Source organism: Pseudomonas sp. H26/SER47-MNA-CIBAN-0231 (assembly GCF_040310465.1).
Classification (GTDB): domain Bacteria; phylum Pseudomonadota; class Gammaproteobacteria; order Pseudomonadales; family Pseudomonadaceae; genus Aquipseudomonas; species Aquipseudomonas atacamensis.
The window spans coordinates 55320-111780 of the sequence record NZ_JBEOPW010000020.1 but is presented as its reverse complement, the minus strand read 5'-3'; the positions used below and the strand labels follow the sequence as shown (position 1 = coordinate 111780).

52 protein-coding genes and 1 riboswitch (2 of these 53 only partly in view) are annotated in these 56461 nt (G+C 61.6%); of the genes, 25 read left to right on the top strand and 27 right to left on the bottom strand.

Annotated features, from left to right (window positions below; translation table 11 throughout):
- On the bottom strand, nt 1-807 hold the 5' portion of the coding sequence (gene tkt, locus AAEZ10_RS23845; RefSeq protein ID WP_071173876.1) for a transketolase. The gene continues 1191 nt to the left of window position 1, outside the view; 807 of the gene's 1998 nt are visible here — the first part of the coding sequence; the start codon lies at nt 805-807; the stop codon falls past the left edge of the window.
- A 258-nt stretch (nt 808-1065) separates the two neighbouring features.
- Between tkt and AAEZ10_RS23840 the strand changes: the two genes are divergently transcribed.
- The 4 genes from AAEZ10_RS23840 (at nt 1066) to AAEZ10_RS23825 (ending at nt 5661) form a co-directional block, all read left to right on the top strand.
- A complete protein-coding gene (locus tag AAEZ10_RS23840) occupies nt 1066-2061 on the top strand; it encodes an ArsR/SmtB family transcription factor (protein WP_041476783.1) in 996 nt (331 codons plus the stop codon).
- Nucleotides 2062-2079: 18 nt separating this feature from the next.
- Entirely contained in the window at nt 2080-3270 is a 1191-nt protein-coding gene (gene metK, locus AAEZ10_RS23835) for a methionine adenosyltransferase (protein WP_024014624.1), read from the top strand.
- 221 nt (nt 3271-3491) lie between these two features.
- Nucleotides 3492-5168, top strand: a complete 1677-nt coding sequence (ligB, locus tag AAEZ10_RS23830) for an NAD-dependent DNA ligase LigB (protein WP_350571256.1) — start codon at nt 3492-3494, stop codon at nt 5166-5168.
- Between the two features lie 97 nt (nt 5169-5265).
- The gene (locus tag AAEZ10_RS23825) at nt 5266-5661 is read left to right on the top strand and encodes a DUF1090 domain-containing protein (protein WP_016772779.1); all 396 of its coding nucleotides are present in this window, start codon (nt 5266-5268) and stop codon (nt 5659-5661) included.
- 165 nt (nt 5662-5826) lie between these two features.
- On the opposite strand, the gene AAEZ10_RS23820 is transcribed toward AAEZ10_RS23825, so the two are convergent.
- Nucleotides 5827-6276, bottom strand: coding sequence for a c-type cytochrome (locus tag AAEZ10_RS23820; protein WP_350571254.1), 450 nt, complete (start codon nt 6274-6276; stop codon nt 5827-5829).
- A 128-nt stretch (nt 6277-6404) separates the two neighbouring features.
- Here AAEZ10_RS23820 and mltA point away from each other — a divergent pair, with 128 nt between their 5' ends.
- The gene (mltA, locus tag AAEZ10_RS23815) at nt 6405-7589 is read left to right on the top strand and encodes a murein transglycosylase A (protein WP_350571252.1); all 1185 of its coding nucleotides are present in this window, start codon (nt 6405-6407) and stop codon (nt 7587-7589) included.
- A 114-nt stretch (nt 7590-7703) separates the two neighbouring features.
- On the opposite strand, the gene AAEZ10_RS23810 is transcribed toward mltA, so the two are convergent.
- Nucleotides 7704-8087: an MAPEG family protein gene (locus tag AAEZ10_RS23810; RefSeq protein WP_039757593.1), complete on the bottom strand. Its 384-nt coding sequence runs from the start codon at nt 8085-8087 to the stop codon at nt 7704-7706.
- Nucleotides 8088-8419: 332 nt separating this feature from the next.
- Here AAEZ10_RS23810 and AAEZ10_RS23805 point away from each other — a divergent pair, with 332 nt between their 5' ends.
- Nucleotides 8420-9589 (top strand): MFS transporter, encoded by a 1170-nt coding sequence (locus AAEZ10_RS23805; protein WP_350571250.1) that lies wholly within the window; start codon nt 8420-8422, stop codon nt 9587-9589.
- Between the two features lie 251 nt (nt 9590-9840).
- Nucleotides 9841-11106 carry a cation:proton antiporter gene (locus tag AAEZ10_RS23800; protein WP_024014630.1) on the top strand — a complete coding sequence of 422 codons (1266 nt, stop codon included), beginning with the start codon at nt 9841-9843 and terminating at the stop codon, nt 11104-11106.
- On the opposite strand, the gene AAEZ10_RS23795 is transcribed toward AAEZ10_RS23800, so the two are convergent.
- Both AAEZ10_RS23795 and AAEZ10_RS23790 read right to left on the bottom strand, forming a co-directional pair.
- Nucleotides 11107-11994 carry a formate/nitrite transporter family protein gene (locus tag AAEZ10_RS23795; protein ID WP_073471057.1) on the bottom strand — a complete coding sequence of 296 codons (888 nt, stop codon included), beginning with the start codon at nt 11992-11994 and terminating at the stop codon, nt 11107-11109.
- 175 nt (nt 11995-12169) lie between these two features.
- Nucleotides 12170-12574: an acyl-CoA thioesterase gene (locus AAEZ10_RS23790; RefSeq protein ID WP_016772772.1), complete on the bottom strand. Its 405-nt coding sequence runs from the start codon at nt 12572-12574 to the stop codon at nt 12170-12172.
- Between the two features lie 198 nt (nt 12575-12772).
- Nucleotides 12773-12871: riboswitch (S-adenosyl-L-homocysteine riboswitch) on the top strand.
- Nucleotides 12872-12894: 23 nt separating this feature from the next.
- Here AAEZ10_RS23790 and ahcY point away from each other — a divergent pair.
- The 5 genes from ahcY to rhlE2 all read left to right on the top strand — a co-directional run bounded on the left by ahcY (nt 12895) and on the right by rhlE2 (nt 19455).
- A complete protein-coding gene (ahcY, locus tag AAEZ10_RS23785) occupies nt 12895-14304 on the top strand; it encodes an adenosylhomocysteinase (RefSeq protein ID WP_016772771.1) in 1410 nt (469 codons plus the stop codon).
- A 159-nt stretch (nt 14305-14463) separates the two neighbouring features.
- Entirely contained in the window at nt 14464-15309 is an 846-nt protein-coding gene (gene metF, locus AAEZ10_RS23780) for a methylenetetrahydrofolate reductase [NAD(P)H] (protein ID WP_056786871.1), read from the top strand.
- 73 nt (nt 15310-15382) lie between these two features.
- Nucleotides 15383-16465, top strand: coding sequence for a hypothetical protein (locus AAEZ10_RS23775; protein ID WP_350571247.1), 1083 nt, complete (start codon nt 15383-15385; stop codon nt 16463-16465).
- 87 nt (nt 16466-16552) lie between these two features.
- Nucleotides 16553-17365, top strand: a complete 813-nt coding sequence (locus AAEZ10_RS23770) for a substrate-binding periplasmic protein (protein WP_110644414.1) — start codon at nt 16553-16555, stop codon at nt 17363-17365.
- 221 nt (nt 17366-17586) lie between these two features.
- Complete coding sequence (rhlE2, locus tag AAEZ10_RS23765; protein ID WP_350571245.1) at nt 17587-19455, top strand: RNA helicase RhlE2; 1869 nt, start codon at nt 17587-17589, stop codon at nt 19453-19455.
- Nucleotides 19456-19719: 264 nt separating this feature from the next.
- On the opposite strand, the gene AAEZ10_RS23755 is transcribed toward rhlE2, so the two are convergent.
- The 3 genes from AAEZ10_RS23755 to AAEZ10_RS23745 all read right to left on the bottom strand — a co-directional run bounded on the left by AAEZ10_RS23755 (nt 19720) and on the right by AAEZ10_RS23745 (nt 23263).
- The gene (locus AAEZ10_RS23755; RefSeq protein ID WP_039757580.1) at nt 19720-20298 is read right to left on the bottom strand and encodes a YceI family protein; all 579 of its coding nucleotides are present in this window, start codon (nt 20296-20298) and stop codon (nt 19720-19722) included.
- A 31-nt stretch (nt 20299-20329) separates the two neighbouring features.
- On the bottom strand, nt 20330-20881 hold the full coding sequence (locus AAEZ10_RS23750; RefSeq protein WP_073471054.1) for a cytochrome b: 552 nt from the start codon (nt 20879-20881) through the stop codon (nt 20330-20332).
- A gap of 618 nt (nt 20882-21499) precedes the next feature.
- The gene (locus AAEZ10_RS23745; protein WP_350571242.1) at nt 21500-23263 is read right to left on the bottom strand and encodes a flavin monoamine oxidase family protein; all 1764 of its coding nucleotides are present in this window, start codon (nt 23261-23263) and stop codon (nt 21500-21502) included.
- Nucleotides 23264-23486: 223 nt separating this feature from the next.
- On the opposite strand from AAEZ10_RS23745, the gene AAEZ10_RS23740 reads away from it, so the two are divergent.
- Entirely contained in the window at nt 23487-24893 is a 1407-nt protein-coding gene (locus tag AAEZ10_RS23740) for an adenosylmethionine--8-amino-7-oxononanoate transaminase (RefSeq protein WP_350571240.1), read from the top strand.
- Between the two features lie 132 nt (nt 24894-25025).
- Nucleotides 25026-25745 carry a 16S rRNA (uracil(1498)-N(3))-methyltransferase gene (locus AAEZ10_RS23735; protein ID WP_350571238.1) on the top strand — a complete coding sequence of 240 codons (720 nt, stop codon included), beginning with the start codon at nt 25026-25028 and terminating at the stop codon, nt 25743-25745.
- A gap of 136 nt (nt 25746-25881) precedes the next feature.
- On the opposite strand, the gene trhA is transcribed toward AAEZ10_RS23735, so the two are convergent.
- Entirely contained in the window at nt 25882-26499 is a 618-nt protein-coding gene (gene trhA, locus AAEZ10_RS23730) for a PAQR family membrane homeostasis protein TrhA (RefSeq protein ID WP_039757573.1), read from the bottom strand.
- 141 nt (nt 26500-26640) lie between these two features.
- On the opposite strand from trhA, the gene AAEZ10_RS23725 reads away from it, so the two are divergent.
- Nucleotides 26641-27561: a LysR family transcriptional regulator gene (locus AAEZ10_RS23725; protein WP_024014641.1), complete on the top strand. Its 921-nt coding sequence runs from the start codon at nt 26641-26643 to the stop codon at nt 27559-27561.
- A gap of 116 nt (nt 27562-27677) precedes the next feature.
- On the opposite strand, the gene madM is transcribed toward AAEZ10_RS23725, so the two are convergent.
- From madM to pilG, 16 genes are all read right to left on the bottom strand, one after another.
- On the bottom strand, nt 27678-28442 hold the full coding sequence (madM, locus tag AAEZ10_RS23720; RefSeq protein WP_024014642.1) for a malonate transporter subunit MadM: 765 nt from the start codon (nt 28440-28442) through the stop codon (nt 27678-27680).
- A gap of 5 nt (nt 28443-28447) precedes the next feature.
- Nucleotides 28448-28840, bottom strand: coding sequence for a malonate transporter subunit MadL (gene madL / locus AAEZ10_RS23715; protein ID WP_016772756.1), 393 nt, complete (start codon nt 28838-28840; stop codon nt 28448-28450).
- A gap of 67 nt (nt 28841-28907) precedes the next feature.
- Nucleotides 28908-29828, bottom strand: a complete 921-nt coding sequence (mdcH, locus tag AAEZ10_RS23710) for a malonate decarboxylase subunit epsilon (RefSeq protein ID WP_122748372.1) — start codon at nt 29826-29828, stop codon at nt 28908-28910.
- Complete coding sequence (locus tag AAEZ10_RS23705) at nt 29825-30445, bottom strand: malonate decarboxylase holo-ACP synthase (protein ID WP_071172235.1); 621 nt, start codon at nt 30443-30445, stop codon at nt 29825-29827. Before AAEZ10_RS23705 ends, mdcH begins: the two co-directional genes overlap by 4 nt.
- A complete protein-coding gene (gene mdcE / locus AAEZ10_RS23700; RefSeq protein WP_073471048.1) occupies nt 30439-31224 on the bottom strand; it encodes a biotin-independent malonate decarboxylase subunit gamma in 786 nt (261 codons plus the stop codon). Before mdcE ends, AAEZ10_RS23705 begins: the two co-directional genes overlap by 7 nt.
- Nucleotides 31221-32072: a biotin-independent malonate decarboxylase subunit beta gene (locus tag AAEZ10_RS23695; protein ID WP_350571234.1), complete on the bottom strand. Its 852-nt coding sequence runs from the start codon at nt 32070-32072 to the stop codon at nt 31221-31223. The genes mdcE and AAEZ10_RS23695 overlap by 4 nt, the downstream gene beginning before the upstream one ends.
- Nucleotides 32065-32364, bottom strand: coding sequence for a malonate decarboxylase subunit delta (locus AAEZ10_RS23690; RefSeq protein ID WP_039757560.1), 300 nt, complete (start codon nt 32362-32364; stop codon nt 32065-32067). Before AAEZ10_RS23690 ends, AAEZ10_RS23695 begins: the two co-directional genes overlap by 8 nt.
- Nucleotides 32364-33221, bottom strand: a complete 858-nt coding sequence (locus AAEZ10_RS23685; RefSeq protein ID WP_350571231.1) for a triphosphoribosyl-dephospho-CoA synthase — start codon at nt 33219-33221, stop codon at nt 32364-32366. The genes AAEZ10_RS23690 and AAEZ10_RS23685 overlap by 1 nt, the downstream gene beginning before the upstream one ends.
- Nucleotides 33221-34891: a malonate decarboxylase subunit alpha gene (gene mdcA / locus AAEZ10_RS23680; RefSeq protein WP_350571229.1), complete on the bottom strand. Its 1671-nt coding sequence runs from the start codon at nt 34889-34891 to the stop codon at nt 33221-33223. The genes AAEZ10_RS23685 and mdcA overlap by 1 nt, the downstream gene beginning before the upstream one ends.
- A gap of 288 nt (nt 34892-35179) precedes the next feature.
- Entirely contained in the window at nt 35180-35545 is a 366-nt protein-coding gene (locus AAEZ10_RS23675; RefSeq protein WP_130928257.1) for a DUF6124 family protein, read from the bottom strand.
- Nucleotides 35546-36077: 532 nt separating this feature from the next.
- Nucleotides 36078-36548, bottom strand: coding sequence for a chemotaxis protein CheW (locus tag AAEZ10_RS23670; RefSeq protein ID WP_350571227.1), 471 nt, complete (start codon nt 36546-36548; stop codon nt 36078-36080).
- A complete protein-coding gene (locus AAEZ10_RS23665) occupies nt 36541-42450 on the bottom strand; it encodes an Hpt domain-containing protein (RefSeq protein WP_350571225.1) in 5910 nt (1969 codons plus the stop codon). Before AAEZ10_RS23665 ends, AAEZ10_RS23670 begins: the two co-directional genes overlap by 8 nt.
- An 11-nt stretch (nt 42451-42461) precedes the next feature.
- Nucleotides 42462-44510 (bottom strand): methyl-accepting chemotaxis protein, encoded by a 2049-nt coding sequence (locus AAEZ10_RS23660; protein ID WP_016772746.1) that lies wholly within the window; start codon nt 44508-44510, stop codon nt 42462-42464.
- A 272-nt stretch (nt 44511-44782) separates the two neighbouring features.
- Nucleotides 44783-45322, bottom strand: a complete 540-nt coding sequence (locus tag AAEZ10_RS23655) for a chemotaxis protein CheW (protein ID WP_073471041.1) — start codon at nt 45320-45322, stop codon at nt 44783-44785.
- Nucleotides 45323-45332: 10 nt separating this feature from the next.
- Entirely contained in the window at nt 45333-45698 is a 366-nt protein-coding gene (gene pilH, locus AAEZ10_RS23650; protein ID WP_039757553.1) for a twitching motility response regulator PilH, read from the bottom strand.
- A gap of 60 nt (nt 45699-45758) precedes the next feature.
- Nucleotides 45759-46163 (bottom strand): twitching motility response regulator PilG, encoded by a 405-nt coding sequence (pilG, locus tag AAEZ10_RS23645; protein WP_016772743.1) that lies wholly within the window; start codon nt 46161-46163, stop codon nt 45759-45761.
- Nucleotides 46164-46388: 225 nt separating this feature from the next.
- Between pilG and gshB the strand changes: the two genes are divergently transcribed.
- From gshB to AAEZ10_RS23610, 7 genes are all read left to right on the top strand, one after another.
- Nucleotides 46389-47360 carry a glutathione synthase gene (gshB, locus tag AAEZ10_RS23640; RefSeq protein ID WP_350571222.1) on the top strand — a complete coding sequence of 324 codons (972 nt, stop codon included), beginning with the start codon at nt 46389-46391 and terminating at the stop codon, nt 47358-47360.
- Between the two features lie 141 nt (nt 47361-47501).
- Nucleotides 47502-48401, top strand: coding sequence for an energy transducer TonB (locus AAEZ10_RS23635; protein WP_122751157.1), 900 nt, complete (start codon nt 47502-47504; stop codon nt 48399-48401).
- A 355-nt stretch (nt 48402-48756) separates the two neighbouring features.
- On the top strand, nt 48757-49329 hold the full coding sequence (locus tag AAEZ10_RS23630) for a YqgE/AlgH family protein (protein ID WP_016772739.1): 573 nt from the start codon (nt 48757-48759) through the stop codon (nt 49327-49329).
- Nucleotides 49329-49766 (top strand): Holliday junction resolvase RuvX, encoded by a 438-nt coding sequence (ruvX, locus tag AAEZ10_RS23625; protein WP_016772738.1) that lies wholly within the window; start codon nt 49329-49331, stop codon nt 49764-49766. Before AAEZ10_RS23630 ends, ruvX begins: the two co-directional genes overlap by 1 nt.
- Nucleotides 49767-49847: 81 nt before the next feature.
- Complete coding sequence (gene pyrR, locus AAEZ10_RS23620) at nt 49848-50354, top strand: bifunctional pyr operon transcriptional regulator/uracil phosphoribosyltransferase PyrR (RefSeq protein WP_016772737.1); 507 nt, start codon at nt 49848-49850, stop codon at nt 50352-50354.
- Nucleotides 50355-50381: 27 nt separating this feature from the next.
- Nucleotides 50382-51386, top strand: a complete 1005-nt coding sequence (locus AAEZ10_RS23615; protein ID WP_016772736.1) for an aspartate carbamoyltransferase catalytic subunit — start codon at nt 50382-50384, stop codon at nt 51384-51386.
- A complete protein-coding gene (locus AAEZ10_RS23610) occupies nt 51383-52654 on the top strand; it encodes a dihydroorotase (RefSeq protein ID WP_110603640.1) in 1272 nt (423 codons plus the stop codon). The genes AAEZ10_RS23615 and AAEZ10_RS23610 overlap by 4 nt, the downstream gene beginning before the upstream one ends.
- Nucleotides 52655-52749: 95 nt before the next feature.
- On the opposite strand, the gene AAEZ10_RS23605 is transcribed toward AAEZ10_RS23610, so the two are convergent.
- Entirely contained in the window at nt 52750-53184 is a 435-nt protein-coding gene (locus tag AAEZ10_RS23605) for an NINE protein (RefSeq protein WP_016772734.1), read from the bottom strand.
- 248 nt (nt 53185-53432) lie between these two features.
- Here AAEZ10_RS23605 and AAEZ10_RS23600 point away from each other — a divergent pair, with 248 nt between their 5' ends.
- Nucleotides 53433-54050, top strand: coding sequence for a C40 family peptidase (locus AAEZ10_RS23600; RefSeq protein ID WP_024014657.1), 618 nt, complete (start codon nt 53433-53435; stop codon nt 54048-54050).
- 125 nt (nt 54051-54175) lie between these two features.
- Here AAEZ10_RS23600 and AAEZ10_RS23595 read toward each other — a convergent pair whose 3' ends face one another.
- The gene (locus AAEZ10_RS23595) at nt 54176-55210 is read right to left on the bottom strand and encodes a type IV pilus twitching motility protein PilT (RefSeq protein WP_016772732.1); all 1035 of its coding nucleotides are present in this window, start codon (nt 55208-55210) and stop codon (nt 54176-54178) included.
- 56 nt (nt 55211-55266) lie between these two features.
- Here AAEZ10_RS23595 and AAEZ10_RS23590 point away from each other — a divergent pair, with 56 nt between their 5' ends.
- Nucleotides 55267-55953: a YggS family pyridoxal phosphate-dependent enzyme gene (locus tag AAEZ10_RS23590; RefSeq protein ID WP_071172225.1), complete on the top strand. Its 687-nt coding sequence runs from the start codon at nt 55267-55269 to the stop codon at nt 55951-55953.
- 23 nt (nt 55954-55976) lie between these two features.
- Nucleotides 55977-56461, top strand: the 5' portion of a protein-coding gene (proC, locus tag AAEZ10_RS23585; protein ID WP_073471036.1) for a pyrroline-5-carboxylate reductase. Its footprint extends 334 nt past the window's final position; only the first 485 of its 819 coding nucleotides appear in the window; it begins with the start codon at nt 55977-55979; its stop codon lies off the right edge, out of view.

Sequence of the window (56461 nt, the reverse complement as noted above, 5' to 3'; positions counted from 1 at the left end):
GATTTCTGCGTCACCCAATGGGGCGCCGTGGCAATCTTCCTTGCCCTGCTTGTTCGGCGAACCGAAACCGATGGTGGTCTTGCAGCAGATCAGCGTCGGTTGAGCGCTCTTGCGCGCGGTTTCGATGGCGGTCTTGATCTCTTCCGGATCGTGGCCGTCGACGTTGCGGATCACCTGCCAGTTGTAGGCCTCGAAACGCTTCGGCGTGTCATCGGTGAACCAGCCTTCGACTTCACCGTCGATGGAAATGCCGTTGTCATCGTAGAAGGCAATCAGCTTGCCCAGGCCCAGCGTGCCGGCCAGGGAAGCGACTTCGTGGGAAATGCCTTCCATCATGCAGCCATCACCGAGGAACACGTAGGTGTGGTGGTCAACGATGTTGTGGCCGGGACGGTTGAACTGCGCGCCCATGACTTTTTCCGCCAAGGCGAAACCGACGGCGTTGGCCAGACCCTGACCCAGCGGACCGGTGGTGGTTTCGACGCCCGGGGTGTAACCGAATTCGGGATGACCTGGAGTGCGGCTGTGCAGTTGACGGAACTGCTTGAGGTCGTCGATCGACAGGTCGTAGCCGGTCAGGTGCAGCAGCGAGTAGATCAACATCGAGCCGTGGCCGTTGGACAGCACGAAGCGGTCACGGTCGGCGAACGACGGGTTGCTCGGGTTGTGCTTGAGGTAGTCGCGCCACAGCACTTCGGCAATATCTGCCATACCCATAGGGGCACCGGGATGGCCGCTGTTGGCTTTTTGCACGGCATCCATGCTGAGGGCACGAATGGCGTTGGCACGCTCACGACGGCTAGGCATCGCTGATCTCCTGGGTGTGAATAGACTGAAACGGAAAAAGGAGGGCATTTTCCCTCACCCATGCGCCTCGGGGCAATGACAGATAGTCATCGGCAGGCGTTTTTCCAATCGATAGCACAGGTTTCGCTTGGTGAAACCTTTCCGCTATTCGTTTGTAGAGACTGCCGTCCGCCGAGAAGTGCCATTTATCGAGCAATATCAAAACTTTTTGATATTGGCCTTGCGGTGCCTTGCCCCCGTCTCTAGACTGCCAGCCCTATGAACTTACGCGTGCCTTCCATTCGCCATGACGATTGCGACGAGCTGGCGGCCTTGTGCAAGGCCGGCGGCGATCCGCTGCGGCTGAATGTATTGCGCGCGCTGGCCAACGATTCGTTTGGCGTGCTGGAGCTGGCGCAGATTTTCGGCATCGGCCAGTCGGGCATGAGCCACCACCTCAAGGTGCTGGCGCAAGCCGATCTGGTGGCGACACGCCGTGAGGGCAACGCGATTTTCTATCGTCGCGCCCTGCCCCACAGCGGATTGCTCGGCGGCAAGCTGCACGCGGCATTGCTGGAAGAAGTCGACGATCTGGATCTGCCTGATGAAGTGCAAGCACGCATCGAGCAGGTTCACGGCCAGCGTGCCGCCGCCAGCCGGGATTTTTTCGCCCGGGTCGCGGAAAAATTCCGTGCCCAGCAGGATTTGATCGCAGGCCTGCCGCAGTACCGTGACAGCGTGCTGGCCCTGCTCGACAAACTGAACTTCGATGGTGCAGCCACGGCCATTGAAGTCGGCCCCGGCGATGGTGCTTTTCTGCCGGAACTGGCCCGTCGCTTCGGCACCGTAACCGCGCTGGACAACAGCCCGGCGATGCTCGAACTGGCGCGTCAGGTGTGTGAACGTGAACAGCTGGCTAACGTCAGCCTGCAATTGGCCGATGCATTGAACGGCACAAGCCTCAAGGCCCATTGCGTAGTGTTGAACATGGTCCTGCACCATTTCGCCGCCCCGGCCGATGCGCTCAGGCACATGGCCGATCTGCTGCAACCGGGCGGTAGCCTGCTCGTGACAGAGTTATGTAGCCACAACCAGAGTTGGGCCAGGGAGGCCTGCGGTGATCTCTGGTTGGGGTTTGAACAGGACGATCTGGCCCGTTGGGCCACCGCTGCGGGACTCGTTCCCGGGGAAAGCCTCTATGTAGGCTTACGTAATGGTTTCCAGATCCAGGTTCGCCACTTTCAGCGACCGGCTGGCGACACTCACCATCGGTAAATTCAGGAAAACATCGAGATGAGCGAATACTCCCTCTTCACCTCCGAGTCCGTGTCTGAAGGACATCCGGACAAAATCGCCGACCAGATTTCCGATGCGGTGCTGGACGCCATTATTGCCCAGGACAAACACGCTCGCGTGGCCGTGGAAACCCTGGTCAAGACCGGCGTCGCCATCGTTGCCGGTGAAGTGACCACCAGCGCCTGGGTCGACCTGGAGCAGATCGTTCGTGACGTGATTTGCGACATCGGCTACACCAGCTCCGAAGTCGGCTTCGACGGCGCGACCTGCGGCGTGATGAACATCATCGGCAAGCAGTCCCCTGACATCAACCAGGGTGTCGACCGCGCCAAGCCTGAAGATCAGGGCGCCGGCGACCAGGGCCTGATGTTCGGCTACGCCAGCAACGAAACCGACGTTTTGATGCCAGCGCCGATCACCTTCTCGCACCAGCTGGTGCAGCGTCAGGCTGAAGCACGCAAGTCGGGCCTGCTGCCTTGGCTGCGTCCGGATGCCAAGTCGCAAGTGACCTGCCGTTACGAAGGCGGCAAGGTTGTCGGTATCGACGCTGTTGTTCTGTCGACCCAGCACAACCCGGAAGTGTCGTACAAAGACCTGCGCGAAGGCGTGATGGAGCTGATCGTCAAGCACGTACTGCCTGCCGAACTGCTGAGCAAGGACACCCAGTTCCACATCAACCCGACCGGCCAGTTCATCATTGGCGGCCCGGTAGGTGACTGCGGTCTGACCGGCCGCAAGATCATCGTCGACAGCTACGGCGGCATGGCCCGTCACGGCGGCGGCGCGTTCTCCGGCAAGGATCCATCGAAGGTTGACCGTTCGGCTGCCTACGCTGGCCGTTACGTGGCCAAGAACATCGTTGCGGCCGGCCTGGCCGAGCGTTGCGAGATCCAGGTTTCCTACGCGATCGGTGTGGCCCAGCCTACGTCGATCTCGCTGAACACCTTCGGCACCGGCAAGATCAGCGATGACAAGATCATCAAACTGGTGCGTGAAGTGTTTGACCTGCGTCCATACGCAATCACCACCATGCTCGACCTGCTGCACCCGATGTATCAGGAAACCGCAGCCTACGGCCACTTCGGTCGTGCGCCGCAGACCAAGACCGTTGGCGAAGACAGCTTCACCACGTTCACCTGGGAAAAAACCGACCGCGCCGACGCCCTGCGTTCCGCCGCTGGCCTGTAATACCCTGGCTGCAAGAAAGCCCCGCACGGTTCGCGCCGTGCGGGGCTTTTTCATGCCTGACAGATTTTTGAGATCTGTGTGGGAGCGAGCCTGCTCGCGAAGGCGCCCGCCCATGCAACGTCAATTCAGAATCCGGAAACACCTCGAAAAACACCCCAGGTAACGCATTTCGAATCCTCACCTACCCTTCAAATATTACCCCCGAGCAAGGACGCTCAACGATGCTCTTCACACTGCGCCTGTTGCTGGCCTTCCTGCTGGCACTCATCACCCTTGTCAGCCAAGCCAACTGTCCGAACTGGGATCTTTCCCAAGCCCAACGCGAAATCACCACCCTGCAAAACCGGATCGACCAATGGGACGACGCCTATCACCGCGAAGGCCGCTCATTGATCAGCGACGAACTCTATGACCAGTCCCAGCTGCGTCTGAAAGAATGGCAAGCCTGTTTTAACCAACCCTCATCCCCGCAGCCGTTGCGCACCGCGTCCGGCACGGTCACCCACCCCATCGCCCATACCGGTCTGGACAAGCTGCACAAAGCCGAAGACGTCGCCCACTGGTTGCGCGATCGCCAGAACGTCTGGGTGCAGCCCAAGGTCGACGGCGTGGCTGTCACGCTGATCTACCGCCAGGGAATATTGCAGCAGGCGATCAGTCGCGGTGACGGGGTCAACGGCCAGGACTGGACCGCCTCCGCGCACAGGATCGCAGCCATTCCGCAACGGTTGAGGCAGCCACGGGATCTGCTGGTACAGGGCGAACTTTATTGGCGCCTCAACGCACATGTTCAATCACAGTCCGGCAGCGTCAATGCCCGCGCCACCATCGCCGGGCTGATGGGACGCAAAACACTCGATGTTGAACAGGCCGCCGGGATCGGCCTGTTTGTCTGGGACTGGCCGCAAGGTCCTGTGCGGCTGCCGGAGAGATTGTCCGAACTTCAGACATTGGGGTTCGCCACAACCGAGCCCTATACCCAGCCCGTCACCCGATTCGAAGACGCGCAAAAATGGCGCGAGCACTGGTATCGCTCGCCACTGCCCTTTGCCAGCGACGGCGTGGTGCTGCGCCAGAGCCAACGGCCACCCGCCGAACGCTGGCAGGCTCGCGCGCCGTATTGGGCGATCGCCTGGAAATACCCTTTCGCCCAGGCATTGGCCGAAGTGCGCAAGGTCAATTTCAAGATCGGCCGCACCGGGCGGATCACGCCGGTGCTGGAACTGCTGCCGGTCAGACTCGATGACCGCGAAATCAAACGGGTCAGTGTCAGCTCGCTCAAGCGCTGGCAAACCCTCGACATCCGTCCAGGCGATCAGGTGGCAATCAGTCTGGCCGGGCTGACCATTCCGCGCCTGGACAGTGTCGTGCTGCGCACCAGCGAACGGGCAGACATCAGCATTCCCGATGCCGGCGATTACCACATACTGAGCTGTTGGCAACCGACGCCGGGGTGTGAAAGCCAGTTTCTCGCGCGTCTGACCTGGATCAGTGGCAAGCAGGGCCTGGCCATGCAGCATGTCGGGCGTGGCACCTGGGAGAAACTTTTGGAAACAGGCCGTCTGAAACACCTGCTGGATTGGCTGACCCTCGATGCGTCAGAGCTTGCTAACATTGCCGGCCTCGGCGAGCGCAGCAGCGCACGGCTGATCGACAGTTTTCAGGGCGCGCGGCAACAGCCGTTCGCTCGATGGTTGAAAGCGCTGGGCATGCCGCCGACCGGACAGGCACAACTGGACGATTCGTGGCAGGCCCTGGCACAACGCGACACTGAACAATGGCAGGCAGAAGCCGGCATCGGCCCGGGACGCGCGGCGCAACTGAGCGCATTCTTTCGCGACCCGCAGGTACTGGCTTTGAGTGAAACCCTGAAAGCCGCCGGAATCGACGGCTTCTGAACCTGCAATCCCCGCCCGGCGGGAACCCAACGGCCGGCCAGACGCTCCAACAGCGCAGTGCCCTCCCACCCCGATTGCCTTTGCACATGGAGCTTTTATGAAATTTCTCGCACCGCTCGCCCTGCTTACTCTTTGCGGCGTCATGGCCGCCCCGGTCATGGCCGAAGAAGACGGCCCGGGCCTGACCGGTTGCGCTGCCAAGAAGCAGGGCATCATCAATCAGATCGAACAGGCCAAGTCGCGCGGCAACATGGAGCAGCAGGCAGGCCTGGAAACCGCACTGCGTGAAGTGAACGAACATTGCACCGACGCCGGGCTGAAGAAAGAGCGTGAGAACAAGGTGCTTGAAGCCAAGCATGAGGTGAGCCAGCGTCAGGCGGACCTCGACAAGGCCATGAAGAAGGGCGATCCGGAGAAGATCAACAAGCGCAAGGAAAAGCTCGCCGAGTCGCGCAAGGAACTGCAGGAAGCGCTGGACGAGATCGATAAGTAACCGAAGCCCTTTGGGGAGGGGACTTATCCCCTTCCGGCGGCGAGGCCGTCGCAAATTCGACTGGTCGGGTCCGACTGAAAAAACCCGGTTGTATGGTTTTGGGGCTGCTTCGCAGCCCATCGGGGATAAATCCCCTCGCCACAAGGCACTCAGCAGTTTCAGGAATCAATGATCGCGAAACTCTTTATGGCAAGCACTGCAGGCATCTTCAACTTTCTGCACTGCCGGCCCGAGATTGCTGGCCTTGTACGGCTGAACCTGACTGGCGACCACCAGTTCACCGGTAGCCGCTTCGAGGGCGCGGGCCAGTTCCTGAAAACGCGCCTGTTTCTGCCAGACATCGTCCTTGGCGCTGGTGTGATCTTCCTCGCGCACCTGCGGGAAATGCTTCCAAGGCTCATGGGCCAACGCATCAAGTCTGAACGCACCTTCGGCAAATTTCGGCCCGTCGAAGGCAATGCGCCCACGCAACATGCCGCCGAGGTCTTCGCTGGTCTTGAGCATCTGCTTGAAGATCGCCTTGCGCTGGCCCAGCGGCGAATTCGGGTCGACACCGCCACAGGCGGACAAGGTCAGGCAGGCCAGCAATACAACAGCAATGGGTTTCAGAGTCATGGTGGCTTCAGGTCGCGGAAATCGGCGGCCAGTATCCTCGGCTCACCGCCAAACACCAATAGCCCTATTAAAAATACGGGTTGGTCGAGCGCATGGAGCACTCGACCAACCGGCACAGGAATCACTCCATGAACAGCCGCTTCACGGCCTGGCGTCACCCGCTTATCGCCACCCTTCCACTGCTCGCCATCCTCGCCGGTTGCACAGGCGGCGACAGCGCCAAACCAAAAACCCATGCGCTGGCCACCTATTCCAGCGCGACCTGGGAAGCCTTGCCCGCGGTCTCCGACAGCGATCTGGTCGCCGGTTTCGGCTCGTGGCGCAGCGCCTGCACACGACTCAAAGCCGACGCAGTCTGGGGGCCGACCTGCGCTGCGGCGGTGAATGTGCCGCAAAGCGCCGCCGAGATTCGTGCATTCCTCAAGCAGAATCTCGATGTCTACGGCCTGCGCGCCGAGAACGACAACCCCAACGGTCTGATCACCGGCTACTACGAACCGGTGTACCCCGGCAGCCTGACGCCCACCGCAACGGCGAACGTGCCGGTGTACGGCGTGCCGGAAGACATGATCATCGTCTCGCTCGACAGCATCTACCCGGAATTGAAAGGCAAGCGCCTGCGCGGCCGCCTCGAAGGTCGCGTGCTCAAGCCTTACGACGACGCGGCGACCATCGAATCCAAAGGCGTGAAAGCGCCAGTGGTCGCCTATCTGACTGATCCGATGAATCTGCAATTTCTACAGATCCAGGGTTCGGGCCGGATTCAGACCGAGGACGGCAAACAGTTGCGCATCGCCTACGCCGATCAGAACGGCCACCCGTACCGGCCGATCGGTCGCTGGCTGGTCGAGCAAGGCGAGCTGAAGAAAGAAGACGTGACCATGAGCGCGATCAGCAACTGGGCCAAGGCCAACCCGACGCGCATTCCGGAACTGCTCGCCAGCAACCCGAGCTACGTGTTCTTCACCCGCAACCCGGACAGCAACGAAGGCCCGCGCGGCTCGCTGAACGTGCCGCTGACCGCCGGCTACAGCGCGGCGGTGGATCGCAAGGTGATTCCGTTGGGCAGTCTGTTATGGCTGTCGACCACCAAGCCGGATGGCACCCCACTGGTGCGCCCGGTCGCGGCGCAGGATACCGGCGGCGCGATTGCCGGTGAGGTGCGCGCGGATCTGTTCTGGGGCACGGGTGATGCGGCCGGGCAACTGGCCGGGGACATGAAACAGCAGGGGCAGATATGGATGCTCTGGCCTAAAGGGGCGGCGTTGCCGCAGGTCCCGCAGGTGGCGGATACACCGAAGCAAAAATCTTAAATTCTTCGTGGCCTGATCCATCGCTTTCGCGAGCAGGCTCGCTCCCACATCTGGAATGCATTTCCATGTGGGAGCGAGCCTGCTCGCGAAGAGGCCGGCAGCAACAGCCGATAATCAGATCGACACAAAGAAAAACGAAGCAATCAGCCCCATCCCGATAAACCACACCACCGAACGCAGTGCAGCCCAGTCGGCCAGATAGCAAATGATGTACAGCAGGCGACTGGTGATAAACAGCACGGCCAGCACATTGACCGTCACCAGCTGCGCAGTGCCGACCAGATGCGCAACGATCACCGCAGCGGCAAACGCAGGCGTTACTTCAAAGCTGTTCAGTTGCGCGGCGTGGGCGCGACGGGCGACGCCATCGACGCTGTCGAGAAAGTCCCGTGGATCATAATTGTCCTTCAAGCGGAAACCGCCGGTGGCCTTCGCCACGATCGTGCACACGTACGGCAGGAAAATCGCGATCAACACACACCACAGAGCCACTGTCATAACGTCGTCCTTTTTTCGATTGGAGAAATTGGCGAGCGATCAGAAATTCATCACCAGCATGCCGATCAGCACCTGCCCACAGGCTAAGAGCCGCGCCCGGCAGAAAGGTTCTTTCAGCTGGATATAACACGGCAATTCCAGCGAGCCGTCGATTAGTCAGATTATTGATTCGTCATGTGTCAGCAGCTGTTTATACTGCAACCCACCGCGCCGTACTCAGCTGCACACCAAAAAATTCCAATAAAAGCTGCCTGCTCCGCTTTCTTCGAAAACGGTCGCTGGCACGCGTATGCCTGATCAAAGCGTCAAGACTACCGACAGAGACCTTGCGCATGCCCCTCGCTTTAATTGCACTCGCCGTTGCCGCGTTCGGCATCGGCACTACCGAATTCGTCATCATGGGCCTGCTGCCCGACGTCGCCCGCGATCTGGCGGTGAGCATTCCTCACGCCGGGCTGCTGATCACCGGTTACGCCCTGGGCGTGGTGTTCGGCGCACCGATCCTGGCGATCGGCACCGCCAATATGCCGCGCAAAGCGACACTGCTGGGCATGACGCTGATGTTCATCCTCGGCAACGTGCTCTGCGCGCTCGCGCCGAACTACGCGACGCTGATGGCGGCGCGGGTGGTCACGGCACTGTGTCATGGCGCGTTTTTCGGCATTGGCTCGGTGGTTGCTGCCGGCCTGGTTGCGCCGAACAAACGCGCGCAAGCCATTGCCATGATGTTCACCGGCCTGACCCTGGCCAACGTGCTTGGCGTGCCACTCGGCACAGCGCTTGGCCAATACGCTGGCTGGCGCTCGACCTTCTGGGCGGTGTCGGTGATCGGCATTGTTGCGGCGCTGGCGCAGTGGTTGTGGCTGCCAAAACACATCGCGATGGACAAAGCCAACCTCGCCAGCGAATTCAAAGTGCTGGGCAAGGCCAACGTGCTGCTGGCGCTGGGCATGAGCGTGCTGGCCTCGACCAGCCTGTTCAGCGTGTTCACCTATATCGCGCCGATTCTGCAAGACATCACTGGCGTCAGCCCCCACGGCGTGACGGTGATGCTGCTGTTGTTCGGCGTCGGCCTGACAGCGGGCAGCATGCTCGGCGGGCGTCTGGCCGATAGCCGCTTGCTGCCGTCACTGGTCGGCGTGGCACTGGCAGTTGTGGTGATTCTGGCGGCGTTCAGCCAGACCAGCCGCGCGGTGATTCCGGCGGCGATTACCCTGGTGCTGTGGGGGATTTTCGCCTTTGCGCTGTGCCCGATTCTGCAGTTGCTGATCATCGATCAGGCGCATGAAGCGCCGAATCTGGGTTCGACGCTGAACCAGAGCGCGTTCAATCTGGGCAACGCAGCAGGTGCCTGGATTGGCGGGCTGGTGGTTGCCAGCGGCGCGGATCTGGCGGACCTGCCGTGGACCGGGGCGCTGGTCGGCGTGCTGACGGTGCTGACGGCGCTGTTGTTCATTTACCTGCAACGTCGACGGGCGAGTGCGGTCAATGTGTCTGGCTGAGACCTCTGCGACTGACTACCTGTGGCGAGGGGATTTATCCCCGTTGGGCTGCGCAGCAGCCCCCAAAAACCTTCAATCGGGTTTTGTCAGAAATAATCGATAAACCGGATTGCGACGGCTTCGCCGCCGAGCGGGGATAAATCCCCTCGCCACAATGAACTGTGGTGTGTCCCATGTCGCTCTTCGCCCATCAAACCCCTGCGTCCAACCTCCGGTCGCGCTCCATTCACTCTCCATCCAAAGGACCCCGGATGCTTGAACTTGTCGCCGCTTTCATCTGCCTCACCACCCTCCTGACCTTCGTCAATTTCCGCTTTATCGGCCTGCCGCCGACCATCGGCGTGATGGTTACCGCCCTGCTGTTCTCACTGCTCCTGCAAGGCCTCAGCGTCCTCGGTTTTCCCGGCCTCGAAGACCGCGTGCAGCAACTGATCGGCCAGATCGATTTCGGCGATCTGCTGATGAACTGGATGCTCTCGTTCCTGCTGTTCGCCGGCGCCCTGCACGTCAACCTCAATGATTTGCGCAGCTACCGCTGGCCGATCGGCCTGCTGGCGACCTTCGGTGTGTTGATCGCCACCGTGGTGATCGGCAGCCTGGCCTTCTACATTTTTGCCCTGTTCGGCTGGCATGTGAGTTTCCTCTACTGCCTGTTGTTCGGCGCGCTGATCTCACCGACCGACCCGATTGCCGTGCTCGGCGTGTTGCGTACCGCCAACGCTTCGAAGCCACTGAAAACCACCATCGTCGGCGAATCACTGTTCAACGACGGCACGGCGGTGGTGGTCTTCACCGTGCTGCTGGGCATCGCGCAACTGGGCGAAACCCCGACCGTCAGCGCCACGGCCATGCTCTTCGTCCATGAGGCGATTGGTGGTGTGTTGTTCGGCGGACTGATTGGTTATCTGGTCTATCGGATGATCAAAAGCGTCGAGCAGCACCAGATCACCGTGATGCTGACGCTGGCCCTGGTGATCGGCGGTTCGGCGATGTCCACCGAACTGCACGTCTCGGCGCCGATTGCGATGGTGGTGGCCGGTCTGATCATCGGCAACCTCGGGCGCAATCTGGCGATGAACGACATGACCCGGCGCTATCTGGACGGTTTCTGGGAGTTGCTCGATGACATGCTCAACGCGCTGCTGTTTGCGCTGATCGGCATGGAGCTGTTGCTGCTGCCGTTCAACTGGCTGCACATGGCCGCCGCAGGCCTGCTGGCGGTGGCGATTCTGCTGTCGCGCCTGCTTACCGTGGCGCCGGCGATCCTGCTGCTGCGGCGCTGGCGCTCAGTGCCGGCCGGCACCATCCGCATCCTGACCTGGGGCGGTTTGCGCGGCGGTGTTTCGGTGGCACTGGCGCTGGCCCTGCCGCTGGGCCCGGAACGCGACCTGCTGCTGAGCATCACCTACATCGTCGTGCTGTCGTCGATCCTGCTGCAGGGCCTGACCATCGGCAAACTGGTCAAGCACGCGACGCGCAACGAGCCGGCCAGCGTGGCTGAGCCAGCCCACCACTGATCATTTCTTGATCGACTGCGGATCGGGCTTAACAGCCTGATCCGCAGGTTCCTTCGGCGCACCGCTTTCGCTGCGAATCTGCGCATGGCTGATCAGCGCGAAGATAAAGCTGCCGCCGATGATATTTCCCGCCAGCGTCGGCCCGGCGAACACCGCCCAGAAATCACTCCACGGCAACTCGCCGGCAAACACAAGATAGGACACTTCCGCGGATCCGACGACGATGTGGGTGAAGTCGCCCAGCGCCATGAAGTAGGTGATGAGGATGATGATCCACATCTTCGCGCTCTCCATGGACGGGATCATCCAGACCATGGTGGCGATCATCCAGCCGGAGACGATGCCCTTGGCGAACATCTGACTGGCGCTATGCTCCATGACCTTGCGGCCGATTTCGAGGAAGGCGACGTCGGTCTTGCTGTCGAAAATCGGCAGTTCCAGCATCACGTACGCCACCAGAATCGTCCCGCAGAGGTTGCCGACCAATACCACTGTCCACAGACGGATCAGGCGCAGGAAATTCTTCAGCGTCGGCCTGGTCATCACCGGCAGCACGGCGGTCAGGGTGTTTTCGGTAAACAGTTGCTGGCGCGCGAGGATGACCGCGAGGAAACCGGCGCAGTAGCCGAAACTGGCGATCACCTTGAATTCGTCGCCGTCGGGCAGGCGCGAATTGAGCAATCCCATGCCCATCAGCGACAGGCCCATGGTCAACCCTGCCGCCAGCGCCGACCACCACAGCGCGGCAATGCTGCGCTCCAGTTCCTGGTCGCCCTGAGTGCGGATGATTTCATGCAGAACGGCCGCGCGCGGCGGCTGGCTCTTCTCGACTTCGTGCTGCTCCTTGGCCGAGAGGTCGGGGGTCTTGTCGCTGGTGGGGGTGGTCATGGCGTGGCAACCGGTGGGGGGGGGATGTAGCTACGACCGTTGCGCTTCATGGCTGTTCAGTGGCCAGGCGAATCTCCGCTGAATTGGCAACCGCTTTCGCGAGCAGGCTCGCTCCCACAAGGATCACGCTGTACCTGTGGGAGCGAGCCTGCTCGCGAAGAATGCGCCGTCGATCTTATTGAACGGCCTCGTCATCCTTGAACTGGTCTTTCACGTATTTGATCTCGGTCCGCCCGTGCGGCGCCGGCAGGCCGTCTTCGCCGAGGTTGACGAACACCATCTTCTCGACGGTCAGGATGCTCTTGCGGGTGATCTTGTTGCGCACTTCGCAGGTCAGGGTGATCGAGGTGCGGCCGAATTCGGTGGCGGTGATGCCCAGTTCGATGATGTCGCCCTGGCGCGAGGCGCTGACGAAGTTGATTTCCGAGATGTACTTGGTCACCACACGCTGGTTGCCCAGTTGCACGATGGCGTAGATCGCGGCTTCTTCGTCGATCCAGCGCAGCAGGCTGCCGCCGAACAGGGTGCCGTTGGGGTTGAGGTCTTCGGGTTTTACCCATTTGCGGGTGTGGAAATTCATGTTCACTCCTGAGCGCTTGCCGAAAGATGCGCCCATCTTGGCAGACTGATCAGTCAGGCTCCAGGCAGCTGCGACTATGGTCGCCATTGGCGATCTTCATCCAGCCGACAGAAACCCTTTGGAAGATCAGCCCGGGCGGCTATAATCGCCCCCGTTTCAAAAAACGGTAACGTTCACTGGCTACCGTTTTCCCGCCACCTGTCCGAGGGGCGCTGCAGCAGGTTAGACCTGTCAGGCTCGGATGGGGCGTTGACCGGCTCACGCCGGACACTAAACGCACAACGGCGCCCATTCGCATACATTACGAATGGAGGCTCTTCATGAGCGCTGTCAACACGCCTGCCGATTTTACCGATTACAAAGTTGCCGACATGTCCCTGGCTGCCTGGGGCCGTCGCGAAACCATCATCGCCGAATCGGAAATGCCTGCCCTGATGGGTCTGCGCCGCAAATACGCTGCCGAGCAGCCGCTCAAGGGCGCGAAAATCCTCGGCTGCATCCACATGACCATTCAGACCGCCGTGCTGATCGAAACCCTGGTTGCCCTGGGTGCCGAAGTACGCTGGTCGTCCTGCAACATTTTCTCTACTCAGGATCAGGCCGCTGCCGCAATCGCTGCTGCCGGTATTCCGGTGTTCGCCTGGAAAGGCGAGACTGAAGAAGAGTACGAGTGGTGCCTGGAGCAGACCATCCTCAAGGATGGCCAGCCATGGGACGCCAACATGATCCTCGACGACGGCGGCGACCTCACCGAGCTGCTGCACAAGAAATACCCGCAAGTGCTCGATCGCGTTCACGGCGTAACCGAAGAAACCACCACTGGCGTACACCGTCTGCTGGACATGCTGGCAAAGGGCGAGCTGAAGATCCCGGCGATCAACGTCAACGACTCGGTGACCAAGTCCAAGAACGACAACAAGTACGGCTGCCGTCACAGCCTGAACGATGCGATCAAGCGCGGCACCGACCACCTGCTGTCCGGCAAGCAAGCGCTGGTCATCGGTTACGGTGACGTGGGCAAGGGCTCGGCTCAGTCGCTGCGTCAGGAAGGCATGATCGTTAAAGTCTCCGAAGTTGACCCGATCTGCGCCATGCAAGCCTGCATGGACGGTTTCGAACTGGTGTCGCCGTTCATCGACGGTATCAACGACGGTTCCGAAGCAAGCATCGACAAAGCGCTGCTGGGCAAGATCGACCTGATCGTGACCACCACCGGTAACGTCAATGTTTGCGACGCGAACATGCTCAAAGCCCTGAAGAAGCGCGCCGTTGTCTGCAACATCGGTCACTTCGACAACGAAATCGACACCGCTTTCATGCGCAAGAACTGGGCATGGGAAGAGGTGAAGCCACAGGTGCACAAGGTTCACCGCACCGGCGCTGGCAGCTTCGATCCACAGAACGACGACTACCTGATCCTGCTGGCCGAAGGCCGTCTGGTGAACCTGGGCAACGCCACCGGTCACCCGAGCCGCATCATGGACGGTTCGTTCGCCAACCAGGTTCTGGCACAGATCTTCCTGTTCGGCCAGAAATACGCCGACCTGTCGCCAGCGCAGAAAGCCGAGCGTCTGACCGTTGAAGTGCTGCCGAAGAAACTCGACGAAGAAGTGGCCCTGGAAATGGTTCGCGGCTTCGGCGGCGTGGTCACCCAACTGACCAAGCAACAGGCTGACTACATCGGCGTCACCGTCGAAGGCCCGTTCAAGCCGCACGCCTATCGCTACTAACAGGCGCTGAAAGCTCGCTCTCCCTGTGGGAGCGAGCTTGCTCGCGAAGGCGATTGATCATTCAACATCACGGTTGTCTGACCCAGCGCTTTCGCGAGCAGGCTCGCTCCCACACGGGATTGCAGCGCCTCGAAGGTACTTGTTTACAAGGGTATGACCATGTCCCAAGACCGTCGCTACAGCTTCGAGTTTTTCCCGACCAAGACCGATGCCGGGCAAGAAAAGCTGCTCGCCACTGCCCGTCAGTTGGCCACCTACAACCCTGATTTCTTTTCCTGCACCTACGGCGCTGGCGGTTCGACCCGTGATCGCACGCTCAACACCGTGTTACAGCTGGAAAGCGAAGTCAAAGTACCCGCCGCTCCGCACCTGTCGTGCGTCGGTGACAGCAAGGACGACCTGCGCGGCCTGCTGAACGAATACAAGGCTGCCGGCATCAAGCGCATCGTTGCCCTGCGTGGCGACCTGCCGTCCGGCATGGGCATGACCAGCGGTGAGCTGCGTCACGCCAATGAACTGGTGGAATTCATTCGTGAAGAAACCGCCGATCATTTCCACATCGAAGTCGCCGCTTACCCGGAAATGCATCCGCAAGCGCGCAACTACGAAGACGATCTCGCCAACTTCGTGCGCAAGGCAAAGGCCGGTGCCGACAGCGCGATTACCCAGTACTTCTTCAACGCCGACAGCTACTTCTACTTCGTCGACCGTTTGCAGGCGCTGGGCGTGGATCTGCCGATCGTGCCGGGGATCATGCCGATCACCAACTACAGCAAACTCGCGCGCTTCTCCGATGCCTGCGGTGCGGAAATCCCGCGCTGGATCCGCAAGCAACTGGAAGCCTACGGCGACGACACGCGAAGCATTCAAAGCTTCGGCGAACAAGTCGTCAGCGAAATGTGCGAACGCCTGCTGCAGGGCGGCGCACCGGGGCTGCACTTCTACTCGATGAACCAGGCCGAACCTAGCCTGGCCATCTGGAACAACCTGAAGCTGCCGCGCTGAAGGTTTTCCATGCGATAAAAAAGGCCCTCACCGGGCCTTTTCACTAAAAAGCACAAATGGAATGTTGTCGTCGATGATCTGCGCGCAAACAAAAACACGCCCTCAACTGGTCTATCTGGTTTTCGGTGCCGAGACTTACCATCAGGAAGCTGTTTTCAGCATCGCCAGTGCTCTGGCGTGGTTGCGCGAGACACCGGATGCCGCGATCGATATCCAGGTCTTCAGCGACAATCCGCAACCCTACGAGCATCTCCCCGTACGCATTCGCCCGCTGGACGCCGAAACGCGCCAGAAATGGAGCGAACCCCACGGTTATCATTTCCGGATCAAACATGTCGCGTTGCGCTCGGTACTTGAAGAGCATGAAACGGCGCTGTTGATCGACACCGATACATTTTTCCACTGCTCGCCGCTGAAACTGTTCGAGCGGGTGCAGCCCGGCACCCTGCTGTGCAATGACTACTACGCTCGCTATGGCGACAACAAGATGAGCCTGCTCTACCGCACGCTGTCGGCCACACTGCTGGACAAAGGCCTGACTGACGATCACATGCGCCTGCTCAACTCCGGCGTCATCGGCCTGCATCGGCAGGATGCCCACGTGCTCGACCGCTCCATCGCTTTGATTGATGAGCTGTTCCCGTCGGCACAGGGCGCCTACACCCTCGAAGAGTTCTGCCTGTCAGTGGCCGCCTACCGCACGCTCGACGTCAACAAGTGCCCGGATCTGATTCACCATTACTGGAGCCGCAAGCACCTGTTCAGGGCCAAGGTTCAGGCCTGGGTCGCCAAACATGGCGACAACCCGACCGGCGAGGCTGCACTGGACGACACCCGACGTGTATCACCGCAACTGCCGCGACCGCCGCGCCTGCAACGGATGTTCTACAAGCTCATCACGCTGCTGCTGCCGGCACATCTGCGTCAGTTCATGCGCGAAATCCTTTACGGCTGCTATGAACATCCCAACGAGTTCGATCAGGCGTGTGCAGCGGTCTGGTGGGACAAGGCGCTGGAAAACCAGCAGCAACGCATTGGCAAGCCGGTTTGCAGGCACTTGCTCAGGGACTGGTTCAGTCGCGGCCTGGTCAAGCGGATCCTTGGTTCGCGTCACGCGAAGGTCCACCAACACCTGCTGAAAACCGCAAGTAAATAAGGCCATCACGGCCATTGCGCCCGGGGTCTGCGCGAAACATGCATGCCAGAGCTTCTCATCAGGCGTTTCGCGTACTAACCTCAGGCCATGCCCCTTATTGCCCAACTGCTGAGCGTTATTCTTTTGACTTGCCTGAGCGTCGCCGCTCGGGGGGAGAAGTTGCGTATTGTCACCGAGCCGTGGGCGCCGTACGTCTACGAACAGGGTGGCAAAAACCTTGGTCTTGACTACGAAACCACCGCCATCGTGTTCCAGCGTCTGGGCATTGAAGTGGAATGGCAGTTCCTGCCGTGGAAGCGCTGCCTGTCGATGCTCGAGACCGGCCAGGCCGACGGTGCGCTGGACATCTTTCACAGCGCCGAACGCGACGCCACCCTGCTCTATCCCAGCGAACCGTTGTCCGATGTCGAATTCGTGATGTTCTACGCCAACGACCGGCCGCATCCATTCAACACCCTCGAACAACTCAAAGGCCTGACCATCGGCACCTCGCCGGGTTATCTGTACAGCCCTGATTTCAGCCAGTCGCAGCTGTTTACCCGAGAGCCGGCACCGACCCATGAAGCCAATTTCGGCAAACTGGTGCGCGGACGCATCGACCTGCTGATAACCGATCGCCGCGTCGGTCAGCATTTGCTCGATGAGCTGAATATTCGCGATCTGATCACGGAAAACCCGACGGTTATCAGCCGTCAGAGCCAGTTTCTTGCGGTTCGGCGCAATGCCGGCATGGATTTGCTGGTGCAGCGTTTCGGTGCCGAGCTCAAGCGTTTCAAGCGTGAACCGGCCTACGCCGAGCTCAGCGCGCGCTATGGTGCCGCACCTGTTGAGGGCGCACCAATGCGCCCGGCCACGGCCGGCGGCAAAACCGTTGAGCAGCAGGAAAGCAGCGCGCAGTGATTGCTCTGTTATACTCCGGCGTTCCCGCCAGGCTCACGCCCGGACGCCCGGAACCGTAACAGGCCTCTCGACCCGCTACAGCGCAGCTTCCAGCCCGCGCGAGCGCTCCTGACGTGCCTTCGGAACCGCCGCTGGACCGGACGGGATTGCGTCCTCTTAAACGTGATTCGCGCCAGGCAAGACTCCCATTGGGCCAAGCCCTAACTAAAACAGGATTACTCATGTCCTTTGCTTCCCTCGGTCTCTCCGAGGCTTTAGTCCGTGCCATCGAAGATGCGGGCTATACCGAGCCTACTCCGGTGCAACAGCGGGCCATTCCCGCCGTGTTGCAAGGTCGCGACCTGATGGTGGCGGCTCAGACAGGTACCGGTAAAACCGGCGGTTTCGCCCTCCCGATTCTGGAGCGGTTGTTCCCCAACGGTCACCCGGACAAATCCCAGCGTCACGGCCCGCGCCAACCGCGCGTGCTGGTCCTGACCCCGACCCGCGAACTCGCGGCCCAGGTGCACGAGAGCTTCAAGATCTACGCCCGTGACCTGAAATTCGTCAGCGCCTGCATCTTCGGCGGCGTCGGCATGAACCCGCAGGTCCAGGCCATGTCCCGTGGCGTCGACGTCCTCGTCGCCTGCCCGGGTCGCTTGCTCGACCTCGCCGGCCAGGGCAGCGTCGATCTGTCCCACGTGGAAATTCTCGTTCTCGACGAAGCCGACCGCATGCTCGACATGGGTTTTGTCCACGACGTGAAGAAAGTCCTCGCACGTCTGCCGGCCAAGCGTCAGAACCTGCTGTTCTCGGCGACTTTCTCCAAAGACATCACCGACCTCGCGGGCAAACTGCTGCACAACCCGGAACGCATCGAAGTGACGCCGCCGAACACCACGGTCGAGCGCATCGAACAACGCGTGTTCCGCCTGCCGGCCAGCCACAAACGTGCGCTGCTGGCGCACCTGATCACCGCCGGCGCGTGGGAACAGGTGCTGGTCTTCACCCGCACCAAGCACGGCGCCAACCGTCTCGCTGAATACCTGGACAAACACGGCCTGCCGGCGGTGGCGATCCACGGTAACAAGAGCCAGAACGCCCGCACCAAAGCCCTGGCCGACTTCAAGGCCGGCGAAGTACGCATTCTGGTTGCCACCGACATCGCTGCCCGTGGCCTGGACATCGATCAGTTGCCGCATGTGGTCAACTTCGAGCTGCCGAACGTCGATGAAGACTACGTACACCGTATCGGCCGTACCGGCCGCGCCGGTCGTTCGGGCGAGGCGATCTCGCTGGTCGCGCCGGACGAAGAAAAACTGCTGAAAAGCATCGAGCGCATGACCAAGCAGAAGATTGCCGACGGCGATCTGATGGGCTTCGACTCCAGCACCATCGAAGCCGAGAAGCCGGAAGCCCGCGAGCGTCCGGACATCCGCAACCCGCGCAATTCCCGTGGCCCGCGTGGCGACGGCCCGAATGGCGGCGGCGGTGGTGGTGGTCGCAAGGACAAAGGCAAAGACAAGGGCAAGGGCAAGGAAAAACCGGCCGGTGAACGTGGCGAGCGCCCTGCCCGTCAGCAGAAACCGCGCGAAGGCACCCCGAGCCGCGAACAGCGCCCGAGCCAGACACCGCGTGCAGCGGCTGACCGTGCCCCGGACGAATTCCTCGACGACGATATCGATAACTTCGGTAACCGCGTTGACTACGTGCCGAAGGCCGCTCCTGCCGGTGGCCGTGGCCGTCGTCCGGGCGCACCGGCGCAAGGCGCGGGCGCACCACGCGGTGGCCAGCCTCAGGGTCGTCAGAACGGTCCGCGCAACAGCAACGGCTCGAGCACCGGCACGCCACCAGCCAAACGCAGCGGCCCGCGCAATGGCGCTCCGCGTGACGGTCAGGGTCGTCGCGAAGAATCCGCGCCGCGCAATCGCCGCCCGGCCCGTGACGATCAGCCTCGCAGCGAACCGGCCGTGCAGAATCCGCGCAGCAACGGTCCGAAGATCATGCACAAGGAATCGAAAGCCGACCGCTTCCCGACGCCTGAGCAGCTCGATCAACTGCCAAGCCGCCCGCGTGGCGAGAAACCAGCACTGCTGACCCGCAATCGCTGAGTTTCAAACCGCATAAAAAATGCCCCGACTCGAAAGAGCCGGGGCATTTTTTTGACTTGTGAAAATCGCAAGATCACTCAAATCCCTGTGGGAGCGAGCTTGCTCGCGAAAGCGGTGTGTCATTCAACAAATCAAGTAATTGACCTGACGCCTTCGCGAGCAAGCTCGCTCCCACAGGTTTTTCAGTGACGCGAAGTGATGTATCAGACAATAAAAAACGCCCCCGGCCTTGCGACCGGGGGCGTTTTCATGTGGCGGCGAAATTTATTTCGCTTTCACACCTTCGAACGAAACATACAGCTCGACCGCATCGGACTTCGGACCGAGGTCTTTCTGCTTGCCGAAATCGGAACGCTTGATGGTGGTGGTGCCTTCGAAGCCGGCACGGTAGCCGCCCCATGGATCCTTGCCTTCGCCCAGGAAGGTGGCCTTGACGACAACCGGCTTGGTTACGCCCAGCAGGGTCAGGTCGCCGGTCACGTCAGCGGTGTTGGCACCGGTGGACTTGACGCTGGTGGATACGAAAGTAGCCTTGCCGAACTTGCTGGCGTTGAGGAAATCAGCGCTGGCGATGTGCTTGTCGCGCTCGGCGTGGTTGGTGAACACGCTGGCAGTGTTGACGTTGAACTCGATCTTGCTGTCTTCAGGCTTGGCAGCGTCGAAGCTGAACTTGCCGTCGATGTCCTTGAAGGTACCGGTGATGTAGCTGTAGCCCAGGTGGCTGATCTTGAAGTCGACGAAGGCGTGCTGGCCTTCCTTGTCTACTACGTAGTCAGCAGCCATTACGTTGGCGGACAGCACGGCAGAACCGATTGCCAGAGCGGCCAGAGTCTTTTTCAACATGCTTTCTTTTCCTTTGAGTCGAGGTTGAATTTCAGGCTTTGCGACCGAGCATTCGAGTGAGGGTCGCATCACGATCGATAAAGTGGTGCTTCAATGCTGCCAACGCATGGAGACCGGAAAAAATTACCAGTGCCCACGCCAGCCAGAGATGAATCACCCCAGCGGTATCTGCCTGATCCGGTAGTCCGGAGAGCAGTGCAGGGACTTCAAACAGGCCAAACACCGGGATCCCGACACCGTCTGCGGTGGAAATCAGGTAACCGGCAATCATCACAGCGAACAGCGCCAGATACAGAAACCCGTGGCCGAACTTGGCGCCGATACGGGTCATGCGGCTGTAGCTTTGCAGCGTTGGCGGCGGCGGGCTGATGAAACGCCACACCACCCGCAACACCATCACCGCGAGCAGCACCAGACCGATGCTCTTGTGCAGATCCGGCGCGTCTTTGCGCCAGGTGCTGTAGTAATCCAGCCCGACCATCCACAGACCCAGCGCAAACAGCCCGAAGACCGCCAGCGCCACGCCCCAGTGCATGAAGATGCTGACCCAACCATAGCGCGAAGAAGAGTTACGTAGCTGCATTGCCCAAATCCTGTGAGAACTGCGAACCAAGACTAGCGAGTTATCTATCGAATTAAAGCGGAAAATTTTGCTTTGAAATATCGAGAAATACGATCAAGAGTCTGCAAGCGAGGTGTTAAGGAAGGATTAAAGGCGATCTCAGGATAGGGCGCTTGAACAAATGAACGGTTTTGATATCGGGCGCCTGCGCAAACCCAAGCAAAAGTGGCTGAGGAAACTGCCGAACGGGACAGAGTTCTTCAAGTGGGAGTTTTAACTGACCAGCCATTCATGGCCGATCAGTTATGAAGTACCGCCGGCGGTTGCAGGCATTCGGCACTGTAGGGGTCTATGTGGCACTTGTGCGCCAGTTCAGAACCATAGCCGCCGGGGAAAAATTGCCCGTTGCTACATCCGGAAAGTGCAATCAAAACCAGTATCGCGATAAGCGTTTTCATAGCATGCCCCCAATTTTTTCCAGCATAAAATTGGCGCGCTGGCAGCCGCTATCACCTCATTCCGAGCATCTTGTGGGAAGGCTCCGGTACGCCGGTAAGTCCCGTAACCGGATGACGAAGGACTGAACCGCAGGGCAAAAAAAACGCGACCCGAGGGCCGCGTTTTCATGTGAACAAAGCCTTACTGCGCCTTGGTCTCGGTCGTTGCAGCAGGCTTGGCCGCCGGCTTCTTCGCCGGTTCAGCTTTTTTCGCCGCCGGTTTGGCCGCCGGCTTTTTCGTTTCGGTTTTGGCCGCAGGCTTCTTCGCCGCTGGCTTGGCCGCTGCTTTTTTCGCCGGCTCGGCTTTCACCGGGGCCGCTGGTTTCGGTGCTTCCACCGGCGCTGGCGCAGGGGTCGGTGCAGGCGCTGGAGCGGCCGGAGCAGGTGCTGGCTCTGGCGCTTTCGCAGGCTCAGGCTTTTTCTCGTCATCCGAACCGCCGAACAGGTTGCTGAAGAAGTTGCCCTTCTTCGCCGCCACCGCACCCGCCGCGCCTGCCGCTGCTGCAGCCGGAACCACTTTGGCTGGCTCGAACGATTTGCCGGCCGCCAGATCTTCAACCTGGCTGGCCGCGCGCTGGCCGGTGCGCAGTGCGCCTTCCAGGGTGCCCGGGTACAAGGTGTCGGTGTGCTCGCCGGCGAACGCTACGCGTTGCAGCGGACGTTCCCACAGGCGCCAGAACTTGCTGATCTGCCCCGGGCCGTAAGCCAGGTAGGCGCCGCCCATCGACGGGTCGGTGCTGTAGCGGCGGATTTCATAACCGGTGAACGAGCCACGGGCCTGTGGATAAAACGCGTGCAGACGGATCAGCACCTGATCGACCATCTGCTTGTCGCCGAACGCCTGCATCACACGGGCGTTATCGCCGGACAGGTTGATCACCACATTGGCGCCGCCCTTCAGCGCCGGCTCGATCCAGAGCATGCCTAAACCTGCGTTGCTGTAGATCTCGCCGGACATGCGCGATTTGCTTTCCCACACGGGCGTCTTGAACTTCAGCATGATCTGGTCGCGCCAACCGTAGTTGGTGCCCTTGATCGCCGCCAGATGCTGAGCATCCAGCGCCGGGGTCAGGGCGATCTTGTTCAGTGCGCGCAACGGCACCGCCAGCACCACGTAGTCAGCCTGATAGCCGACGCTGCCAACTTTGACGGTCACGCCGTCCTTGTCCTGGATGATCGCCGAGACCGGCGAGTTGGTCTTGATGGTTTTGATCTGTTTGACGAAGGCCTGGGCCAGGACCTGGCTGCCGCCGACCAGACGCGAGGCGCGCAGGTCGCGGTCGGAAACGCCGCGATAGACGCGGTTCTGCTGAGCGAAATACAGCAGCGACAGACGCGAAGGCTCGTCGTAGTGGGTGCGAATGTCCTGGTTGATCAGCTGACGCGCGGTGGCCGGCAGGTTCTGCTTGTCGAGCCAGCTCGATACGGTGATCTGGTCCAGCGCATGCAAAGTGGCGGTCGCCGCCGGGTTCTGCGGGTCGTCGATCGAGCGCGCCAGATCGTCGAGGGTCTTCTGGTAGCGCTTGAGCGCATCGGCGGTGGCTGGCTGCTTGGTGGCCAGATCAGCGGCGGAGAAATAATCGCCGTCGATCAGATAACCCGGCGTACGCACGAATTCCGGTGCCGACGTGGTGCCGAGCTTGAAGGTCGACACGTACTTGTTCAGCACCGGCTGAGTCTTGTCGTTGCCGATCCACTCGCTGGTGGCCATGCCCGAGCGCCCGCCCAGACTCGGTTTGGCTTCCAGCAGGGTGACCTGCCAGCCTTTGTTCTGCAGTTCGTAAGCAGCGGTCAGACCCGACAGGCCGCCGCCGATCACGATTGCGGTTTTATCCTTGGCCAGCGCCGTAACGCTGAACAGCCCCAACATCACCAGCGCACAGGCGCGCAGCCAACCGACAGACATTCAGCGAACTCCGGAAAAACATGTGGGAAAAAGCAGTTTTGCGAGTCAGACGACTCAAAGAACCGCGAAGAATACGTTAGCCATCAAAACGCCGCCAGCGACGTCTATCGGCTCAGACAAAGTAGCTCAATCGACACAATGGGTTGTTCCCGCGCGATGCATTGCATAGGCTTGCGCGATTGTTCGCCCGCGCCTGACGCGAGCCGCCTCGAGGAGACTGTAAATGGGCCTGAATAACCAGTGGATGCGACGCGATCTTGCGGTGTTGTGGCATCCCTGCACCCAGATGAAAGACCACGAACAGCTGCCGCTGATCCCGATCAAGCGCGGCGAAGGCGTCTGGCTCGAAGACTTCGAAGGCAAGCGCTACCTCGACGCGGTCAGCTCGTGGTGGGTCAACGTGTTCGGCCACGCCAACCCGCGTATCAACCAGCGCATCAAGGATCAGGTCGATCAACTCGAACACGTGATTCTTGCCGGTTTCAGCCATCAACCGGTGATCGAGCTGTCCGAGCGTCTGGTGAAGATGACCCCGGAAGGCTTGAACCGGGTGTTCTACGCCGATAACGGTTCGTCGTGCATCGAAGTCGCGCTGAAGATGAGCTTTCATTACTGGCTCAATCGCGGCCAGCCAAACAAGAAGCGCTTCGTCACCCTGACCAACAGCTACCACGGCGAAACCATGGCGGCGATGGCGGTCGGCGATGTGCCGCTGTTCACCGAGACCTACAAAGCCCTGTTGATGGACACCATCAAAGTGCCGAGCCCGGATTGCTATCTGCGCCCGCAAGGCATGAGCTGGGAGGAACACTCACGCAACATGTTCGCCGCCATGGAACAGACGCTGGCAGAGAATCATGACAGCGTCGCGGCAGTAATCGTTGAGCCGCTGATTCAGGGCGCCGGCGGCATGCGCATGTATCACCCGGTGTACCTCAAGCTGTTGCGCGAGGCCTGCGACCGCTATGGCGTGCACCTGATCCACGATGAAATCGCCGTCGGCTTCGGCCGCACCGGGACGATGTTCGCCTGCGAACAGGCCGGCATCCGCCCGGATTTCCTCTGCCTGTCGAAAGCCCTCACCGGCGGCTACCTGCCGCTGGCGGCGTGCCTGACCACCGACGAGGTCTACAGCGCCTTCTACGACGACTACCCGACCCTGCGCGCCTTCCTGCACTCGCACAGCTACACCGGCAACCCGCTGGCCTGCGCTGCGGCACTGGCGACGCTGGACATCTTTGAGCAGGACAACGTCATCGAGAACAACCAGGCGCTCGCTCAGCGCATGGCCTCGGCGACGGCGCATCTGGTCGATCACCCTAACGTGTCGGAAGTGCGCCAGACCGGCATGGTCCTGGCGATCGAGATGGTCAAGGATAAAGCCACGAAAGAGGCCTACCCTTGGCAGGAGCGTCGTGGCTTGAAGGTGTTCCAGCATGCGCTGGAGCGCGGTGCGTTGTTGCGGCCACTGGGCAGCGTGGTGTATTTCCTGCCGCCGTATGTGATCACCCCGGAGCAGATCGACTTCCTGGCCGAAGTGGCCAGTGAAGGTATTGATATTGCGACGCGTGACAGCGTCAGTGTTGCGGTGCCGAAAGACTTCCATCCGGGATTCCGCGACCCGGGCTAACCGTAATTTCTCGTTCCCACGCGCAGCAAAGGAATGCAGCCCGGGACGCTCCGCGTCCCAAAGCGGACGCAGAGCGTCCATTGAGGCATTCCCACGCAGAGCGTGGGAACGATCTAATCTGAGAGACCCGAAATGAGACTGTCCCGCTTCTTTATCGACGCCCCGCTGAGCACTGGCGAACACGAACTGCCGGAGGCCCAGGCGCATTACATCAGCCGCGTGTTGCGCATGGCCGAAGGCGATGCGGTGCAGTTGTTCGACGGTTCCGGCCATGAATTTCGCGGGTCCTTGGTGGACGTCGGCAAGAAACGCGTGGTTGTACAAATCGACGAGCAATTCGCCGGACAGGTCGAATCGCCGCTGCAGATCCACCTCGGCCAGGGCCTGTCCCGGGGCGAGCGGATGGACTGGGCGATTCAGAAAGCCACTGAACTGGGCGTGACGCAAATCACCCCGATCTTCAGCGAACGCTGCGAAGTGCGGCTCAAGGACGAACGCGCCGACAAGCGCTTGCTGCACTGGCGCCAAGTGGCGATCAGCGCCTGCGAACAGTGCGGGCGTTCACGGGTGCCGGTGATTCATCCACCAGTGTTGCTGGCGGACTGGATCAAGCAGACCGAAGCCGAATTGAAACTGGTGCTGCACCCGGTCGCAGAACCGCTGGTGAGTCATGCCAAACCGGCGACGCTGGCGTTTCTGATCGGACCGGAAGGTGGCCTGACGGATGGCGAAGTCGAGCAGGCCAAAGGCAACGGCTTCCACGCCGCCCGCCTCGGCCCACGGGTGCTGCGCACCGAGACCGCGCCGGTGGTGGCGCTGGCGGTAGCCCAGCAACTTTGGGGTGATTTCTAAACCTTTTTGCCGGACTGATCGTTCCCACGCTCTGCGTGGGAATGCAGCCCGGGACGCTCCGCGTCCCGAACAGCGTGACGCAGAGCGTCACAGGAGGCGTTACCACGCAGAGCGTGGGAACGATCAGTCAGCCGGGCTACAGGACGTAAAACAGAATCGCGACAAAATGCAGCAAGCTCCCGGCAATCACGAACAGATGCCAGATGCCATGGGCATGCCGCAGCCGGTGATCGAGGGCAAAAAAGATAATCCCCACCGTATACAACACCCCGCCCGATGCCAGCCAGGCAAACCCGGCCGTGCCCAGCGCGGCGATCAGCGGTTTGACCGCAACCAGCACGATCCAGCCCATCACCGCGTAAATCACGATCGACAGAATCCGTGCCTCGGAGCGCGGTTTGATCTCTTGCAGGATGCCGATCAGCGCCAGCCCCCAGACAATCCCGAACAGCGTCCAGCCCCACGGCCCGCGTAACGTCACCAGGCAGAACGGCGTGTAGCTGCCGGCGATCAGCAGGTAGATCGAGAAATGATCGACCTTCTTCATGATCGCTTTCTTGCGCCCGCGCACGCTGTGGTACACGGTCGAGGCGCTGTAGAGCACCAGCAAGGTGAAGGCGTAGATCGCCACGCTGACGATCTTCCAAGGACTGCCGTCGAGGCTGGCAATCACCAGCATCCATACGCCGCCGATAAACGCGGCGATGGCTCCGACCAGATGGGTCCAGGCGTTGAGTTTTTCCCCGTGATACATGTGTCGCATACCTCGTAGTCACTACCGCAAGCGCGCAAGGCTCGGGCCTTGAGCGTAAAAGCGCAATGTTTCTGTTCAACCTCGCCTGCGCGGCCCGCAGGAATTGGGCACAATCGGCCGATACCAAAAAGAGTCCGCGCCATGCTGATCGACGAAGAATTGACCCTGAAAAAACTCGAGGTGTTCCTCGCCTTCATGCGCACCGGCAACCTCGCCCGCGCTGCCGCCGAACTGCAGACCAGCAACGTCAGCGTGCACCGCGCCATTCACTCTTTGGAAAATGCCCTGCGCTGCCCGCTGTTCAAACACGAAGGGCGCAACCTGACGCCGCTGGAAAGCGCTTATGTGCTGGAAGAACGTGCGCAGAAGCTGATCAACGACGTCGTCGACAGCGTGCGTCTGACCCGCGAAGCCGCCGGGTTCTCCGCCGAGCGTTTCAAGCTCGGCTCGCTGTATTCGCTGACGGTGAAGACCGTGCCGCAGCTGATCATGGGCCTGAAGATCCGCCGCAGCGAACTCAACATCGACCTGATCCTCGGCTCGAACATCGACCTGCTCTACAAGCTGAAAAACATGGAAGTCGACGCGATTCTGGTGTCGCTGGACGACAGCATCAACGATCCGGATTGCGAGCAGATTGCGCTGTTTTCCGACGACATCTTCCTCGCCACCCCGGCCGATTCAAAATTCGCTCAGCGCAGTGAAGTCGATCTGGCGGAAGTGCGTGATGAAACCTTCATCACCCTGACCCAGGGCTTCGCCACCCATCAGGACGGTGTGCGGGTGTTCAAGCAAGCGGGATTCGAGCCGAAGGTGGCAATGCAGGTCAATGACATCTTCACCCTGCTGAGCATGGTCAGCTCAGGGGTGGGGTACGCCTTGTTGCCGGGGCGGATTGCGGCGGTGTACGAGAATCGGGTGAAGCTGATTCCGTTGCAGGAGAAGTACCGGTTGCAGCAGCACATTGGCGTGGTGTTTCTCAAGGCCAAGGAGCGTGATCCGAATCTGCTGGCGTTGCTGGCGGAGTGTCGGATGTATGCCAATCGCCAGGCCAGCTCATGATCGTTCCCACGCTCTGCGTGGGAACGATCAATGTCAGCTCTGCGTCCGCTTTGGGACGCGGAGCGTCCCGGGCTGCATTCCCACGCAGAGCGTGGGAACGATCAATGTCAGCTCGGTCAGCCCATCAACCCGCGCATCGCCAGAAACAGCAGCGAAGGCCCCAGCAGACATCCAAGCGCGGTGTAGAACGCCGCCGTCAGGCAACCGTACGGCACCAGCTTCGGATCGGTGGCCGCCAAGCCTCCGGCAACACCGCTGGAGGTGCCCATCAAACCACCGAAAATCACCGCGCTGCGCGGGTTGTTCAGGCCGATCATCGGTGCCACGAACGGTGTCATCACCATCACCAGAATCGCCTTGATCAGCCCCGCCGCAATCGACAGCGCCATCACCTCGGAACTGGCGCCGATCGCCGCGCCGGTCACCGGGCCGACGATGTAAGTCACGGCACCGGCGCCAATGGTGGTCAGGCTCACCGCATCGGTGTAGCCGAACGCCATCGCCACGCCGACGCCGGCGACGAACGAGGTGCCAACGCCGACAAACAGCGCCAGCACACCGACGAGTCCGGCGCGTTTGAGCTCATCGACACTCACTCCAAACGCCGTCGCCACAATCGCGAAATCCCGCAGCATCGCACCGCCGAGCAGGCCGATGCCGGACAGCAGCGGAATATCCACCACGCCTTTTTGCCCACCGGTGAGTGCGCCGCCGATATACGACAGCACCAGCCCGAGCAGAATCGCAATCGCTGAACCGTGCAAACGGCCCTTGGTGAAGGTGTTGGACATCCAGTAGGACACCCACATGGTCAGGCCGACAATCAAAAAGCCGCTGATCAGACCGTAGCCGGTGATCACTTTCATCATCGATTCGTACATGGCGATCACCCCGCAGTCTTGGCAGGAGCAATCGGCGTCTCTTGCTTGTTGCCCATGCGCGTCAGCACCGGCACCAGAGCAAAGGCGATCACTACGGCGAGGGTGCCGGCAAGAATCGCCATCGGCCCGCCCTTCAGCGCACCGTAGACATTCTGCTGCGCGGCCATGGCGACCACGATGGGAATGTAGATCGCGCTCCAGAACTCGACGCCCTGCTCGGTCTTGCCCTTGAGCCAGCCGCTCTTGTAGAGATAGCTGCCCAGGCCGATCAACAGCAGCATCGCAATACCGACACCGCCGACGTTGGCCGGCACGCCGATCAGCTTGCCGAGCAATTCACCGACCCAGATACCGACCAGCGTGCAAAAGGCGAGAAACGCCACACCGTAAATAATCATTGTTGTAGTCCTCAAAGTGCATCGTCGAATGTTGTTTTTGTTGTTCGAAGCTTGAGTCGCGGCGGTTTTAGAGTTGGCGGCCACCCTCCTCGCGCAACAGCGCTTGCAGGGTATCGAGGCGGGCACTGTCGAAGGCAGTGACGGTGCCCTGCTCGAACACCCGGCGCGCCAGCCCGGTCAGCACCGCACCGGGCGGCAGTTCGATCTGTAGACGCACGCCGCGCTCGTAGGCGCTTTGCACGGTGCCGCGCCAGTCCACCACGCGGCACATGTTGAAAGCGAGGTCATCGCGCAGCGCTTCGACTTTGGCAACAGGCCTTGCGCGACTGCCGCTCAGATAAGCGATTTTCGGGTTCTTCAGTTCAACCTTGGCGAAGGCCTCGGCAAGCGCCTGCGCCGGTTTTTCCAGCAACGGGCAGTGCGACGGCACGCTCACCGCCAGCCGCTTCGCCACTCCGGCGCCGCGACTGCGCGCCAGTTCGGCCACTGCTTGCATGGCCTTGTCGCAGCCGGCGATGACCACTTGGTTATCGGCGTTGATATTGGCCAGATACACCGGCGCATCTTCGCTGTGCACCTGGGCCAGCAGGGTTTCGACTGTGGACAACTGCAAGCCGATGATCGCGGTCATGCCGTAGCCCTGTGGATAAGCCTGTTGCATCAGCTCACCGCGCAGACTGACCAGATGCAGCGCATCGCTGAAACTCAAGGCTCCCGCCACCACTGCCGCCGGGTAGGCGCCGATGGACAGGCCGGCGACGTAATTCGCGCTCAGTTCATCCAGCAATAACTGCCGCGAAGCAGCGACACCGGCGATCAGCAGGCACAACTGAACCGCTCGTGTCGTGCGCAATGCTTCGGCTGAATCCAGCAGCGCAACATCTTCGCCGAGTACATCACTGGCCTCGACCAGCGTTTCCCTTGGCAAACGCTGGAGCATGCCCGCTTGCTGCGCGCCCTGGCCGGGAAACACCAACAGGCTGCTCACGCTGCCTGCTCCTGCGGGTGCCACGGATTCGTCACCAATGCAGCCTGATGCGCATTTTTCAGCAGCACTCGGGCCGAACCGCTGGCCCATTCCCGCAAGGCCACAGCGCCGAATGGGGTCTGCAATTGCATGTCGACCCGGCACACAGCCTGATCGAAAAGCTCCACGAGTTTGCATGCCTGATTGCGCGTGATCATCTGCGGCGCACGCAGAATCAGATCGAGATCACTGCCCGCGTGCATCGCTGCAAAACCACTGGCCAATTCAAACCCGACACTGCCGCTGACACCCCAGACCCAACCGCAGTCATCGAGTATCGGCCGCAGTTGTTGGAGCCCCTGCATCACCGGCAGATCTCGTTCGCATTCAACATGACGAAGGGCCTCGGGACTGACCCGACAGGCAATCGAATCCAGCGGCATAAACGTCGCCAGCCGCTGCTCGCGCAACACACCACGAACGCCGACCGCGACCAGACCTTCCTCGCTCAAGGCTCGGCGTACCACCACCGGTTGCCCGGCCGCCAGCGCCGCGATCGCCCACGCCGGCGCATCCGCCGGCAACTGCGCCGGGGTCATGCCCCAGAGCAGATCGTGGGCCAGGGGCAGGTTCACCACTGCGCCCTCAGCAATTCGCGGACTTTGCTGGAGGCGGCACGATTGCTCGCACCAAGTCGCCCTTTCAAATCAGTGCTGGTCACATCGCTGATCGCTTGCTTCAGGCACTCAGTCACGCGCGTCAGATCTTCCTCTGTCGGCTGTTCAATCTGCTGCACCGAGAGGGTTTCCCAGAGCAGACCAAGGCTGGCGTAGCTGTCGATGTCATAGGCCATCGGCGGCACGCTGGCGGCCAGCGCCTCCAGTTCCTCGACACTGCGCAAGGTGACCCGCGCCGCCGAGGCTTTGCCCATTGCGTGGACCATCACGCCGGGATCGCGCAAAGCAATCAGGCGATTGGCCTGATAACCGTGGGCGAGAAATGCACCCGACATGGCCTTGCCCACCAGCAGCGCAATCACCGGATGCCCGGCCAGACGCGCACGGGCATAACTGTCCGCCGCGCCGGCCAGCGCCTGATGAATGCCGAGGGCTTCTTCGCGGCGGCCATACGCCTGGCTCGGCACATCGACGATGGCGATGATCGGGCGCTTCTGTGCGTTGTCGCGGTCGGCGCTGATCGCGTCATCCACAGCCTTGGCCAGACCCCAGCCTTCGAGCAGACCGACCTCGCCATTGCGGGCGCGAGGAAAACGATTGTCCGGGTCGGCGACCACGGCGATAAACCTGCCGAGCTCAGCGTCGGCGACTTTCAACGACGGCGGCAAACCTTCGACGACACTGGCGCCAGCGCTGAGCGCATTGAACCAGTGCAAACCGCGCAATGAATAACCGCTCATGAGCGCTCTCCTTGATACAGATCGCGAACCACCGACGGTTCGATTTGCAGGTCAGTGTTCAGCTTGCCGAGGCGTTGCAGGAACCACTCGGCGCGTTGACTGCGCGGCTGTGCCGGCAGGCCTTGCTGGAGCAGTTGGCCGACCTGCTGACGAATCTGCGCCACGTCATCGCCGACATAACGGTCCACCAGTCCGGTGTTGAAACGCTGTTCGCCGCCGGTCAGGCTCCAGATGAAGGGCCGGTCACGGGAGTCGTATTCCTCGATCCCGGCTTCCTGCTCGATCACTTGCGGGCCGTTCAGACCGAGGCGTGCTTCCTGGGTCACCAGCAAATAACTGCACAGCGCAGCAGCAATCGACATGCCGCCGAAGCAACCGACGCTGCCGGCGACCACGCCGACCACCGGTTGGTATTGCTGCAAATCCACAATCGCCGCGTGAATATCGGCAATTGCCGCCAGCCCTAGATTGGCTTCCTGCAAGCGCACGCCGCCGGTTTCCAGCAGCAATACGGTGCGGGTGGGGATGCCGTTGCGGTTGTCATCAGCGGCCAGTTCCAGCGCACCGGCAATCTTCGCCCCGCCGACTTCACCAAGGCTGCCGCCCTGAAACGCACCTTCAACCGCCGCGATGACCACCGGCAACCCGTCGAGGCTGCCCTTGGCGATGATCACCCCGTCGTCGGCTTGCGGCACCACACCTTGGCGCTCAAGCCATGGCGACATGACCCGTTGAAACGGATCGAGCAGTTCGCGAAAGGTCCCGGCATCGAGCAAGGCTTGCGCCCGCTGCCGCGCGCCGAGTTCGACGAAGCTGTGTTTGTTGAGCAACGCTGCGCTGTCAGTCATGGCCGATCTCCTCGAAACCCTGTTCCAGACGCAAGCGCACCACCCCCGGCGTCGCGCCGAAATCGTGGATGTCGATGGCCATCGCCGGCGGCGTAGTGCCGTCGAACATCCGCGCAAACAGGTGCTGCCAGCGCTGCTGCGCGCCGTTGACCGAGGTCTGCACGTTGATCGTCAGTTTGCCGGCCAGACCCGGTTCGATCAGCACTTCCAGATCACCCGAGCCGACACAACCGACCAGCGCACGCCCGCGTGGCGGCTGCCCGGCGGGGAATTCAAACGATAGGTTTTCCATCAAAACGCTCCCTGAGAGATGCCGTCGCGCTCGATACGATCGAGCAGCAATGTGGCGGCGAGCAGGTCGGCGGCGCCACCGGGCGAGGCATTCAACGCGATGAGTTGTTGATCCAATTCGTACAGGCGACGACGACCGCTGAGGCTGGCGCTGCCACCGGCATCGAGCACCGCTTGCGCGCCGGCCTGCATGGCGTGCAGGCCCGGTTCCCCGGCGCGGTAGAGCACGCAGGTGTCGGCCAGCTCGGTCATGATCGCCAGCAATGCATCGAGCCGGGCGTTCTGTTCGCCGTGGCCGTTGGCGCGGCTTTTCTGCAGTTGCGGCAGGCCCCGTTGCAGCACGGACGGAAAGCCCAGTTGCGCTTCCTCGCGAGCACCGCGTGCGCCGTAACGCTGGGCGACTTGTGCGCCGTGGCTGAGTGGTTTCGGCGCGTAGCGGTCGTCGAGCAGTGCCAGGCGGGCGGCGCACAGGGCGATGGATTTCGGTTGCAGCGCGGCGGCCGTCACCAACAGTCCCAACGCCCAGATCGCGCCGCGATGGGTGTTGACGCCGTTGGTGGTCACGAGCATCGCTTGCTCGCCCTCGCGACCGATGCGGCCAATCGCTTCGCGTAACGGCACACCGACTTCGCCGATCTCCAGCGCCGCCTCGGCCATTTCCTTGAATGCCGGCCACAAGGCCAACGCCGACGCGTGCATCAGGCCCAGGTGCAGATCGGTGTGTGCGCCATTGCCGCGACGGTCGACCAGCGCCGGTTTCGGCGACAGATCGGCTTCGTCGATCAGCGCGTCCACCGCCAGATCGGCCAAGCGGTCAGCCAGAGAAAGCGGTTTCGCTTGCAGGTTGAATGCGTGCATTACCAGCTCCTGAATTTGGCGGGCGGGTTGTACAGGCCGCCGGACCACTCGACCAGATCGGCGACGCTTTTCGCTGCGAGCAATTCGCGGGTGGCGTCGGTGCGGCGGATGCCGAGGTCTTCGGGCAAGGCGATCAGGCCTTCGCGGCGCATGCGTTCGGTGTCTTTCGGGTTGTGCCGCAGGCCGATGGCGGTAACCCCGGCAACCGCTGCGATCATCGCCTGGCGCTCTTCCAGCGAGCGCGCCTTGTACAGGTAGGCGATGCCTTCTTCGGTGAGCAGGTGGGTAACGTCGTCGCCGTAGATCATGATCGGCGCCAGCGGCATGCCGCTTTTCTTCGCCACTTCCACGGCGTCGAGGGTTTCGACGAAGGTCGGTTTGCCGCCCTCCTGGAAGGTCTCGACCATTTGCACCACGAGTTTCTTGCCGCGTTCGAGCATCGGTTGCGGCCCATCGGCGTGGCGCATGTCCAGCCACGCCGGAGTGCCGTGACGGCGGCCGCGCGGGTCGTGGCCCATGTTCGGCGCACCACCGAAACCGGCGAGACGGCCCCGAGTCACCGTCGAGGAATGGCCGTCGCCATCGACCTGCAATGTCGCGCCGATAAACAGATCCACCGCGTATTGCCCGGCCAGTTGGCAGACCATGCGGTTGGAACGCAGCGAGCCGTCGCGGCCGGTGAAGAACACATCGGGCCGAGCGGCGATGTAGTTTTCCATGCCCAGTTCGGTACCGAAGCAATGCACGCTCTCGACCCAGCCGCTTTCGATCGCCGGGATCAGCGTCGGGTGCGGATTGAGCGTCCAGTTGCGGCAGATCTTGCCCTTCAGCCCGAGGGATTCGCCGTAGGTCGGCAGGATCAGTTCGATGGCGGCGGTGTTGAAACCGATGCCGTGGTTGAGCGACTGCACGTTGTGTTTTTCGTAGATCCCGCGAATCGCCATCATCGCCATCAGCACGTGCACAGGCTTGATGTGGCGTGGGTCGCGGGTGAACAGAGGTTCGATGTAGAACGGCTTGTCGGCGACCACGACGAAATCGACCCATGAAGCGGGAATGTCCACGCGCGGCAGTTCGCTGACGTCGTCGACCAACTGGTTGACCTGAACGATAACGATGCCGTCGCTGAACGCCGCCGGTTCGATCAGTGCCGGCGTGTCTTCGGTGCTCGGGCCGGTGTAGATGTTGCCGGCGCGGTCGGCCATGAAACCGGCCGAGAGCACAACGTTGGGGATCAGGTCCACGACGAGGCGGGCGTAGAGTTCGATGTACGTGTGAATGGCGCCGACTTCGAGCAAGCCATCTTCGAGCAACTGGCTGATGCGCAGGCTCTGGGTGCCGGCGAAGGAGAAATCGAGCTTGCGGGCGATGCCGCGTTCGAACAGATCAAGGTGCTCGGAGCGGCCGACGCTGGGCATGATCATGTGCAGATCGTGGAGCTTGGCCGGGTCGGCCTTGGCCAGTGAACGCGAGAGGAAATCCGCCTGCTTCTGGTTGTTGCCTTCCAGTACCACACGGTCGCCGGGATGGATCAGCGCTTCGAGCGCGGCGACGATGTTGTCACTGGGCAACACCGCGCCATCGGCGAGCCCGCGCACCTTGTCGAGCCGGCGCTGCTTCTCGTCACGCCGCCGCGTCCAGCGCGAGTCGGGGGAAATTGTTGTTGTCATGCTCACTCCACGGGTTCGCTGTCGTGGAGCCAAGTTAGGCGTGTGTGGTGAGGGCATCAATCAAGCTGGGTGGTGAATCATTACGCTGAGCGTAACGTTCAAAAGCTACCCTCACCCTAGCCCTCTCCCGGAGGGAGAGGGGACTGATTGGGGGATGCTTGGGAATGACTCTGACCTGAACCCGTTGTAGTGAATCCATAATCGACTCGGTCATTCAGGTCGATGTAGGACGCGAGACACCTCGGTCGGCTCCCTCTCCCTCTGGGAGAGGGCTGGGGTGAGGGGCTTTCAGTCGGTTGGCACCATTTTGTCCAGCACGCGGTTCACCGCCATCTCCGCCACCATGACAATCTGCGCGATGCCCTGCAGGGTCTTGCGCTGTGAGCCGTCCACCGAGGCGGCGTGGTTGTGCAACATGACTGTCGCCGAACCCAGGGTTTCACAGGCGTCGGCCAGCAAGGATTCGGTGTCGGCTTCGGGATTGGCCATGTACAGCGTGTTGGGGGTGTACGGCGGGGCCATGAAGTCGGCGGTCGGAGGGCCGAGGTAATGGTCGAGGGCACGCTCGGCGGCTTCGTGGAATTTCTTTGAGTCGGGGGATTGGTAGGGCGATGCCGGGTCTTTGGTCGGCGGGTTTGGCGTTACTTTGAACATGAGCTGTGTTCCCGTTGTTGAGCGCCAACCCCTTGGCTACTAAACGAAAGGGAGGCGACTGTACGCAGGTTAGTAGACCGGGGAACTCAGCTTAAGCCGGCGCGCCGAAGCGCCCTACGTACAGCCACCATCAAGCTCAGATGCGGAACACCTGTGATGAATGCACGACCAGCTGAATTACCGCGGGCTACTAAACCCGATCACTGGGAATCAGTGACCCGATCCAAGTTACGCAGCAAGCCCTGGGCGCACAAGCCGGCGGATTCTGGCGCAGGCGTAGGCAGCGGCGCAAGGATTTGTAGCCTTGTGCGGCGTAACACTGGGTGTCTTTAAACAGCTGCAGCAGGCACTGTTTAAGACATGGCAGAAATCTGGGATGCGCCTGTAGGAATGTGGTGATGCAGTTGGCCCCATCGCTGGCAAGCCAGCTCCCACAGTGTCCGAGTTGTATTGGAATTTTGTGTACCACACAAAACCCTGTGGGAGCTGGCTTGCCAGCGATGAGGCCAGTCGGTACACCAGAACATTCGGATCAGCCTACTAGGCCAGCCTCCACCAACAACCTCTCCAGCCCCAACAAATCCGGCACCTTCGCCACCTGCTCGCCCACCTGCACCGCCGCCTGTTCCAGCGCACACAACGGCACATCGACATAACTCAACTGACTGTCCAGCTTGTACGACCGAGGAATCCCCTGCACCAACAGGGCGATGAATCTGAGCTGCGGCAAGCCGCCCAGCGCATTCAGAATGACGATCCGCGCCCGTTCGCCGATGACGATTTTCTGCCCGCAGGCCGATTCGAAACTGATCAGCGGAATCTGCCGCTCGCGCCACGTTACCCGGCCCAGGTACCACGGCGGCGTGTCGAGGTCGAAGGCGCTGGCCTGGTAGTCGATCAGCTCGGCGATGGCGACATTGGGCAGGATCAGGTTGCGATCGGCCAGCGGCAGCAGCAGCCCGGTGAGCTGGCTGGTGCGCGGGTTATGCCGGTGCTCATGCATGTTTCTTGCTCCACTGGGCGATGCTCTCCAGCAACACCGATTCCTGATACGGCTTGCCGAGGTAGTCGTTGACGCCGATGGCCATGGCGCGGTCGCGGTGTTTCTGCCCGGTGCGCGAGGTGATCATGATGATCGGCAAGTGGCACAGGCGTTCGTCGGCGCGCACCTGGGTGGCGACTTCGAAGCCGTCCATGCGCGGCATTTCGATGTCGAGCAGCATCAGGTCGGGCATGTGCTCTTCGAGCAGCAGCATCGCATCGACACCGTCCTTGGCGGTCAGCACGTTCATGCCGTGACGTTCGAGCAAACGGCTGGTGACCTTGCGCACCGTTACCGAGTCATCGACGACCATGATCAGCAGCGGCTTGTGCGGCTCGCTGTCGATCTCCGTGCGCGCCGGCTCTTGCGCCAGCCGCGCCTGCATCGCCCGGATCGGTGCGAGCAGATCCAGAATCAGCACCACCCGGCCATCGCCGAGAATCGTCGCCCCCGACACGCCCTGCACCGCCGCGAACTGCGGGCCGAGGCTCTTGACCACGATCTCGCGGGTGCCGGCCATGGCGTCGACCAGCACCGCAATATGGCGGTCGTTGCAATGCACCAGCAGCACCGGCAACGGCAGGTTCTGCCCGAGCAGTTTTGGCCGTGGCGCAGTCTTCAACAGCTCGCCGATATAACACAGCTCATAACGCTGGCCGGCGTATTGATAACTCGGCGGATCCTGACGGAAGTGCCCTTCCAGATCATTCGGCAACACGCGCACGATGCCTTCGATGGTGTTCAGCGGGATCGCGTACTGATCCTCAGCGCACTGCACCATCAGCGCGCGGTTGACCGACACGGTGAACGGCAGGCGAATGCGGAAATGCACGCCCTGCCCCGGCACCGAATCGATGCTCATGCTGCCGCCGAGTTGGCGCACTTCTTCGTGGACCACGTCCATGCCGACGCCACGCCCGGAAATCTGGGTGATCTTTTCCGCCGTGGAGAAACCCGGCTGGAGAATGAACTGCAACACATCGCGGTCGCTGATCTCGGCGTCGGGCGCCAGCAGACCGCGCTTGATCGCCTTGCGCCGCACGGCTTCCAATGGCACACCGGCGCCGTCATCGCGGATGTCGAAAACCATGTCGCCGCCCTCGCGGGACAGATCGAGGGTGATCTGCCCTTGCGCCGGTTTACCCGCCGCCAGCCGCACCTCGGTGGATTCCAGGCCATGGTCGACGGCATTGCGCAGCATGTGTTCCAGCGGCGCGGCCATGCGCTCCAGCACGTTGCGATCCATCTCGCCATCAGCGTTGCCGACGACGAATGCGACATCCTTGCCCAGCTCTTCGGCGACCTGACGAACGATGCGTTTCAGACGCGGCACCATGCGTTCGAACGGCACCATGCGCGTGCGCATCAGGCCTTCCTGCAATTCGGTGTTGATCCGCCCCTGTTGTTGCAACAGGTTCTCCGCGTCGTGGTTGCGGCGGTCGAGGGTTTCCTTGAGGTCGAGCAGGTCCGAGGCGGATTCGAACAGCGCCCGCGACAGTTGCTGGAGCTGCGAATGGCGATCCATTTCCAGCGGATCGAAGTCTTCATAACCGAGGCGTTCGCCATCGGCTTGCTGGCGGCTGAGGATGCGCCCTTGGGTTTCGGTGTCAAGGCGGCGCAACTGATCGCGCATGCGCTCGATGGTGGTTTCCATCTCGTTGAGAGCAATCTGCGCATCGTTGACTTGCTGCTCGATCCGCCCACGAAAGATCGAGGTTTCCCCGGCCAGGTTGACCAGTTCATCAAGCAGCTCGGACGAGACCTTGACCATGTCTGCGCCAGCATCGGCGGCGGGTGGCGCTGCCTCAGGCTTGATCACCGGAGCTGGCGCCGGCGGCGCTTCAACCTGCGCCGGATGGCTGAAATTCTGGATCGCGCTGATCAGCCGATCGGCCGGCGGGCACGGTTGCCCGGCGCGCACGCCATCGAGCATTTGCGCCAGCCGGTCATGGCCGCGTTGCACCAGCGCGAACAGTTCGGCGGATGGTTGCAGCGCACCGGTGGAAAGACTTTCGTAGAGAAATTCCAGCTCATGGGCGAGGTCGCCGATCGGGCCGATTTCGACCATCCGCGCGCCACCCTTGAGGGTGTGCAGATCGCGCAGCAGGGTTTCAATTTCCTGCCGGTTGCCCGGCTCGGCCTGCCAGCGTAACAACGCGGCGCCGGAGCTTTCGATGATGTCGAAACCTTCTTCGAGGAAGATTTCCAACAGTTCCGGATCATGCCCGGCGTTGTCGTGTTCGACCGCTGCGGGGGCAGATTCGCTGGCGGCCTGGCCCTGACGCAACTGACGGATCGCGTCGATCAGATCCTGCGCCGGGGTGAGCGCTTGATGCGCTTGCAGTTGCTCCAGCATCAGCGCCAACCGCTCATGACTGTGCTGCAACAAACCTTCGAGCGCGGCGCTGTGGTTGTAGCGCCGATCGACCAGCCCTTCGTAGAGGTTTTCCAGTTCCTGGGCAAGGTCGCCGACGGCCTCGACCTCGGCCATGCGCGCGCCGCCCTTCAGCGTGTGCAAGTCGCGCTGCAATGACGACAGCGGCGCGGCGTTGTCCGGGTCCTTGCGCCAGCGCTGCAAGGCTTGCCCGGCGCTGTCGAGAATGTCCACCGCCTCTTCGAGGAAGATTTCGACGATCTCGTCGTCAGGCTCAAGGGCGGCAACCGATTGCTGCAATTGCGCGGTGGCGCTGCCCAGTTCGCGAATGTCCAGGGTGCGGCTGCCGTCGCTGCGGATCAGGCCCATCGCCGCCGGGTCGAGGCCTTCGTCGAGCAAATCCTGCAAGGCGCGAATCCGCTCCGGCTGCGGGGTGATCTCCTGGCCGGCGGCGAGTTCGTCGAGCATGTTGATCAGCGCTTCGTGGGCCAGTTGCGCTTCGTGAAAAAACCGCTCACTGACCGCCAGGCTGCTTTCTTCCACCGCGCCATACAGGTCGAGCAAGGCTTCGCACAAGCCATCGACCGCCTGCAGATCGGCCAGATGCGCGCCTTCGCCGAGGGTGGTCAGTTCATCGAGCAGAGCGCTGAGTTCCTGGCGTTCGCCGGGGTGCTGCTGCCAGCGCTGCAAAAGGTTTTCGGCGTCGAGGAGGATGTCCATGCCCTGGGCGAGGAAGTTGTTGATCAGCTGCGGATCGCGCTTGAGGCGCAGGCCGCTGTCAGCGCCATCGGTGCTGGCTTGCAGGCGCTCGGCGAGGAGCGCCTCGGTGCGTTTGATCAGCGACTGCGCACCGACAATCGGCGCCAGCGGATCGTGTTTGAGCTGGCGCAGGCCGACGCGGAACAAGCCCTCGGCTTCGAGCAGCAGTTCGACCTCGTCCAGATCCAGCGGCAACTGATGCGCCTTGAACTCGCGGGCCAGTTGATCCAGCGAAGCCGCCAGTTCGGCCATCGGCAATACGCCGGCCATCGAGGCACTGCCCTTGAGCGTGTGCAGCGCCCGTTGCAGTTCGTCGCTGGCCGGCAACGGCACCTGTTCGGCGGCCTGATCGAGGAAACGGTTGAGGCTGGCGAGGTGGGTTTCGGCTTCTTTGCGGAAGATTTCCAGCAGCAGCGGATCAAGCGCGGCGACGTCGTCGGTGTCTTCGGCAGCCAGCGGCTCATCGCCTTTGGCCAACGCGTGGGCGCGGGCGGCGAGTTGGTCGACATCGTTGCGCTGGCGCTGACGCTGGGTGGCGAATTCGTTGATCAGCTCGGGCAGCAGCAACACGGTGTCGCCGAGCAATTGGCGCAGCACCGCGCCGGGCTCGACGCTTTGTTCGAGCACGCGGTTGAGCAGGTTTTCCACCGCCCAGGCCAGTTCGCCAAGGACCAACGCGCGGACCATGCGCCCACTGCCCTTCAAGGTGTGAAAGGCCCGGCGCAGTTCGGTCAGCGCGGCGCGGTCCTGGGGATTGGCGGTCCAGCGCGGCAGGTATTCGTGGAGGACCGCGAGGACTTCGTCGGTCTCTTCGAGGAACACTTCGCGCAGTTCATCGTCGACCGGTTCTTCATCGGCCGGCGGCGGCATCAGGCTGTCGGGGCTGTTGCGCGCCGGCGGGTTGAGCGCCGACAGCGGGCTGGCCAGCACCTCGGCCAGCGACTGCACGACGTCAGGGTCGTCGAGGGTTTGCAGATCCTGCATGACCTGCGCTTCGCTGGGGCTGAGCACCTCATCGAGCACCGGCACCTGCGCTTCGCCGGGCTGCTCGTTGGCGAAGAAGCCGAGGCTGGCAAGGCTGTTTTGCGCGACATCGAGCAGATGCTCGGCGGGCGCCTGCGGGTCGTCGCTCAGGCGTTCGAGGTAATACTCCAGGCTGCTGATCACATCGGCCAGATGATCGAGTTGTTCCCAGCCCGGTTCGTGGGCATCGAGCATCAAATGCTCGCGAATGAAACCGTTGCAGGCCTCGACCAGACTCGCTGCACGGGCCAGCGGAATCATCGCCAGGGCGCCGCGCACCTGTGTCAGCAGTTCGGGCAGCGAGTGCAGATGCTGGCGGTCCCAATCGGCGTCGATGTAGTCGACGATCATGTCCTTGGCCTGTTGCAGGCAGATGCGCGCTTCCTTGATCACGATCTGATGGATCTGCGTCAGGTCGGTGGTCGGCAGGCGCGCGTCTTCGGCGCTTTGCGTCTCCACCGTGCCGACCATACCGGCCAGCGTCGCTTCGACGTAGAGCAAGGCCCCGGCGACGTCCATGAGGATCGCGTCGTTCGGTTCGCGCTGGCCCTGAGCGAGGCTGAGCACCACCGCCAGTTGGTCGATGATGACTTTGCGCGGCTGGCCGAAACCCAGCACCGCGAGGGTGTCGGCAATCTGCCGCAGCGGCGCGAGCAGGCTGTCCAGATCCGAAGCGTGCTGGCGGTCACTGCGCACGAACAGATCGAGGCGCTCCTTGACCCGCACCAGCTCTTCGCACAGCGCCGCCAGCACCGAGCGCATGGCATCGCGGTCGGGGCCGGCGAGGCGCGCGCGTTCTTCATCGACCATCGCGCTGTCGGGCAACGCGTCGTCCAGGGAGTAGTGATCTTTCATGGTCAGCATCTGCCCGGTGGGATGTTCGGCTTTGGCAATATAGAACAACAGGCTTTTCAGCAGCTCGGCCGGCGCCGGTTGATTGAGCCCGACGATGCCCTGCTCGAGCAGGCGCTTGAGCTCTTGGTCGGCGTCCTTGAACAGGCTGCGCAGCGCCGGACTGTTGGCGATGACGCCCTCGCGCATGCCCTCGACCAATGCCGAGGCGATTTGCCACAAAGGGCTCAACGGCGCATCGCCGCTCAGCGCTTCAAGGCGGGTAAAGACCTTGGCCAGATAACCGAGGTGCGTCTGGTCATCCTGTTCGCGCAGCAGCCCGACCAGGGCCATTTGCAGCATCTGCCGCAGTTTGCGCAGCACGTTCGGCAGATCGGGCGGTTCCAGCGCGGCGAGTGCCGCGTCGCCGAGCGGCGCCAGCTCGGGCAGTGGCGGGCTGAACAGGCTGGTTTCCGCCAGCAGGCTTTCACCACGGGCGCTACGCAGATCGTTGATCAGCGGCAACACCACCAGCGGCAGGTCGCGGCGGGCGCTCTGCACGCGGTCGAGGTAAAGCGGCAGTTGCCCCAGGGCTTGCAGCATCAGGTGCAAGGCTTCGTCGCGGTGTGGCACGCGTTGATGTTGCAGGGCTTCGACCAGATGCTCCATTTCTTCGGCCAGTAACGCTGCGCCGTAGAACTCGACCATCTGCAGGCTGCCGTGGACCTGATGAATGTAGGCCAGGCACTCGTCCAGCCCGGGGAAGGCCTGCGGATCGTCGAGCACGGCCTCGATCGCCTGATGCGCCAGCTTCAGCGTTTCGGCAATTTCGCCCTTGACCCATTCCAGGGCCACGTAGTCGTGCCGATCACCCATAACCACTCCACTCACGCTTTATCTGTCGCCGCCGGCAAGGTGAAACCGGACACCGAACGGCGCAACTGACTGGCCATTTTCGCCAGGTTGCCGATGCTCTCGGCGGTGGCCGTGGACCCCGACGAAGTCTGCGAGGTGATCTGCTGGATCACGTTCATCGTCAGCGAGATCTGCCCGGCCGAAGACGTCTGCTGTTGCGCCGCGTTGGAAATGCTCTGGATCAGCGCGGCGAGGGTCTTGGACACGCCTTCGATTTCTTCCAGGGCCACACCGGCATCCTGCGCCAGTCGCGCGCCGCGCACCACTTCGGTGGTGGTCTGCTCCATGGAAATCACCGCTTCGTTGGTGTCGGCCTGAATCGCTCGCACCAGGGTTTCGATCTGCCGGGTCGCGGCGGACGAACGCTCGGCCAGCCGCTGCACTTCGTCGGCAACCACGGCAAAACCGCGCCCGGCATCCCCGGCCATCGATGCCTGGATCGCTGCGTTGAGGGCGAGAATGTTGGTCTGGTCGGCGATGTCATCAATCAGGCTGACGATGTCGCCGATTTCCTGAGAGGACTCGCCGAGGCGCTTGATGCGCTTGGCGGTGTCCTGAATCTGTTCGCGGATGTTGTCCATGCCGTGGATGGTGTTGTGCACCACCTCGTTGCCTTTGTTGGCGATTTCCACGGAACGCTCGGCCACCGCCGACGATTCGGCAGCGTTGGCCGACACCTGATCGATGGACTCGGCCATGTCGCTGATGGCTGTCGAGGCTTCGGAAATCTGCTGCGCCTGTTGCTCCGAGGCCTGGGCCAGATGCATGGCGGTGGCCTGGGTTTCCTGCACAGCAGCGGCAACCTGGCCGGCGGTGAGGTTGATGGTGGCGACCAGATCGCGCAATTGGTCGACGGAATAGTTGATCGAGTCGGCGATGGTGCCGGTGAAGTCTTCGGTCACCGACGCGGTCACGGTGAGGTCGCCATCGGCGAGGTCTTCGATTTCGTCGAGCAGGCGCATGATCGCGTTCTGGTTGCGCTCGTTCTTCTCGGCGGTCTCGCGCAATTGCCGATTGGTTTCGCGGACCATGACCAGACCGATGAGGATGATCGAGGCCAGCGCCAGCAAGCCCAGCACATAGCCGCCAATGGTGTCGGTGTTGCGCCCGCCGGCCAGATGCTCGAATCCGGTGGCCAAGTGCGAGGCTTCGTCGAGCAGGGTTTGCGACAGGGTGAAGATGTTGCTCGCCGATTCGCGGACCTTGAACAGCTCTGGCGAGGTTTCGAGGATTTCATCCACGGAGCCGGAAACGAACTGGAACAGCTCGGAGATTTCGCTCAAACGCGCACGGGCGTCGCGGTCTTCGACCTGGCTGATTTTCAGCGCCGGGTTGCCCTGCAACATGCCGTTGAGCACCAGACCGAAACGCGCGGCATCACGACCAAACGCGTCGGCGGCCTGCTGCGAGTTTTCGTCACCGGCGAGCACGGTGTTGACTGCGCCAAGAATGCGCTCAGCCAACAGCGATTGCCGTTGCGCCATCGCCACCTGCGCCGCCGGGGCGCCGCGCTGGAGCAGGATTTCCACGACTTTTTCGTATTCGATCTGCAACTGCGGCACGGTTTCGGCCAGCGTTGCGGCGACCTGATGCAGCGACAGCACGGTCTGTTCGCTGGTGAGGATCGCATCGGTGTTTTTCAGCAGGCGCTCCCAGTCCATCTGCACCGCGCGCATTTCCGGGCGCACGGCGACGGGTGCCGGGGGCAGGCCGGTGTTCGGGTCACCCTTTTTCAGGTAACCCCAGCGCTGGGCAAAATCGTTGCGCGCATCACTGAGCAGTTTGAAGGCGGCCGCCTTGCCCGCCGCCGCTTCGGTGGCGTTCTTGGCGATGCGTTGCGAGAGCACGCGCAGTTCGCCGGCATGGCCGATGTACTGCTTGTCGTAGTTCGCCTGGGTGTTGAGGTACGCGAAGTTGGCGAACAGCAGCATGATGAACACGATCAGTGCGATAAACAGCACGATGATCTGCGCACGACTGCGCGATGCTTCTGCCGACTTGCCTGTTTTTGCTTTTGTCATCGGTCCTCGCCTTAACCCGCACCTTTGAGGCCTGCTGCAATCCCTGTGGGAGGCAACCTCATGATGAAGAAATTTTGTGGCGAGGGGATTTATCCCCGATGGGTCGCGCAGCGGCCCCAAAAACCTGAGTCGTATCGGCTACATCTCAAATACAGGTCTTGGGTCGGCTTCGCCAACCATCGGGGATAAATCCCCTCGCCACAGGTCTGTCTGACCCACAATTTTCCTGATCACATGGCCCATTCCGCCCAATGGGTTCTGTATTGTTCGTGCTAAAGAGCCACGCCCATAAACACCGGAGATCTGGCCAGTGCGAACAGGCTGAACACCCGCCAGTTCTGTTCGCGGCGGAAATAGCCTTTGACGAATTCGGCCTTGGAGCCCTGGCGCTTGCTGATCGACAGCGGCTCGAAACTGCCCTGTTCGAAATGCTGCAAGCCGATGACTTCGTCGACCATTACCCCGGCGAACACGTCTTCATGCTCCACCACCAATACCCGCCGCTGTTTGCGCAACGGCGACAGTTCATGGCCGAAGAAGCCGCACAGGTCCATGATCGGCAGCAGCCGCCCGCGCAGGTTAGCCACACCCTTGACCCACGGCTTGACCCCGGGCAACTGGGTGAAGCGCGGCTCATGCAGGACTTCGCTGACTTCGCCCATCGGCGCCACATACCAATGCTCGCCGAGGCGAAAGCCGATGCCGCTCCAGCGATCCGCGCGCGCCGCTTGCGACGGCAGGTCGGCTGCCAGCAGGCGGCAGCGCTGGTCGATCTGCCAGAGCAGTTCGAACGCGGTCAGCGATTCGCTCATGATTGCGCGATCAGCCTTTGAGGACGTTGTTCAGGGTCTTGATCAGGGTGTCCTCGTCGACCGGTTTGGTCAGGTAATCCTTGGCGCCCTGGCGGGTGCCCCAGACCTTGTCGGTTTCCTGATCCTTGGTGGTGATGATGATCACCGGGATGTGCGCAGTGTCGGCATCCTTGGTCAACTGCCGGGTCGCCTGAAAACCGTTGAGGCCGGGCATGACGATGTCCATCAGCACCGCGTCGGGTTTTTCCTGACGGGCCAGGGCCACGCCGTCGGCGCCGTTCTCGGCCTTGAGCACTTCATGGCCGTGCTTTTCGAGCATGCCGGTGAGTTTGTACATTTCAGTCGGCGAATCATCGACGATCAGGATACGTGCCATGGTCTTCCCCATTTTTCTGGTCGACTGCCGGCCCGCTGGCCGAGCGTCACTGTGCGTGTCTTACTGCGGCAAAACGGCGGCGAAGCCCGGAACATGGGCCTGGATCGCGTTGAGCAGTTCTTCTTTGCTGAACGGCTTGGTCAGAAATTGATCAGAACCGACAATCCGCCCCTTGGCCTTGTCGAACAGACCGTCCCTGGACGACAGCATGATCACCGGCGTCGCCTTGAAGGCGCTGTTGTTCTTGATCAGGGCGCAGGTCTGATAACCGTCCAGACGCGGCATCATGATGTCGACAAAGATGATCCCGGGATGGTGGTCGGCGATCTTCGCCAGCGCATCGAAACCGTCGATGGCGGTGATCACTTCGCAACCGACATTCTTCAACAATGTTTCGGCGGTGCGGCGAATCGTTTTCGAGTCGTCGATCACCATGACCTTCAAGGCGCTGGACTGCTGTTCCATAAGAGGGTTCTACCGTCGCCTTTGCGAATCAAATTGTCCGTTTTGCTGTGAATAATGGCCTGAAACCCTTGAAACCCATGGGGCGGCGCGATCTGCCAGCCTTTTTAGCACAGTCTCCAGATGCAATCTATCGACGGGTTTTTCCTTGACCCGAAACCCGCCCGGCGCCACTCTGGCGGCACTTTTTCAATACCGATCCGGTAGCCAAATTTCGAGGAAAACCCAATGAGCGTTCGCGTCGGGATTGTCATGGACCCTATCGCCAGCATCTCCTATAAAAAGGATAGCTCGCTGGCCATGCTGCTGGCCGCGCAGAAGCGTGGCTGGGAACTGTTCTACATGGAACAGAAAGACCTGTATCAGGCCGAAGGCCAGGCGCGGGCGCGGATGAGCCCGCTGAAAGTCTTCGCCAACCCGGACAAATGGTTCGAACTGGACGCCGAGCAGGACAAGCTGCTGAGCGACCTGGACGTGATCCTCATGCGCAAGGATCCGCCGTTCGACATGGAATTCGTCTATTCCACTTATCTGCTGGAACAGGCCGAAGCCGCCGGCGTGCTGGTGGTGAACAAGCCGCAGAGCCTGCGCGACTGCAATGAAAAGCTGTTCGCCACGCTGTTTCCGCACTGCACGCCGCCGACCATCGTCAGCCGCCGCCCGGACGTATTGCGTCAGTTCGCCGACCATCACGGTGACGTGATCCTCAAGCCGCTGGACGGCATGGGCGGTTCGTCGATCTTCCGCCACACCGCCGGGCACCCGAACCTCTCGGTGATCCTCGAAACCCTGACCCTGCACGGCAAGCAGCAGATCATGATTCAGGGCTACCTGCCGGCGATCGTCGACGGCGACAAGCGCATTTTGATGATCGATGGCGAGCCGGTGGATTACTGCCTGGCGCGTATCCCGGCCATGGGCGAAACCCGTGGCAACCTCGCCGCCGGTGGCCGTGGCGAAGCACGTCCGCTGACCGAAAAGGATCGCTGGATCGCCGCCCAGGTCGGACCGACCCTGCGCGAGAAAGGCCTGCTGTTCGTCGGCCTCGACGTGATCGGCGAGCACCTGACCGAAATCAACGTCACCAGCCCGACCTGCATCCGCGAAATCGACAATGCGTTCGGCACTGATATCGGCGGCATGCTGATGGATGCTATCGAAAAGCAGCTGCAAGCTTCGAGCCGCAAGCCACAAGCTTGAAGCCGGCCCGCGTCAGCTTGAAGCTTGAAGCTTGAAGCTGCCCCTATGCAGCTTGTCGCTTGAAGCTCGTCGCTTGCAGCTAAAAACCAACATTGCGTTATCATGCCGAGCCCAAAAAAATGCGATGTTGGTTTTTCTACGATGACTCTGCCGTCCGATCTGCCCGCTGAACTCGCCCATCGTGGCGTGCGCCCGGCCGATCGCCTCGGTTTTACCCTGTTTCTCGCGGCGCTGATTCACCTGGCGCTGCTGCTCGGCGTCGGTTTCACCATGGTCGAGCCGCAGCAGATCAGCAAAACCCTGGAAATCACCCTGGCCACCTTCAAGGCCGAGAAGAAGCCGGAAAAGGCAGATTTTCTCGCTCAGGAAAACCAGGAAGGCAGCGGCACGCTGGACAAGAAAGCCCTGCCCAAGACCACCGAAATCGCGCCGTTCCAGGACAATCAGGTCAAAAAGGTCACCCCGCCGCCCGCCGCCAAGCCAGTGGTGCAGGAAGCCGCCCCGAAGGCAGCGGTGACCACCGTTGCGCCGAAACCGAAAAAGGCGCCGACCAAGAAAGAAGAAAGCAAAACCGAAGTCAAACCGACCGTCGACGCGCCAGCGTTCGACAGCTCGCAGCTGTCCAGCGACATCGCCAGCCTCGAAGCGGAACTGGCCAAGGAACAACAGCTGTACGCCAAACGCCCGCGCATCCACCGCTTGAGCGCGGCATCGACCATGCGCGACAAGGGCGCTTGGTACAAGGATGACTGGCGCAAGAAGGTCGAGCGCATCGGCAACCTCAACTACCCCGAAGAAGCCCGACGCAAGCAGATCTACGGCAATTTGCGCCTGATGGTCTCGATCAATCGCGACGGCTCGCTGTATGAAGTGCTGGTGCTGGAATCCTCCGGCCAGCCGCTGCTCGATCAGGCGGCGCAGCGCATCGTCCGCCTGGCCGCGCCGTTTGCACCGTTTACCGGTGATCTGTCGGACATCGACCGCCTGGAAATCATCCGCACCTGGAAATTTGCCCGGGGCGACAAGCTCTCAAGCAACTGAATATTTATGTGGCGAGGGGATTTATCCCCGCTCGGCTGCGCAGCAGCCGCAAAACCATTCCATACGGAGTGTCAGGCAGAACCTATCAAGCGATTCAGGGGCGCTTCGCGCCCCAACGGGGATAAATCCCCTCGCCACAGATAAATCCCCTAACCACAGATAAATCCCCTAACCACAGATAAATCCCTTCACCACAGATAAATTCCCTGAGCACAGATAAATCCCCTAACCACAGATAAACTCCCTCACCACAGCAAATCCCCTCGCCACAAAAGCTCTGTTTCAATAATGGATCTGTGTTGTTGTCAGCATCTCCAGCTTGTCAGTTCGCCCCTCGAACGCCACACTAGCGCTCATGAAAAACGTCAGCCCCAGCTACCTCAAGCATCACTTCCTGATCGCCATGCCACACATGGCCGACCCGAACTTTGCCCACACCTTGACCTACATCGTCGAGCACACGGCCAATGGCGCGATGGGGCTGGTGGTCAACAGGCCGCAAGACTTGAACCTGGCCGACATCCTCGAACAGCTGCGCCCGGACATCGAGCCGCCGGCGCGTTGCCAGGATGTGCCGATCTTCATCGGCGGGCCGGTGCAGACCGATCGCGGTTTTGTCCTGCACCCGGCGGGCCAGACCTTCCAGGCCACGGCGCAGCTGGACGGCGACCTGGCCCTGTCGACTTCGCAGGACGTGCTGTTCGCCATCGCTGACGGCGTCGGCCCCGCGCAGAGCCTGATCACCCTCGGTTACGCCGGCTGGGAAGCCGGGCAACTGGAAGCCGAACTGGCCGACAACGCCTGGCTGACCTGCCCGTTCAATGCCGACATCCTCTTCAACACCCGCAGCGAATTGCGCCTGGAAGCGGCAGCGCGGCATTTGGGCATCGACCTCAATCTGCTCACCAGCCAGGCGGGTCACGCCTGATGGCCCTGCGCCTGATTCTCGGCTTCGACTACGGCACCAAACAGATCGGCGTCGCGGTCGGCCAGGTCATCACCGGCCAGGCCCGCGAGCTGTGCACCCTGAAAGCGCAGAACGGCGTGCCGAACTGGGATCAGGTCGAAGCGCTGATAAAAGAATGGAAACCCGACGCCGTGGTGGTCGGCCTGCCGCTGAACATGGACGGCACGCCCAGCGAGATGTGCGTGCGCGCCGAGAAATTCGCCCGCCGCCTCAACGGCCGCTACAACCTGCCCTTCTATACCCACGACGAACGCCTGACCACTTTCGAAGCCAAGGGCGAGCGGCTGGTGCGTGGCGGGCAGAAAGGCAGTTACCGCGACAACCCGGTGGACGCCATCGCCGCCGCCCTGCTGCTGCAGGGCTGGCTCGATGAAAACACTGCATTGTTTGAATCCTGACAAGCGCTTCGGCGCTTTTCTTTTGGTTATAAACCGAGCTTCGTCCGGCAGGACGCAGCGCGGAATCACGAAGGAGCAACCATGAGCCTGCCCAATCCCGCCGATCTGATCAGCCAGATGGCGACCCGCCTCAAGGCGCACCTTGCCCAGCGTGACATCAGCGAACCGCGTTACATCGGCATCCGCACCGGCGGCATCTGGGTCGCGCAGGCGCTGCTCAAGGAACTGAACAGCGATGCGCCACTGGGCACGCTGGATGTGTCCTTCTACCGCGACGACTTCAGCCAGAACGGCCTGCACCCACAAGTGCGCCCGTCCGCCCTGCCCTTCGAGATCGAAGGCCAGCATCTGGTGCTGATCGACGACGTGCTGATGAGCGGTCGGACCATCCGCGCCGCCATGAATGAACTGTTCGATTATGGCCGTCCGGCCAGCGTCACCCTGGTCTGCCTGCTGGACCTGGACGCCGGTGAGCTGCCGATCCGCCCGAACGTGGTCGGCGCCACCCTGACCCTGGCCGGCAACCAGCGGGTCAAGTTGTCCGGCCCCGAGCCGCTGACGCTCGAACTGCAAGACGTCACCCTTTAATCCGCCCTATTGAGAGTCCCCCTCGCGATGACGCCTCTAGATACCAAGCGCCCGCTGCAGCTCAATGATCAGGGCCAGCTGCGCCACTTCCTCTCGCTCGACGGCCTGCGCCGCGAGTTGCTGACGGAAATCCTCGACACTGCCGACTCGTTCCTTGAAGTCGGTGCCCGGGCGGTGAAGAAAGTCCCGTTGCTGCGCGGCAAGACCGTGTGCAACGTGTTCTTCGAGAACTCCACGCGCACCCGCACCACGTTTGAACTGGCGGCCCAACGGTTGTCGGCAGACGTGATCACCCTGAACGTGTCGACATCGTCGGCGAGCAAGGGTGAAACGCTGCTCGATACCCTGCGCAACCTTGAAGCGATGGCCGCCGACATGTTCGTCGTGCGCCACGGCGACTCGGGCGCGGCGCACTTCATCGCCGAGCATGTCTGTCCGCAGGTGGCGATCATCAACGGCGGCGACGGCCGGCATGCGCACCCGACCCAGGGCATGCTCGACATGCTCACCATCCGTCGGCACAAGGGCGGTTTCGAAAACCTCTCGGTGGCGATCGTCGGCGACATCCTGCATTCGCGGGTGGCGCGCTCGAACATGCTCGCGCTGAAAACCCTTGGCTGCCCGGACATCCGCGTGATCGCGCCGAAAACCCTGCTGCCGATCGGCATCGAGCAATACGGCGTCAAGGTCTACACCGACATGGCTGAAGGCCTGAAAGACGTCGACGTGGTAATCATGCTGCGTCTGCAACGTGAGCGCATGACCGGCGGCCTGCTGCCCAGCGAAGGCGAGTTCTACCGCCTGTTCGGCCTGACCACCGCACGTCTGGCCGGAGCTAAACCCGATTGCATCGTCATGCACCCGGGGCCGATCAACCGTGGCGTGGAGATCGAGTCGGCGGTGGCCGACGGCCCGCACTCGGTGATCCTCAACCAAGTGACCTACGGCATCGCGATTCGTATGGCTGTGCTGTCCATGGCCATGAGCGGGCAGACTGCGCAACGTCAATTCGAGCAGGAGAACGCCCAGTGAAGCTCAGCATTCTCGGCGCACGCGTCATCGATCCCAGCAGCGGCCTGGATCAAATCACCGACATCCACGTTGAAGCCTGCAAGATCGTCGCGCTCGGCGCCGCACCGGCCGGTTTCAGCGCAGTGGAAACCATCGATGCCCAAGGTCTGGTCGCCGCGCCTGGCCTGGTCGACCTCAACGTTGCCCTGCGCGAGCCGGGCTACAGCCGCAAAGGCTCGATCGTCAGCGAAACCCGCGCCGCCGCTGCCGGTGGCGTGACCAGCCTGTGCTGCCCGCCGAAGACCAAACCGGTGCTCGACACATCCGCCGTGGCCGAACTGATCCTCGACCGCGCCCGCGAGGCGGGCAACACCAAGGTGTTCCCGATTGGCGCGCTGAGCAAAGGTCTTGATGGCGAGCAATTGGCCGAACTGGTCGCGCTGCGCGACGCCGGTTGCGTGGCGTTCGGCAACGGTCTGGAGAGCTTCCGCAACAGCCGCACCCTGTGCCGGGCGCTGGAATACGCGGCGACGTTCGACCTGACGGTGATCTTCAACTCGCAGGATCACGATCTGGCCGAGGGCGGTCTCGCTCACGAAGGCGCGGTCGCCAGTTTCCTCGGCCTGCCGGGCATCCCGGAAACCGCCGAAACCGTGGCGCTCGCTCGCGATCTGCTGCTGGTCGAGCAGACCGGCGTGCGTGCGCACTTCAGCCAGCTGACCAGTGCGCGCGGTGTTGCCCTGATTGCCCAGGCGCAGGCCCGAGGTCTGAAAGTCACTGCCGATGTCGCGCTGTATCAGCTGATCCTGACTGACGAAGCGCTGATCGACTTCAACAGCCTCTATCATGTGCAACCGCCGCTGCGCACCCGCGCCGACCGCGATGGCCTGCGTGAGGCAGTGAAGTCCGGGGTGGTTTCGGCGATCTCCAGCCATCACCAGCCCCACGAGCGCGACGCCAAACTGGCACCGTTCGGCGCCACCGAGCCGGGCATCAGCAGTGTTGAGTTGCTGCTGCCGCTGGCGATGACGCTGGTCGAGGATGGTTTGCTCGACTTGCCGACGCTGCTGGCACGTCTCAGCGCAGGCCCGGCCGAAGCCCTCCGCCTGCCGGCGGGCAAACTGGCGGTAGGTGGTGCGGCGGATATCGTGCTGTTCGATCCGAAGGCATCGACGGTGGCCGGTGAGCACTGGCTGTCGAAGGGCGAGAACTGCCCGTTCATCGGGCACAGTCTGCCGGGTGTCGTTCGCTATACGCTGGTGGATGGGCGGATTACTCACCAGGCCTAAAAAGCAAAAGATCGCAGCCTGCGGCAGCTCCTACTTTGGAATGCATTTCCCTTTAGGAGCTGCCGCAGGCTGCGATCTTTTGATCTGGCAAAAACTTACTGAAAGGCGCCGCGATTCTGCGCGTTGCGCACCGACACCTGATCGTTCAGGGTCCAGAAGTCATACAGCACACCAATAAAGAACAACCCGCCGGTCAGCAGATACAGCAAGCCGCTGATCCATTTGCCCTGATACATCCGGTGTACGCCGAACACACCGAGGAAAGTCAGCAGAATCCACGCGACGTTGTACTCGATCGGCCCGGCAGCAAAGCGCAAATCCGCTTCGCGATCCATCGCCGGGATCAGAAACAGGTCGATCAGCCAGCCAATCCCCAGCAAACCGAAGGTGAAGAACCAGATCGTTCCGGTCACCGGCTTGCCGTAATAAAAGCGGTGCGCGCCGGTGAATCCGAAAATCCACAGCAGGTAGCCGATGACTTTGCTGTGAGTGTCTTTTTCTTTCACGCGGGGTAGCTGATAGCTGTTCATTAAGACCTCATTGCACTCGATAGATAAATATTCTTCATTTCTTTGTGACTTTTTTACAGGTGGCCGACGTATGGCAAATGTTACCGTTGCTAGCGCGAAACCCTTGTAAAACCTGACTTCTGTCGGACAATTGCGTACTTTTTGAGCGTTTTTGGTTCCGTAGCCGGCGGAATGAATCGATGAACGGCCTCGGAACGGCAAAAAAAGCTGTTATAAAGTTGCGCGCTATCACTTATGAGCCACGCCTAATGCGACCATTTTTCAAGACATGGCTGACTATTTGCCTATTAATGCCACTGGCCGCCCACGCCACCAATCGTGAGCAACGTCTTCCCAACGTCAACGGCTTCACCCCTAAATCCCATGCTTCGGCTCCATCGAGCAAAAGCAGCAAGAGCAAGACCACCACGCTGAGCAGCAAGAGCCGCAGCAAGCTGGTGCCACCGATGGCGAGCAAGGAAAGCAGCAATGTGCTGAGCCGTGCGGTAAACGTCCTCGGTACACCTTATCGTTGGGGCGGCAGCAGCCCAAGTAAAGGCTTCGATTGCAGCGGCCTGGTGAAATATGCGTTCAACGACGCTACGTTCGACCTGCCACGCACCTCCAACGCCATGGCCAGCGGTCACGGCGAGAAAGTCGAGCGCAAGGATCTGAAGCCGGGCGATCTGATTTTCTTCAACATCAAGAGCCGTCGGGTGAACCACGTTGCCATCTACCTGGGCAACGACCGCTTCATCCACGCCCCGCGCCGTGGCAAAGCGGTGAGCATCGACACGCTGAACAAGCCGTACTGGGAAAAGCATTACGTCGTGGCCAAGCGCGTATTGCCGAAAGAGCAACAGCAGCTGCGCGTAGTCCAGCGCTAACACCATACCGATCGTTCCCACGCTCCACGTGGGAATGACTCAATGGACGCTCCGCGTCCGCTTCGGCAGGGACGCAGAGCGTCCCGGGCTGCATTCCCACGCAGAGCGTGGGAACGATCACTCCCTCAAAAATTATCCGGCGTACGCGCTTTCTCGCGTGCATGCTCGCGGCTGATCAAGCCCTTGGTCACCAGATCCTTCAGGCACATATCGAGTGTCTGCATCCCCAACGACCCACCGGTCTGAATCGCTGAATACATCTGCGCCACCTTGTCCTCGCGAATGAGGTTACGGATCGCCGATGTCCCGAGCATGATTTCATGCGCCGCCACCCGCCCGCCGCCGATCTTCTTGATCAACGTCTGCGACACCACCGCCAGCAACGACTCTGACAGCATCGAACGCACCATCGATTTCTCGTCGCCGGGAAACACGTCGACCACGCGGTCGATGGTCTTCGCCGCCGAGGTCGTGTGCAGCGTGCCGAACACCAGATGCCCGGTCTCAGCGGCGGTCAGCGCCAGGCGAATGGTTTCCAGATCACGCATCTCGCCGACCAGAATCACGTCCGGGTCTTCACGCAGGGCCGAGCGCAGCGCGGTGGCGAAGCTGCGGGTATCGCGATGGACTTCGCGCTGATTGATCAGGCATTTGCGCGATTCATGGACGAACTCGATGGGGTCCTCAATGGTGAGGATGTGGTGATGGCGATGGGTGTTGAGGTAATCGATCATCGCCGCCAGCGTGGTCGATTTGCCGGAGCCGGTCGGCCCGGTGACCAGCACCAAACCGCGCGGCGCATCGGTGATCTTGCGGAAAACATCGCCCATGGCGAGGTCTTCCATGCTCAGCACTTTCGACGGAATAGTGCGGAACACCGCGCCGGCACCACGATTCTGGTTAAAGGCGTTGACCCGAAAGCGCGCCACGCCGGGTACATCGAAGGAAAAATCCGTTTCCAGATTTTTCTCGAATTCGATGCGCTGGGTGTCGTTCATGATGTCGTAGATCAGATCGTGCACTTGCTTGTGATCCAGCGCCGGCAGATTGATCCGTCGCACGTCGCCATCGACGCGAATCATCGGCGGCAGGCCGGCCGACAGGTGCAGGTCGGAAGCGCCCTGTTTGGCGCTGAAGGCCAGCAGTTCAGTGATATCCATAGCGTCCCTCAATTCCAGTAGAATGCCGCGAACCTACAGACCGCCGGCGCCTCTTGATGTCCACGATAGCAGACAACATCCTTCAGGTTAGTTCGCGCATCCAGGCAGCGGCGAAAGCTGCGCACCGCGACGAAAACAGCATCCATTTGCTCGCCGTGAGCAAGACCAAACCCGCCCAGGCCCTGCGGGAGGCCTACGCCGCCGGCCTGCGCGACTTCGGCGAGAACTACTTGCAGGAAGCCTTGGGCAAACAGCTGGAGCTGGCCGACCTGCCCTTGATCTGGCACTTCATCGGCCCCATTCAATCGAACAAGACTCGCGCGATTGCCGAGCATTTCGACTGGGTGCACTCCGTGGATCGTCTGAAAATTGCCCAACGCCTGTCCGAGCAGCGCCCGGCCGAACTGCCGCCCCTGAACATCTGCATTCAGGTCAATGTCAGCGGCGAGGCGAGCAAATCCGGTTGCACCCCGGCCGATCTGCCAGCGCTGGCCGAGGCCATCAGCGCGTTGCCCCGTTTGAAACTGCGCGGACTGATGGCGATTCCCGAGCCGACCGAAGAGCGCGCTGAACAGGACGCTGCCTTCGCCGCCGTGCAGACATTGCAGGCGAGCCTCGCTCTGCCGCTCGACACACTGTCCATGGGCATGAGCCACGACCTCGAGTCGGCCATCGCCCAAGGCGCCACCTGGGTGCGGATCGGTACCGCGCTGTTTGGCGCCAGAGATTATTCCCAGTCTTGAACGTTTCCAGATAAGGACCACACATGAGCAACACACGTATTGCGTTTATCGGTGCGGGCAACATGGCGGCCAGTCTGATTGGCGGCTTGCGCGCCAAAGGTCTGGAAGCGGCGCAGATCCGCGCCAGTGATCCGGGCGAAGACACCCGTGCCAAGGTCAGCGCCGAACACGGCATCGAAACCTTCGCTGACAACGCCCAGGCCATCGACAGCGTCGATGTCATCGTGCTGGCGGTCAAGCCACAGGCGATGAAAGCCGTGTGCGAGGCGATTCGCCCGAGCCTCAAGCCTAATCAACTGGTGGTGTCGATCGCCGCTGGCATCACCTGCGCGAGCATGACCGCGTGGCTCGGCGAACAACCGATCGTGCGCTGCATGCCCAATACTCCGGCGCTGCTGCGTCAGGGTGTCAGCGGTCTGTACGCGACCAGCGAAGTGAGCGCCGAGCAACGCCAGCAAGCCGAAGAGCTGCTGTCCGCCGTCGGCATCGCCCTGTGGCTGGAAGAAGA

What these genes read in the sequence shown, in the direction of transcription:
- pilG (WP_016772743.1), bottom strand. Translation starts at nt 46,163, where the DNA reads ATGGAACAGCAGTCCAGCGCCTTGAAGGTCATGGTGATCGACGACTCG.
- AAEZ10_RS23725 (WP_024014641.1), top strand. Translation starts at nt 26,641, where the DNA reads ATGCTGATCGACGAAGAATTGACCCTGAAAAAACTCGAGGTGTTCCTC.
- mltA (WP_350571252.1), top strand. Translation starts at nt 6,405, where the DNA reads ATGAACAGCCGCTTCACGGCCTGGCGTCACCCGCTTATCGCCACCCTT.
- ligB (WP_350571256.1), top strand. Translation starts at nt 3,492, where the DNA reads ATGCTCTTCACACTGCGCCTGTTGCTGGCCTTCCTGCTGGCACTCATC.
- AAEZ10_RS23660 (WP_016772746.1), bottom strand. Translation starts at nt 44,510, where the DNA reads ATGACAAAAGCAAAAACAGGCAAGTCGGCAGAAGCATCGCGCAGTCGT.
- AAEZ10_RS23655 (WP_073471041.1), bottom strand. Translation starts at nt 45,322, where the DNA reads ATGAGCGAATCGCTGACCGCGTTCGAACTGCTCTGGCAGATCGACCAG.
- pilH (WP_039757553.1), bottom strand. Translation starts at nt 45,698, where the DNA reads ATGGCACGTATCCTGATCGTCGATGATTCGCCGACTGAAATGTACAAA.
- AAEZ10_RS23615 (WP_016772736.1), top strand. Translation starts at nt 50,382, where the DNA reads ATGACGCCTCTAGATACCAAGCGCCCGCTGCAGCTCAATGATCAGGGC.
- AAEZ10_RS23750 (WP_073471054.1), bottom strand. Translation starts at nt 20,881, where the DNA reads ATGCAGCTACGTAACTCTTCTTCGCGCTATGGTTGGGTCAGCATCTTC.
- rhlE2 (WP_350571245.1), top strand. Translation starts at nt 17,587, where the DNA reads ATGTCCTTTGCTTCCCTCGGTCTCTCCGAGGCTTTAGTCCGTGCCATC.
- metK (WP_024014624.1), top strand. Translation starts at nt 2,080, where the DNA reads ATGAGCGAATACTCCCTCTTCACCTCCGAGTCCGTGTCTGAAGGACAT.
- AAEZ10_RS23840 (WP_041476783.1), top strand. Translation starts at nt 1,066, where the DNA reads ATGAACTTACGCGTGCCTTCCATTCGCCATGACGATTGCGACGAGCTG.
- AAEZ10_RS23635 (WP_122751157.1), top strand. Translation starts at nt 47,502, where the DNA reads ATGACTCTGCCGTCCGATCTGCCCGCTGAACTCGCCCATCGTGGCGTG.
- AAEZ10_RS23770 (WP_110644414.1), top strand. Translation starts at nt 16,553, where the DNA reads ATGCCCCTTATTGCCCAACTGCTGAGCGTTATTCTTTTGACTTGCCTG.
- AAEZ10_RS23670 (WP_350571227.1), bottom strand. Translation starts at nt 36,548, where the DNA reads ATGCATGAGCACCGGCATAACCCGCGCACCAGCCAGCTCACCGGGCTG.
- metF (WP_056786871.1), top strand. Translation starts at nt 14,464, where the DNA reads ATGTCCCAAGACCGTCGCTACAGCTTCGAGTTTTTCCCGACCAAGACC.
- pyrR (WP_016772737.1), top strand. Translation starts at nt 49,848, where the DNA reads ATGAGCCTGCCCAATCCCGCCGATCTGATCAGCCAGATGGCGACCCGC.
- AAEZ10_RS23600 (WP_024014657.1), top strand. Translation starts at nt 53,433, where the DNA reads ATGCGACCATTTTTCAAGACATGGCTGACTATTTGCCTATTAATGCCA.
- AAEZ10_RS23735 (WP_350571238.1), top strand. Translation starts at nt 25,026, where the DNA reads ATGAGACTGTCCCGCTTCTTTATCGACGCCCCGCTGAGCACTGGCGAA.
- AAEZ10_RS23695 (WP_350571234.1), bottom strand. Translation starts at nt 32,072, where the DNA reads ATGACTGACAGCGCAGCGTTGCTCAACAAACACAGCTTCGTCGAACTC.
- AAEZ10_RS23595 (WP_016772732.1), bottom strand. Translation starts at nt 55,210, where the DNA reads ATGGATATCACTGAACTGCTGGCCTTCAGCGCCAAACAGGGCGCTTCC.
- trhA (WP_039757573.1), bottom strand. Translation starts at nt 26,499, where the DNA reads ATGTATCACGGGGAAAAACTCAACGCCTGGACCCATCTGGTCGGAGCC.
- ahcY (WP_016772771.1), top strand. Translation starts at nt 12,895, where the DNA reads ATGAGCGCTGTCAACACGCCTGCCGATTTTACCGATTACAAAGTTGCC.
- AAEZ10_RS23665 (WP_350571225.1), bottom strand. Translation starts at nt 42,450, where the DNA reads ATGGGTGATCGGCACGACTACGTGGCCCTGGAATGGGTCAAGGGCGAA.
- mdcA (WP_350571229.1), bottom strand. Translation starts at nt 34,891, where the DNA reads ATGACAACAACAATTTCCCCCGACTCGCGCTGGACGCGGCGGCGTGAC.
- madL (WP_016772756.1), bottom strand. Translation starts at nt 28,840, where the DNA reads ATGATTATTTACGGTGTGGCGTTTCTCGCCTTTTGCACGCTGGTCGGT.
- AAEZ10_RS23800 (WP_024014630.1), top strand. Translation starts at nt 9,841, where the DNA reads ATGCTTGAACTTGTCGCCGCTTTCATCTGCCTCACCACCCTCCTGACC.
- ruvX (WP_016772738.1), top strand. Translation starts at nt 49,329, where the DNA reads ATGGCCCTGCGCCTGATTCTCGGCTTCGACTACGGCACCAAACAGATC.
- AAEZ10_RS23590 (WP_071172225.1), top strand. Translation starts at nt 55,267, where the DNA reads ATGTCCACGATAGCAGACAACATCCTTCAGGTTAGTTCGCGCATCCAG.
- AAEZ10_RS23745 (WP_350571242.1), bottom strand. Translation starts at nt 23,263, where the DNA reads ATGTCTGTCGGTTGGCTGCGCGCCTGTGCGCTGGTGATGTTGGGGCTG.
- AAEZ10_RS23795 (WP_073471057.1), bottom strand. Translation starts at nt 11,994, where the DNA reads ATGACCACCCCCACCAGCGACAAGACCCCCGACCTCTCGGCCAAGGAG.
- AAEZ10_RS23740 (WP_350571240.1), top strand. Translation starts at nt 23,487, where the DNA reads ATGGGCCTGAATAACCAGTGGATGCGACGCGATCTTGCGGTGTTGTGG.
- gshB (WP_350571222.1), top strand. Translation starts at nt 46,389, where the DNA reads ATGAGCGTTCGCGTCGGGATTGTCATGGACCCTATCGCCAGCATCTCC.
- AAEZ10_RS23630 (WP_016772739.1), top strand. Translation starts at nt 48,757, where the DNA reads ATGAAAAACGTCAGCCCCAGCTACCTCAAGCATCACTTCCTGATCGCC.
- AAEZ10_RS23825 (WP_016772779.1), top strand. Translation starts at nt 5,266, where the DNA reads ATGAAATTTCTCGCACCGCTCGCCCTGCTTACTCTTTGCGGCGTCATG.
- AAEZ10_RS23775 (WP_350571247.1), top strand. Translation starts at nt 15,383, where the DNA reads ATGATCTGCGCGCAAACAAAAACACGCCCTCAACTGGTCTATCTGGTT.
- madM (WP_024014642.1), bottom strand. Translation starts at nt 28,442, where the DNA reads ATGTACGAATCGATGATGAAAGTGATCACCGGCTACGGTCTGATCAGC.
- AAEZ10_RS23805 (WP_350571250.1), top strand. Translation starts at nt 8,420, where the DNA reads ATGCCCCTCGCTTTAATTGCACTCGCCGTTGCCGCGTTCGGCATCGGC.
- AAEZ10_RS23755 (WP_039757580.1), bottom strand. Translation starts at nt 20,298, where the DNA reads ATGTTGAAAAAGACTCTGGCCGCTCTGGCAATCGGTTCTGCCGTGCTG.
- AAEZ10_RS23675 (WP_130928257.1), bottom strand. Translation starts at nt 35,545, where the DNA reads ATGTTCAAAGTAACGCCAAACCCGCCGACCAAAGACCCGGCATCGCCC.
- AAEZ10_RS23810 (WP_039757593.1), bottom strand. Translation starts at nt 8,087, where the DNA reads ATGACAGTGGCTCTGTGGTGTGTGTTGATCGCGATTTTCCTGCCGTAC.
- AAEZ10_RS23685 (WP_350571231.1), bottom strand. Translation starts at nt 33,221, where the DNA reads ATGCACGCATTCAACCTGCAAGCGAAACCGCTTTCTCTGGCTGACCGC.
- mdcE (WP_073471048.1), bottom strand. Translation starts at nt 31,224, where the DNA reads ATGAGCGGTTATTCATTGCGCGGTTTGCACTGGTTCAATGCGCTCAGC.
- AAEZ10_RS23790 (WP_016772772.1), bottom strand. Translation starts at nt 12,574, where the DNA reads ATGAATTTCCACACCCGCAAATGGGTAAAACCCGAAGACCTCAACCCC.
- AAEZ10_RS23690 (WP_039757560.1), bottom strand. Translation starts at nt 32,364, where the DNA reads ATGGAAAACCTATCGTTTGAATTCCCCGCCGGGCAGCCGCCACGCGGG.
- AAEZ10_RS23605 (WP_016772734.1), bottom strand. Translation starts at nt 53,184, where the DNA reads ATGAACAGCTATCAGCTACCCCGCGTGAAAGAAAAAGACACTCACAGC.
- AAEZ10_RS23820 (WP_350571254.1), bottom strand. Translation starts at nt 6,276, where the DNA reads ATGACTCTGAAACCCATTGCTGTTGTATTGCTGGCCTGCCTGACCTTG.